Here is a 57671-nt window from a genome sequence, read left to right on the forward strand (position 1 = left end):
CGCGGACCGGATACCCGATCCGCTCCGCCTGGCGCTCCCCCGGCGATCCCCGCCCGCTGCCGGACCCGGACGCGATCGTCGTCGCGCCCGCCACGTTCAACACCATCAACAAATGGGCGGCCGGGATCTCGGACACCCTCGCCCTCGGCGTCCTCTGCGAGGCGTACGGGCTCGGCGTCCCCACCGCCGTCCTCCCGGCCGTGAACTCCTCGCTCGCCCAGCACCCCGCGTACGTCGAGAGCCTGGCCAGGCTGCGCGGCATGGGCGTCCGGGTCAGCACCCGCGCCCCGCACACGCCCAAGTCCGGTGACACGGCTGCCTTCCCCTGGGAGGAGGCCCTGGAGCTGCTCGCACCCGAACTCTCCGCGCGGACCTGAGCGGCGGCGTACGGCCGGCGCAGGAGCTGGCCGAGGCCGGGGGGTCGGAGCCGGCGAGAGCTGTGCGTCACCCAGGAAAGTACTTTCCTGGGTGGAAAATGAATGCCATCATGAGGATCCGCAGGTCACCCGCGTCCCCGGAAGGTTCTCGCATGCCCACGCCCTCGTCGCCGTCCCCCTCACCGTCGCAGGAGGACGAAGCCGTGCACCCCATGGCCTCGGCGGAGTACGCGGCCGACGCGCTGAGCGACGTACGGCTGGCGCAGGAGCGGGCCGGGCTCCGGGCGGGGACGACACCTGCCTGGTACGGGCCGGCCGCCGCGGTCGCCCTGGTGGGGCCGAGCTTGGTGCGGGCCTGGAGCGACGGCCGGGGTGGAACCGCGACGGTGGTCGCGCTGCTCGTGTCGCTGCTCGGGCTCGGCGTCGTCGTCGCGCTCGCGCGTGCCGCCCGGCGGGGGGCCGGGGTGCTGGTGGCACGTTCCTGGTCCTCGCGACTGTGGCGGAGCCGGGTCGTGCTGCCCGTCGTCTTCGCGGCCGGAGCGATCACGGGGCTCGCCTGCTGGGCAGCCGGGGCGGGCCAAGCCACCACCCAGATCGTCGTGTTCGGCGTCTGGGGGCTCGGCGTCTGGGGCGCTTGCCTCGTGCGCAACGCGTCCATCCGGCGGGCCCTGCGGGAGCTCGCGTGAGCGGGGAGGCCGACCGCGGCGACGATCCCGCACCCGGCGACGGCCCCGCCCGGGACGAGAGACCCGCGCAGAGCGGCAGCGCCGCGCCGGACGAGGCCCCCGCGTTGGACGGGGCCCCCGCGCCGGACGAGGCCCCCGCGTTGGACGGCGTCATCCACCATCCGACCCGGCTGACCCTCGTCGCCTTCCTCTCCGCCTGCGACGAGGCCGAGTTCGCCGCCGTGCGCGACGGGTGCCGGGTCTCCGACTCGGCCCTCAGCAAGAACGCCTCCGCGCTGGAGGCCGCGGGCTACCTCCACGTACGCAAGGGGCACGTCGGCAAGCGGCCCCGGACCTGGCTTTCCCTCACCCCCGCCGGCCGACAGGCGCTGGCCCGGCACCTCGCGGCACTCCAGGATCTGGTGGACGCCGCCCGCGGCGCGGCGGGCTCCGTCGGCGCGTAGCGCCGCCCCGTACGGCGGTCGACTGCGGGTCCCTCGACGGTTTTGCGTCGCCCGATAGGGTAATGGCCGAATAAAGACATCACCAAGTGCGCGCGCGCCGCCGCACTCTCGGGAGGAAGCCATGGGAACCCGCCGCACGTCACTGCCCGGAGTGGGTGCTCAGTACGACTTCACCACCGAGACGGGCCAGCACATCTCGGTCGTCGTCCACCACGACGGTCGCCGGTTCATCGGGTTCTACGATCAGGACGATCCTGATTCGTGCCAACTCTCCGTCCCCCTGTCGACGTCCGAGGCCACCGCGCTCGCGCACCTCATCGATCCGGCGCCCATCGACGCCGTACGGACCGAGGGCATCGACCTCGTCACCGAGCACATCCCGCTCGGGTCCCGCTCCCCGTACGGCGGGCGGCTGCTGGGCGAGACGCGGGCGCGGACCCGGACCGGGGCGTCCATCGTGGCGGTGCTGCGCACCCACAGCGCGCACCCGTCGCCGGAACCGGATTTTCGACTGGCCATCGGGGACACACTCGTCGCCGTCGGTACGCGTGAGGGCGTCGACGCGCTCTCCGAGATCATTGCGGAGGGCTGACCGTGCACGACACGACTGCATTGCTGGTGGAGCTGGGAGCCGTCATCCTCGGGCTGGGGCTCGTGGGACGGTTCGCCGGGCGGATAGGGCTCTCCCCCATCCCCCTGTACCTGCTCGCCGGGCTGGCGTTCGGGCACGGAGGGCTGATTCCGCTCAAGGCCAGCGAAGAGTTCACCATGGTGGGCGCCGAGATCGGCGTCATCCTGCTGCTTCTGCTGCTGGGTCTTGAATACAGCGCTTCCGAGCTGGTCACCAGTCTCAAGACGCAATACCCGTCCGGCGCCGTGGACTTCGTGCTCAACGCGACGCCCGGCGCCGTCGCCGCCCTGATCCTCGGCTGGGGTCCCGTGGGCGCGGTCGCGCTCGCCGGTGTCACCTGGATCTCCTCGTCCGGGGTGATCGCCAAGGTCATGACCGACCTCGGCCGGCTCGGCAACCGCGAAACCCCCGTCATCCTCGGCGTCCTCGTCATGGAGGACCTGGCGATGGCGGTGTACCTGCCGCTGCTCACCGCCATGCTCGCCGGGGTCAGCCTGGCCGGCGGCAGCCTCGCGCTCGTGATCGCGCTCGGGGCCGTCGGACTCGTCCTCTACCTGGCGCTCCGTCACGGCCGCCTGATCAGCCGCGCGGTCTCCTCCGACAACCCGGAGATGCTGCTCCTGGTCGTCCTCGGCCTCACCGTCCTGGTCGCCGGTGTCGCCCAGCAGCTCCAGGTGTCCGCGGCCGTCGGCGCGTTCCTCGTCGGCATCGCGCTCTCCGGCGAGGTCGCCGAGGGCGCCCGCAAGCTGCTCACCCCGCTGCGGGACCTGTTCGCCGCCGTGTTCTTCGTCTTCTTCGGGCTCTCCACGAACCCGGCCGACATCCCGCCGGTGCTGCTGCCCGCCGCCCTGCTGGCCATCATCACCACCTTCACCAAGATCGCCACGGGCTACTACGCGGCCCGGCGCGCCGGGGTCGGCTCGCGCGGTCGCTGGCGCGCGGGCGGCACCCTCGTCGCGCGCGGCGAGTTCTCCATCGTCATCGCCGGTCTCGCCGTGGCCACCGAGCCGCGCATCGGGCCCATCGCCACCGCGTACGTCCTGATCCTCGTCATCGTCGGCCCGCTCACCGCCCGGTGGACGCAGCCCATCGCCGCGAAGATCGAGGCCCGTCGCGGTGGCGGCGACGGACAGGACAAGGGCGCGAGCGGCACGGAGAAGGAGCCCGTCGCGAAGTCCGCCCCCGAGCGCCGCCTGCCGTCGCACGACGACCTCACCCCCGAACCGGCGGGCGAGACACGCGAGTAGCCGCCGCCTGCCGCTGGCGCTGCCGCCGCTGCTGCCAGCCTTTTCGAAGCCCCCGGACACGCGCATCGTGTCAGGGGGCTTCGTCGTGGCAGACACCCCGGCCATCGACATCTACACACCTGTAGAGTTGCGCCGGTTCCGGATTCGCACCGCAACGTAGGGAGATGTCATGGCTCTGTGGGATCGCATCAAGGAATCCGCGTCGTCGATGCAGACGCAGCTGGAGGCGAAGAAGAACGACCTGAAGTCGGGGTCGTTCCGGGACGCGAGCATGGCCATGTGCGCTCTCGTCGCCGCCGCCGACGGTTCCATCGACCCGTCGGAGCGCCAGCGCGTGGCGACGCTCATCTCGACCAACGACGTTCTGCGGAACTTCCCCGCCGACGACCTGCAGCGTCGCTTCAACGCCTACGTCGACCAGCTCACCGCCGACTTCGCGTTCGGCAAGGTCAGCGTGCTCCAGGAGATCGCCAAGGCGAAGAAGAAGCCGGCCGAGGCCCGCGCCGTGGTCCAGATCGGCATCGTCATCGGCGGCGCCGACGGCGACTTCGACACGTCCGAGCAGGCCGTCGTGCGGGAGGCGTGCTTCGCGCTCGACCTGCCGCCGCACGAGTTCGACCTGTAGGCGGCACCCCAGAACCGCCGGTGCGGTCGCGCGGTCCGGCAGACCACCGGCCCGTGTCCCCGTCCCCACCGGCAGGCCGGGGGTGCGTCACCCCCCTTGCGCACCCCCGGCCAACCTTCCCCACCCGCTCTTCCGGCCACCCATTGCGGCGACCCCTGCGGCAGCGGCCGTCACAGCTCCTTGGCCGGCCAGTCCAGCAGCCGGGCCCCGATGACCGCCGTCTGCAGGCTGTAGCGGTGCATCGGGTCCGAAGGGTCGGACCCGGTCAACTGGTGGATGCGCTCCAGTCGGTACGTCAGCGCCCGTACGCTCAGCGCCAGCCGGCGGGCGGTCTCGGCGGCGACGCAGCCCGCGTCGAAATAGACCGCCAGCGTGTTCAGCAGCGGTTCCGCCCCGCCCCGCGCCTTCTGGAGCGGGCCCAGCTCGCTGCGCACCAGATCGGCCATCGCCTGCCGGTCCCGGGTCAGCACCGGGTAGACCATGAGGTCCGAGGCGTACAGCACGGGTTCGTCCATCCCCATCCGGTCCGCCAGATCGAGGGCTTCGAGCGCCTCGTCGTACGAGTGGACCACCCCGCCGGGGCCCTTGTGCGGGCGGCCGACCGCGACCTGGCCGCCGTCCGTCGCCGCGTGCGCCTGCTTGGCGAAGTAGCGCAGGACGTCGGGCTGACTGCCCGGCGCGATGCAGACGATCCGGCCGTCCTTCGTCGTCAGCAGGATCTTGCGGCCGCTGAACCGCGTCAGCAGCGCCGCCTCCACACTGCGCGGCACCGCGTCCGTCTCCGTGTACGCCTCCGGGCCCGACGCCACCGCCACCGCGTGCGCCCGGGAAAGCCGCAGGCCGAAGCGGGTCGCCCGCTCCGCGAGCCGCACCAGATCGCTGCGCCCGTAGAGCAGGTCGTCGATGAACTCCCGGCGCGCCGCCTCCTCCCGCCGCACGGTGAGCCGCTGGGCACGCTCGAAGCCCTCGGCGAACGCGTCGACCGCCTGCTCCACCGCGGCCAGGACGGCGTCGGTCGTGGCAGGGGAGTTTCCGGCAGCGGCACGTGGCCAGGCCTCACGGGTCTGCGCCAGATGCATCGTCACCAGAGCGCGCAGCTGATGGCCCGCGTCAGCCGCCGCACGGCCCAGCGCACGACGTGCTTCCAGCTCGTCACGCGTCAGGCGGCGGCCGGTGAGGGCGACTTCGCCCAGAATATGGGCATAGTTTCCCAGCATCTCCTCGGGAATCATCGGCTCGGCCACGCACTCTCCTTCAGCCTTGCAACAGTCCTGTCATTTCCCCAACGCACACGGGGCGGTGCCGGTGCCCGGCATTAGTGAAGCGTAAAGATTGCCGGGATCCGGCAATGCGCTGCGCGGGTCCCGGCTGACACGATCTGGTCAGCAACAACACGGGGGAAGCACGGGGGAGCACGGGGAACGGGGACGGGGGACGACGCCTCTCTCGGACCCGGATTCCGGACCGTCCGAACCGTCCACGGGGGATCGGGGACGGTTCGGACGGTCCGGGATCCGGCGGGAGGAGTCCCTAGGGGGACGACCCGGCCGCTGCGGCAGGTTCCGACAACGCCGCGGCGCCGGGCCCCGGCCTCCGACGGCCGCTCGCCACCCCCGTACCGGATCACACGGACGCACACCGCCTCAGGGCCCGTGCGCAGAACCGCAGGGGGTGGGACCGATGGACGAATTCCTGGGCGCGGCACTCGGATTCCCCGCCGTCATCTTCGGTGCCGCTCTGGTGGTCGTCGTCTGCTTCTGGCTGCTGGTGCTCGCCGGGGCCGCCGGCCACGACTCCTTCGACGCGGACCTCGACACCGGCCCGGCCGGTCTCGGCGGTGTCCCGGTCTCCGTCTCCGTCTCCCTGCTGGTCGTCCTCTCCTGGTTCGGCAGCCTGACCGGCACGGTCCTGCTGCACCGGAGCGAGACCGGCAGCACCACCCGCGCCGTACTCGCCGTCGCCGTGCTCGCCGGGTCGCTGCTCCTCGCCTGGGCGGCCGTCCGCCTCCTCCTCCACCGCTTCCGCCGGTACTTCCCGGCGGAACCTCCGCCATCGCGGCTGGACTTCGTCGGGAGCGTCTGCACGATCCGCACCGGCTCCGTCACCGCGACGTTCGGGCAGGCCGAGGTCGTGTCGTACGACGGGTCGACGGCCATCGTGCAGGTCCGCACGGCCGAACCGTTCCCGTCCGCCTCCCGGCTCTCCGGGCCGGCCGCCGAGGAAGCGCCGCTCGTCATGGGCGGGTCCGGGCTGCTGTACGCGTACGACGAGGACGGCGAGTTCTTCTGGGTCTCGCCCTACGACGCGGCGCTCGACCCGGGTCCGAACACCCGACCGCACGAGCTGCCGGGCGGGGCGAGCGGCTGACCCGGCCGCCCGGCCGACCCGGTGTCCCTGGCCGACCTGGCCGACCTGGCCGACCTGGCCGGAGCTTCCTGCCGGTCCCGTGCGTGCGACTCGTCCGCCGCCGCCCGTCTCCGTGGCGGCCGGCCACCCCTACTTCGCTTGTGCCATTTCCGTAAGTACCGACAAGCCGCCAAGGACTCATCCATGGATGCCATCTCCTTGGGCATCGGCGTGCTCATCGCCGTTGTCCTGCTCATCGTCATCGCCATCGCCTTCGTCGTCACCCGGCTGTTCCGCAAGGTCGAGCAGGGCAAGGCGCTGATCATCTCCAAGACCAAGAAGGTCGACGTCACCTTCACCGGGGCCGTCGTCCTGCCCGTGCTCCACAAGGCCGAGACGATGGACATCTCGGTGAAGACCATCGAGATCCGCCGCGCCGGGCGCGAGGGCCTGATCTGCCAGGACAACATCCGCGCCGACATCCAGATCACCTTCTTCGTCCGGGTCAACAAGACCGTCGAGGACGTCATCAAGGTCGCGCAGTCCATCGGCACGGCACGGGCCAGCGACAAGGTCGCCATCCAGGAGTTCTTCGCCGCGAAGTTCTCCGAGGCGCTCAAGACCGTCGGCAAGCAGCTCGACTTCGTCGACCTGTACACCAAGCGCGAGGAGTTCCGGGACCGGATCATCCAGGTCATCGGCACCGACCTGAACGGCTACCACCTCGACGACGCCGCGATCGACTTCCTGGAGCAGACCCCGATGGCCCAGCTCGACGGGGCCAACATCCTGGACGCCCAGGGCATCAGGAAGATCACCGAGCTGACCGCGATCGAGCACGTGCGCACCAACGAGTTCCAGCGCACCGAGCAGAAGGAGATCACCCGGCAGGACGTCGACGCCCGCGAGACGATCCTGGAGCTGGAGCGCCGGCAGGCCGAGGCGGAGATCAAGCAGCGCCGCGAGGTCGAGGTGCTGCGGGCCCGCGAGGAGGCGGCCACCGCCCGGGTGCAGGAGGAGGAGCGGCTCGGCGCGCAGACCGCGTTCATCAAGACCGAGGAGCAGCTCGGCATCCAGCGCGAGAACCAGGCGCGGGAGATCGCCGTCGCGCAGAAGAACCGCGAGCGCGTCATCGCCGTCGAGAGCGAGCGCATCGAGAAGGACCGGATGCTGGAGGTCATCGGGCGCGAGCGCGAGACCGAGCTCAACCGGATCGCCGCCACGAAGGAGGTCGAGGCCGAGCGCCGCGAGGTCGCCGACGTCATCCGGGAGCGGATCGCGGTGGACCGTACGGTCGCGGAGCAGGAGGAGTCGATCCTCACCCTGCGCGCCGTCGAGGACGCCGAGCGGTCCCGCAGGTCGGTCATCATCGCGGCCGAGGCGGAGGCCCAGGAGAAGCTGGTCAAGGACATCAAGGCGGCCGAGGCGGCGGAGGCCGCGTCCACGCACCTGGCGGCCGAGCAGCTCACGCTCGCCGAGGCCCGGCTCAAGACCGCGGACCTCGACGCGCAGGCCAAGCTGCGGCTCGCCGAGGGGATCCAGGCCGAGACGGCCGCTCCCGGGCTCGCCGCCGTACAGGTACGGGACGCGGAGGCCGAGGTCATCGAGAAGGCCGGTCTCGCGGAGGCCGAGGCGACGGAGGCACGGCTCAAGGCCGAGGCGGAGGGCGCGCGGCTCAAGGCGCTCGCCACGGCGGAGGGCACGCAGGCGCAGGCCACCGCCGACGCGGCGGTCATCGGCGAGAAGCTGAAGGCGGAGGCCGCGGGGCTCACCGAGAAGGCGGCCGCGATGGCGGCGCTGGACGAGGCGTCGCGCGGGCACGAGGAGTACCGGCTGCGGCTCGACGCGGAGAAGGAGATCCGGCTGGCCGGTCTCGAAGTGCAGCGGCAGGTCGCCGAGGCGCAGGCGACGGTCCTCGCGACGGGTCTGGAGAACGCCGACATCGACATCGTCGGCGGCGACTCGCTGTTCTTCGACCGGATCGTCTCGTCGATCTCGCTCGGCAAGGCCGTCGACGGGTTCGTCGACAACTCGGCGACCGCGCGGGCGCTGGCCGGGCCGTGGCTGGACGGTTCGTCGTCCTTCACGGACGACATCAGCCGGGTGCTGGGCTCGGTCTCCACGGGTGATGTGCAGAACCTGACGGTGTCGGCGCTGCTCATGCGGCTGATGGGGTCGTCGGGTGCGGCGTCGGGCCAGGTGGAGCAGTTGCTGGCGGCGGCGAAGGAGCTGGGGCTGGCGGATCTGCGGGTGGCTTCGCCGGTGGGCGGTACGGAGGTTGCTCCCGCGGGTGGGGTGTCCCGGAACGGGGTGGGGGCTGTGGTGGGCGGGTAGCGCGCTTCCTGCCGGTCCGGTGCCGGTTCGGGTCGTCCGGCGCCCGCCCGGTCGGTCCGGCAACTGTTGAGCCCGTCCGGCGTTTGAGGACGGAACCCTCGGCCGGGGGGCGGAGGGTTGGGTGTGCGTCGCACGGGGGTGGGCGTACCAGGGTCCGCCGTGCCTGTCAGGGGCGGGCCCACCGAGCCCGGGGTTCCGTCCTCAAACGCCGGACGGGCTGGAAATCGGGCGCGCCCCGCACGCCAGGAGACGGGGCCCACCAAGCCCAGGGTTCCGTCCTCAAACGCCGGACAGGCTGGGGAACGCCGGGCCGCAGGGTGTGTGCCGCGGCTGGGGAGCCCGGCCTGGCAAGGCAGCCCGAACCACCGGGAATCCCCGGACCGGCAAGGCAGCCCGGGCCGCCGGGGAGCCCCGGACCGGATGACGACGTTGGAACACGTAGGGAGCCGTACGCATGGACAGCGACATCACCGGCACCGTCACCGCGCCTCGGGGCGGGGAGGGCGATGTGGACGCCGGCGCCTACGAGGTGCTGCGGCGGCGGCTCTCGGCGCAGGCCGGGGAGCTGGTGCGACGGGCCGAGGCCCTCAACGTGCGGCGGACCGAGGAGTTCGGGTCGACCGGGCTGCGGCTCCTCGCCAGCGAGCAGGTGCGCACCGAGCGGGCCTCCGTGCCCCGCGATCTCGTCGCCGTGGGAGGGCAGTTGCTCTTCGGCTTCGAGCGGGGTCCGGGCGCGCGCGGGGAGGCCGGGGTCGAGGACGTACTCCTCGTCCGGGACTCCGGACCGGAGGACAACACGACCGGGACCGGGCAACCGGACAGCACCACCGCGACCGGGCTTCCGCACGGCACCACCGGGGCCGGGCAGCCGGACGACTCCCCCGGCACCGTCCCCGGGCAGGCCAGCACCCTCCTCGGCGGTGAGGACTTCCGGCGTGAGTTCTCTTCCCTTCACCGCTACTTCCGCGACGCCCGCCTGCTGCGGCTGCGCCGCGTCGACGGCAGGCTCCTCGCCGTCTTCCGGACCGGGGAGAACGCCGAGGACATCCGGGTGCTGCGCTGGGCGCTGGGGCCGGACGGCTCGCCGGGGGCGTTCCTCGACGCGCAGGGCGAGCGCGACCATGTCTTCCCGCCCTCCCACGACTTCGACTGGACGGTCGCCGGGCGGGACGCCCACGTTCCCGGGCGGCACCCGCACATCGCCGTCGGCAAGGGCGGCGGGCTCTTCGTCGACACGCTCGGCGGCACCCTCACCGTCAAGGTCACCGACGACACCGAGTCCCCGGACGGGATCTACGAGGAGCCCGTCGACGAGCCGTTGCAGTCGCTGGCCGACGCCGACGTCGCGTACGCGGAGGTCGGGCCGCTGGTGCTGCTGCGCGTGCGCCCGTACAAGGAGGACGCCTGGCGGTACCTGGTCTTCAACTCGCTGCTCTCGACCGTCCGGCGGCTCGACGGCATCGGGCCCGCGTGCCACCGGCTGCCGGAGGACCAGGGGATCATCTTCCCCGGCGGCTACTACCTCACCACCGGCACCGCGAAGACCTTCGACACCGCCGAGGAGCTGACCGAGCCGGTCTTCGAAGGCGCGGTCCGCTCGCCCAACGGCGAGGACGTGCTCTACGTCTTCCGCTCCCGCGACGGCCTGCGCAGCCTGCTCCTCCCCTACAACCTGATCCGCCAGGAGGTCGCCACCCCGCTCACCGGGCGCGGGCACGCGCTGCTGGACGACGGAACGCTCGTCCTCCTCCGGGACAACCAGGACGGGCCCGCGCGCGTACACCCTTTGCAGCGCTGGCAGACCCCGTACGTCTCCGACACCTACGCCGCCGCCCGCCCCGCCGGGACCGGCGCGCTCGCCCGGACCGGCAACGCCGACCTGGTGCGCGGGATCTCCGACTGTCTCGCACTCGCCCACGGGGTACGGGACATGACGCCGACGACCGCCGTGTACGGGCAGCTCGCCGCCGACTGCGCCCGCGCCCAGGACCGGTACCACTGGCTTTCCGATCCCGAACTGGGGTCGCTGGACGAGCCGTTGGGGGAACTGCGGGCCACGGCGCAGCAGGTGCTGGCCGAGTTCACTGCCGTACAGGAGCTGACCCGGCGGGCCGCCGACGCCCTGGAGGAGACCGCCGCCCGCATCACCGCGCTGGTGCGCCGGGTCCGCGGCGAGGTGCCCGGGTCGGCGTCCGCCTGGGTCGAGCGGCTGACCGAACTCCGCCGGACACACGGTCACTTGGCGACGGTCGGCGAGATGCGGTACGCCGACGTGGAGCGGATCGCGGAGCTGTCCGCCCGGACCGAGGACGACATCGCGTCCGCCGCTCAGCGGGCCGTGTCGTTCCTCGCCCGTGACGACGCCTTCGACGGCTACCACGAGGACATCGCGGGGCTCGTCGCGGACGCCGGGGCGCTGGAGACCGTCCGGGACGCCTCCGCCGTGACCGACCGGCTGTCCGCGATGACGGAGGGACTGGCCACCGTCACGGACGTGGTCGCCGGTCTGGAGATCGGTGACGCCACCGTGCGCACCTCGATCCTGGAGCGGATCGCCGAGGTGCTGGGCGGGGCGAACCGCGCCCGCGCCACGCTCGACGCGCGCCGCCGGGAGCTGCTGTCGAAGGAGGGGCGGGCCGAGTTCGCCGCCGAGTTCGCGCTGCTCGGGCAGGCCGTCACGGGCGCGCTGGCCGCCGCCGACACCCCGGAGACGTGCGACGACCAACTGGCCCGATTGCTGCTCCAGTTGGAGAACCTGGAGTCGCGGTTCGCGGAGTTCGACGACTTCCTCGCCGAGCTGTCCGAGCGCCGTACCGAGGTGTACGAGGCGTTCTCGGCGCGCAAGCAGACCCTCCAGGACGAGCGGGCGCGGCGCGCGGAGCGGCTGGCCGGGTCGGCGGGCCGGGTGCTGGAGACCATCGCCCGGCGGGTGGCCTCGCTGGAGGACCTCGACGCCGTCCACACCTACTTCGCCTCCGACCCGATGGTCGCCAAGGTCCGCCGCACCGCCGATGAACTGCGCGGACTCGGCGATCCCGTACGGGCGGAGGAGCTGGACGGACGGCTGAAGGCGGCCCGCCAGGAGGCGGGCCGCGCCCTGCGCGACCGCACCGAGCTGTACGCGGACGGCGGGTCCGTGATCCGGCTGGGCCGGCACCGGTTCGCCGTCAACACCCAGCCGTTCGACCTGACGCTCGTGCCCGCCGGAGGCAAGGACGGGGAGGGGCAGAGCCTCGCCTTCGCGCTGACCGGGACGGACTACCGGGCCCCGGTCACCGACTCGGCGTTCACGGCGGCCCGGCCGTACTGGGAGCAGCTGCTCCCCTCCGAGAACGCCTCCGTCTACCGTGCCGAGCACCTGGCCGCCCGGCTCCTCGACGAGCACGGGGCCGGACGCCTCGCCCCGCTCGCCGATTCCGAACTGGCCAATCTCGTACGGGAGTCGGCCGCCGAGGCGTACGACGAGGGGTACACCCGGGGTGTCCACGACGAGGACGCCACCGCGATCCTGGCCGCCCTGCTGCGCCTGCACGCGGACGCCGGGCTGCTGCGCCACGAGCCCGCCGTCCGCGCGGCGGCCCAGCTCTTCTGGGCGCACAGCACCGATGAGGCGCAGCGCACCTCCTGGACCAGGCGCGCGGTCTCGCTCGCCCGCGCCCGCGACACCTTCGGGCTCGCCCCGGCCATCGCGGTGCTCCAGGAGGAGTGGGCGGCGGCGATCGGCTCCCCGTCCCCGTCCGCGCCGGGTCACGCCGTCGCCGCGTACCTCTTCGAGGAGCTGACCACCGGGCCCGCCGGGTTCGTCGTGGGCTCCTCGGTCCGCGCCTTCCTGGAAGCCTTCCACCGGGCGGCGGGCCCCGACGCGTACGGGGACGACCTCGCGGCCCTCGGCGACGACGACCCGGCCGCCCGCCGGCAGCTCGTGGAGGGCTGGCTCGCCCCGTACGCCGAGGCCACGGGGGCGGAACTCGGCGACGGCGATCTGGCGGAGGCCGTGGCGGTGGAGCTCTGCCCGGAGCTGGAGCGGTACGCGTGCGACGCGCCGCTCACCGAGCGGCTCGACGGCCTCCTCGGCGACCACCCGCGCATCGCGGGCGGCGGGGCCCTCACCGTACGGATCGACGAACTCCTCGCCCGCACGGCCGAGTTCCGCACACACACCGTGCCCGGCTTCCGCGCCTACCAGCGGCTGCGCACCTCCCTGGTGACCGCCGAGCGCGGGCGGCTGCGGCTGGACGACCACCGGCCGCGCGTGATGTCGGCGTTCGTCCGCAACCGGCTGCTCGACGAGGTGTACCTGCCGCTGATCGGCGACAACCTCGCCAAGCAGCTCGGCACCGCCGACGCCGACCGGCGCACCGACTCGCAGGGGCTGCTGCTGCTCGTCTCGCCGCCCGGCTACGGCAAGACGACGCTGATGGAGTACGTCGCGGACCGGCTCGGCATGGTCCTCGTCAAGATCAGCGGGCCGAACCTCGGCCACGACGTGACCTCCCTCGACCCGGACCGGGCCCCGAGCGCCACCGCCCGACAGGAGATCGAGAAGATCAACTTCGCGCTGGAGGCGGGCAGCAACACGCTCCTCTACCTCGACGACATCCAGCACACCTCGCCCGAACTGCTCCAGAAGTTCATCCCGTTGTGCGACGCCACCCGCCGGATCGAAGGCGTGCGGGACGGCGAGCCGCGCAGCTACGACCTGCGCGGGAAGCGGTTCGCGGTGTGCATGGCCGGCAACCCGTACACCGAGTCCGGCGAGCAGTTCCGGATCCCCGACATGCTCGCCAACCGGGCCGACGTCTGGAACCTCGGCGAGGTCCTCAGCGGCCGGGACGACGTCTTCGCGCTGAGCTTCGTCGAGAACGCCCTGACCGCCAACCCGGTCCTCGCCCCGCTGGCCGCCCGGTCACGGGACGACCTGGATCTGCTGGTGCGGCTGGCGGGCGGAAGCGACCCGGCCGCCCGTGCCGAGCACCTGGAACACCCGTACAGCGCCGCCGAGCTGGATTCCGTCCTGGCCGTGCTGCGCCATCTGGTCACGGCCCGGGACACCGTGCTCGCGGTGAACGCGGCGTACATCGCCTCGGCCGCGCAGACGGACGCCACGCGCACCGAGCCGCCGTTCCGGCTCCAGGGCTCCTACCGCAACATGAACAAGATCGCCGAGCGCATCGTGCCCGTCATGAACGACGACGAGCTGTCCTCCGTCGTCGACGACCACTACGCGGGCGAGGCCCAGACGCTCACCACGGGGGCCGAGGCGAACCTCCTCAAGCTGGCCGCCCTGCGCGGCACGCTCACCGCCGAACAGGCCGGGCGGTGGGCGGCGATCACCGCGTCCTACGTCCGTACGCAGGCGCTCGGCGGCCCGGACGGCGACCCCATGACCCGCGCGGTGGCCGCGCTCGGACTGCTCGCGGACCGGATCGCGGCGGTCGAGACGGCGATCCAGCGAGCGGCCGACCCCCGGCACCTGCTGGCGGGCGGCCCCCCGGGCCCGGCAGGCGGTCTCCAGAGCTTGGCGGGCGAACCTCAGAGCCTGGCGGGCGCGTTCAACGACCGGGCGGTTCCGAACCACGCGCCCGACGACCGGGCGGTTCCGAACCACCATGCGAAGATCACCAACACTCCACACTGACCGGGAAGACCGAGCCGGAAGGATCACGGCATGCTGGGTTTCGTGCCTCCACTTCCTCAGCAGCCGGGACGCCCGCCGTCGGCCGGCCACATGATCGTCTGCGGTGACGACGCCCTGGCGCGCCGGCTGGCCGTGGAGCTCCGCTACGTCTACGGGGAACGGGTCACCCTGCTCCTGCCCCCGGGCCGGGACGCGAACAGTCCCGAGACGCCGCTGACCCAACGGGGGCGGGCGGCAGCCCTGTTCGGCCGGATGTCGGCGGCGATGAACCGCGCGGGCAACGGCGGCGGGACCACCGGCGGCAGCGGCGACACCAACGCCGGCGTCGAGGCCGTCCGCATCATGGAAGCGCCCGAACCCTCCGACGACGTCCTGGAGGAGGCGGGCGTCGACCGGGCCGCCGCCCTCGCGCTCGTCTACGACGACGACGAGCGCAACATCCGCGCCGCCCTGACCGCCCGCCGCCTCAACCCCCGCCTGCGGCTGGTGATCCGGCTCTACAACCGCAAGCTCGGGCAGCACCTGGAGGAGCTGCTGGACCAGGCGGCGGCCGTCGCCATGCCCGGCATCGACCCGGCGTTACTGGACGCCTCCACCACCGTCCTGTCGGATGCCGACACCGCCGCCCCGGCCCTCGCCGCCACCGCCCTCACCGGCAGCAGCAAGATCATTCAGGCCGAGGGGCTGCTCCTGCGCGCCGCCGAACGTCCCCCGCCCCGCCCCGGCGAGACGGCCGACCCCGGCCTGTGCACCCTCGCCCTGCTCTCCTCCACCACCAACGACCCGGCGGGCGCCGAGGGTTCGGACAGCAGCGGCGACGAGGCCCCGCAGCTCCTGCCCGACGAGAGCGCCGTCGCCGCCGCGACCGGACGGGGCACGGTGGTCCTCGAAGCAGTCAGCCGGGCCGACCCGGACCGTCCGGCCACCCGCATGGGCGGCAGGGGCGCCCCGCTCGCCCAGGTCTTCTCCCGCAGGCTGCGCTGGTCGGCCCTCGGCGTCGCCGCCGCCGCGCTCGCCCTGGTGATCGCCTCGCTCCTGACCACCGAAGACACCGCGATCCACTCCACCTACCTGACCCTGCTCGACCTGCTGGGCATGAACGACCCGGCGGAGGGCGCGCCGCCGGCCCGGCAGATCATCCAGATCCTCTCCGGCATCGCCGGGCTGCTCCTGCTCCCGCTGCTGCTCGCCGCCGTCCTGGAGGCGTTCGGCACCCTGCGCACCGCGTCCTCGCTGCGCCGCCCGCCGCGCGGTCTGTCGGGACATGTGGTGCTGCTCGGGCTCGGCAAGATCGGTACGCGCGTCCTCGTACGCCTCCGCGAGCTGGACATCCCGGTGGTCGTCGTCGAGGAGGACCCCGACGCGCGCGGCATCCCGCTGGCGCGCTCCATGCACGTGCCGACCGTCATCGGCGACGTCACCCAGGAAGGCGTCCTGGAGGCGGCCAAGATCCGCCGCGCCCGCGCCCTCCTCGCGCTCACCAGCATCGACACGACGAACCTGGAAGCGGCGCTGTACGCCCGCTCGGTGAAGCCGGACCTGAGGGTGGCACTGCGGCTGTACGACGACGAGTTCGCCACCGCCGTCTACCGCACCCTGCGCACCGCGCACCCCGGGGCGCTGACCCGCTCCCGCTCGGTGTCCCACCTGGCCGCCCCGTCCTTCGCGGTCGCGATGATGGGGCGCCAGATCCTCGGCGCGGTCCCGGTCGAGCGCAAGGTCATGCTGTTCGCGGCCCTGGAGGTGGCGGGGCACCCGCAGTTGGAGGGCCGGACGGTCGAGCAGGCCTTCCGCGCGGGCGCCTGGCGGGTCCTGGCCATCGACGCCACCCCGCCGGCCGACCGGACCCCGGATCTCGCCGCGCTCCCGCCGTACAGCCCGGACGGCGACGCGGTGCCGCCGCCGTCCGGACTGGTCTGGGACCTGCACCCCGGCTATGTCCTGCGCGCCACGGACCGGGTGGTGATCGCCGCCACCCGCCGGGGGCTCGCGGAGCTGCTGCGGCGGCAGCGGTCGGTGGTGCCGAGGCAGTAGGGCCGCCGGGGGGGGGCGCGTCGAGCCGGTAGTGGACGTCGAGACGGCCCGGGCGTGGAGACGGCAGTGGGCGCAGAGACGGCCGGGTGCCGGTGGCCCCGGGATCGGCCCCCGCACCAGGCACCCGGCCCCGGCACCCATCTACCTGAACGCGCCCATCGCCTCCCGCACCTCGTCCAGCGTCGCCTCCGCAAGTGCGTTCGCCCGCTCGTTGCCCGCGCGGAGCACCGACCGCACGTACGTCAGGTCCTTCGCGTACTCCGCCCGCCGGGCGCGGAAGGGGGCCAGGTGGCTGTTGACCGCGTCGGTCACCGTCCGCTTGAGAGCGGCGGCTCCGCCGTCGCCGATCTCCGCCGCGACCTCGTGCGGGTCCCGCTCCAGGCTGAGAGCGGCCAGCAGCACCAGGGAGGAGACGTTGGGGCGGGCGTCGGGGTCGTAGGTGATGTGCCGGTCGGCGTCCGTGGTCGCGCCCTTGATGAGGCGGGCCGTCTCGTCGGCGGTGGCGCCGAGCGGGACGGAGTTGGCCCGGCTCTTGCTCATCTTCGTGCCGTCCGTGCCGAGCAGCAGGGGCGCGGCGGAGAGCATGATCTCCGGTTCCTGGAAGACGTCGCCGTACCGCTCGTTGAAGCGGCGGGCGATCGTCCGCGTGACCTCCAGGTGGGGCGCCTGGTCCCGGCCGACCGGAACCAGGTTGCCCTTGCAGGACAGGATGTCGGCGGCCTGGTGGACCGGGTAGGTGAGCATCAGCCCGCTGACCGCGGACTGCCGGGAGTGCGCGATCTCGTCCTTGACCGTGGGGTTGCGGTTCAGCTCCGCGACGGAGACGAGGCTGAGGAAGGGCAGCATGAGCTGGTTGAGCGCGGGGACGGCGCTGTGGCAGAAGACGGTGGACCGGGCGGGGTCGATACCGAGGGCCAGGTAGTCCAGGAGCAGCCCGTCGGTGTACTCCCCGAGCCGCTCCGCGGTGTCCCGGTCGGTGATCACCTGGTAGTCGGGGATGAGGACGATGACGTCCACGCCGAGGTTCTGGAGGCGGACCCGGTTGAGCAGGGAGCCGAAGTAGTGGCCGAGGTGGAGGGGGCCGGTGGGGCGGTCCCCGGTGAGGACCCGGAAGCTGCCGGGGTCCTGGGCGATGCGGCGCTCCAGCTCGGCGCCGGGGAGTTCGGTGCTGGGCAGTTCGGTGGGTGCGGCCGGGGCGGGTCCGGTCGAGGCGTGTGCGGCCGGGGCCGGTGCAGGTGCGGTGCTGGTCATGGGGTCGGGTCTCTCCTCGCGTGGATGGTGCGTGGAGGACGGCCCCGCCGGTGAGCGCCGCTGCGCTTCGTCTCCGTGTCCGCGCCGTACGAGGGCAGCGAAAAGGGCCGTCCATGTCGAACGGCCCTGGATCCGTGCAGATGCTGTGGCCGCTCCTATGAGGAGCGCCACCAGTTTCGGCACAGGACGGAGGTCATGGGCCGAGTGTAGCGGCCACAGGCCCGGCGCGGAGGAAGTGCGCGTCACTTCGGGGCGTGCCCGCCCGCGTAGAGGAGGAGCCGGATGAACCCGGCGAGCAAGTGCGTCGCGAAGACATGGACGTAGCCACGCAGGAACACTCCGCGCGCTTTCCACTCCTCACTGTCACTCGTCCACCACCCACCGTTGTCACTCATCCGCCACCCACCGTTTCAGGACACGTACGCCCCGGAAGGGGGTCCGTAGGGAACAGGCCACGTGGAATAGGCGGGAGGGGGGTCCCGTTGTAGGATGTAGTTCAACGTTCAACCAAATCGGCCGAGGCTTCCGACCACCGGAATCCCTGACCTCCGGCCGGCACTCAGGAAGGCGGACGCCATGCAGTTCGGGATCTTCACCGTCGGGGACGTCACGACCGACCCGACCACCGGCCGGACCCCCACCGAGAACGAGCGGATCAAGGCGACCCTGGCCATCGCGCAGAAGGTCGAGGAGGTCGGCCTGGACGTCTTCGCGACCGGCGAGCACCACAACCCGCCGTTCGTCCCGTCCTCCCCGACGACCACTCTCGGCTACATCGCCGCGCGCACCGAGAACCTGATCCTGTCCACGTCCACCACGCTGATCACCACCAACGACCCGGTGAAGATCGCCGAGGACTACGCCACCCTCCAGCACCTCGCGGACGGCCGCGTCGACCTGATGATGGGCCGGGGCAACACCGGACCGGTCTACCCCTGGTTCGGCAAGGACATCCGCCAGGGCATCCCGATGGCGATCGAGAACTACGCCCTGCTGCACAAGCTGTGGCGCGAGGACGTCGTGGACTGGGAGGGCAAGTTCCGTACGCCGCTCCAGTCCTTCACCGCCACCCCGCGCCCGCTGGACGGCGTCCCGCCGTTCGTCTGGCACGGCTCCATCCGCTCCCCCGAGATCGCCGAGCAGGCCGCGTACTACGGCGACGGCTTCTTCCACAACAACATCTTCTGGCCCATGGAGCACACGAAGAAGATGGTCGACCTCTACCGGCGCCGCTACGCCCACTACGGGCACGGCACCGCGGAACAGGCCATCGTCGGACTCGGCGGCCAGGTGTTCATGCGCAAGAACTCGCAGGACGCGGTAAGGGAGTTCCGCCCGTACTTCGACAACGCGCCGGTCTACGGCCACGGCCCGTCCCTGGAGGACTTCACCCGCGAGACCCCGCTGACCGTGGGCTCCCCGCAGGAGGTCATCGAGCGGACGCTGACGTTCCGGGACGCTGTCGGCGACTACCAGCGCCAGCTGTTCCTGATGGACCACGCGGGGCTCCCGCTGAAGACGGTCCTGGAGCAGCTCGACATCCTCGGCGAGGAGGTCGTGCCGGTGCTGCGCAAGGAGTTCGCCAACCTGCGGCCGGCCGGAGTGCCGGAGTCCGCGCCCGTCCACCCGGCGGTCGCCGCCGCCCGTACCGCCGACACCGCCGGCAGCACCGAGAAGGAGGCCTGACCCCGATGTTCGCCACCACACCCCTGCGCATCGTCGCCGTCTCGGCCGGGCTCAGCCAGCCGTCCTCCACCCGGCTGCTGGCCGACCGGCTGGCCGCCGCCACCCGCGAGCGCCTCGCGGCCGAGCAGGACCGGAACGTCGAGGTCCAGGTCATCGAGGTGCGCGACCTCGCCGTGGACATCGCCCACCACCTGCTCAGCGGCTTCCCCTCGGCCACGCTGCGGGAAGCGATCGACGCCGTGACGGAGGCCGACGGGCTGATCGCCGTGACGCCGGTGTTCACCGCCTCGTACAGCGGCCTGTTCAAGTCGTTCTTCGACCTGATCGACAACACCGCGCTGACCGGCAAGCCCGTCGTGATCGCCGCGACGGGCGGGACGGCCCGGCACTCGCTGGTCCTGGAGCACGCGCTGCGCCCGCTCTTCGCCTACCTGCGGGCCGTCACCGTGCCCACCTCCGTCTACGCGGCGTCGGAGGACTGGGGCTCCTCGGGCGACGAGTACACCGAGGGCCTGCCGTCCCGGATCCGGCGCGCGGGCGGCGAGCTGGCCTCCGCGGTCCTGGGCCGTACGGTCTCCGGGGCCTCGCGGACTCCGGGGCTGGACGTCGGGGAGGACGCGGTCGTCCCCTTCGAGCAGCAGCTCGCGGACCTGCGGCTGGACTGAGGTCGTGGTGGCGGGTCCCACCGACCCGCCACCTGACCGAGGCAGTGGGGGCGGTTCACACCGACCCGCCCCCACTTGTCCGATGTGATTACAGTGAGATCAAACGCTGTACAAGCGGGACAGAACAGGACCGCGCTGTACCGCGCCGTACTGCGCTGTACCGGAGTACTGCGCTGTACAGGGCTACCGCGCTATCGAGCTGGAGGCAGATATGGGCAGGATCGTTGTGGGCGTCGACGGCTCCGACTCCTCGATCAAGGCACTGCACTGGGCCGTGCGTCAGGCCGAGCTGACCGGTGCCACGGTGGAGGCCGTGAACAGCTGGGAGTACCCCGCCACCAGCTGGGCGTCGATGATGCCGGGCATGCCGGAGGACTTCGACCCGCAGGCCCTGGCCACCGTCTCCCTGACCGAGGCGCTGGAGGAGGCCCTCGGCGCCGAGGGAGCCGCCGCGGTCAGCAAGGTCGTGGTCATCGGCAATCCGGCCCAGGCCCTGCTGGACCGTGCCAAGGGCGCCGACCTGCTCGTCGTGGGAGCCCGCGGCCACACCGGTCTGAAGGCCACCCTGCTCGGCTCGGTCAGCCTCCACGTCACCCAGCACGCGCCGTGCCCGGTGACGGTCGTGCGGGACTGAGCAGGCCCGGCGGCAGAACGAGGGGGCCGTTGTCAGTGGGTGCTCCTATCGTGTGGTCATGACCCCTGCTCTCTTCGGGCGCGACCACCCCGCAGGCGTTCTCCGCTCGGAGATCGCCCGGGCCACGGACAGCCACGGCGGTCTCGTGCTGGTCACCGGCGAGGCCGGAATCGGCAAGAGCACGCTCGTCACCGACGCCGCGCACGAGGCACGGCGGCGCGGAGCACTGGTGGTCGGGGGTTCCTGCTGGGACTCGGACAACACCCCCGGCTACTGGCCCTGGGTCCAGATCCTGCGCGGCCTGCGCCGGTCCGCCACCGCGGCCGAATGGGCAGCGGCCCAGGAGGCGTCGGACGGCCGGCTCGCCGTGCTCCTGGGCGACCCGGTCAGGGTCGCCATGGGCGGTACGGACGGACCGGGGCCCAGCACCCTTCCTGGGGCGGCCCCGGGCGCCGCCGGAGCCCCGGGTTCCGACGGGGCGCACGGCGGCGAGCCCGGCACGGAAGCGGGCACGAGCCCGCCGGGCGGCGGTCCGCCGGAGGGGGCCGAGGCCTTCGGGCTCTTCGACGCCGTGACCACGGCCCTCGTCACGGTCTCCCAGAGCCGGCCGCTGGTGGTCGTCCTCGACGATCTGCACAGCTCCGACCCGGCCTCGCTGCGCCTGCTCGAATTCGCCGCCCAGCACGCCTGGTTCGAGCGGCTGCTGCTGATCGGCACCTACCGGGACGTCGAGGTGGACGCCCCCGGGCACCCGCTCCAGCAGCTGATCCTGCCGCTGGTCTCGCGCGCCGCCACGACCCTCACCCTGACCGGCCTCGGCCGGGACGAGGTGGGGGCGCTGATGACGGTGACGACGGGCCGCGAGCCCTCCCCCCAGCTGATCGACGAGGTCCACCGGCGCACCGGCGGCAACCCCTTCTTCGTCGAGCAGACCGCCCGGCTCTGGCACAGCGGGAGCCCGGTCTCCACCATTCCGCCCGGCGTGCGGGAAGCGGTCCGGCAACGGCTCGCCCTGCTGCCCGAGCCGGTCGTCTCCCTGCTGACCAGCGCCGCCCTGCTCGGCCGGGAGTTCCGCCGGCAGGTCCTGGCCGTGGTGCACGGCTCACCGGCCCCCCACGTGGACCGGCTGCTGGAGCCGGCCGTCGTCGCCCGCGTCGTCGTCCCCCGCCCGTCCGGGCAGTACGCCTTCGCCCACGACCTGCTGCGCGAGACGTTGTACGCCTCGCTGGACGAAGCCGAGGCCCGTGAACGCCACGCCGCCGCGGTACGGTCCCTGGACGCGCACGGCGGCCTCGGCGACGCGGTGCGGCCCGGCGCCCTCGCCCGGCACGCCCACCTCGCCGGCAGTGCGCTGGACCGCGACCGCCGGATCGACCTGCTCCTGGCGGCTGCCCGGGACGCCTCGGGGCGCCTGGCGGACGAGGAGGCCGTCGGCCACTACCGGCGCGCCCTCGCGGTGGCCTCCGGTGAGCCGGGGGAGTCGGGCGAGTCAGGGGAGTCGGGGCAGTCGGGTGAACCAGGAGGCCCGGGGGCATCAGCCGGGCCGGAGGGGCCAGGGAGGCCGGGGGAGCGGCGGGAGACTCCCGGAGGGACGTCGGGAGGAGTCCCGGCGTGCGGGCCGGGCACGGCAGGTGCGCCGGGCACTGCGGACGGGACGGGCACCGCGGACACGGAGGACCGGGGTCCGGACCTCCGGCGTGCCGTGCTGATCGGTCTCGACCTCTCCGGACAGCTCCGGCACGCGGGGGAGACGGCCGAGGCGCAGCGACTGCTGGACCGGTCCGTCGCCCTGGCCCGGGAGCTGGACGAACCGGAGCTGCTGGCCCGGGTGGCGATCACCCTCCACCGCGACGGTTCCCTGGGCAGTCGCGACGTGCCCACGATGGGGCTCCTCGCCGAGGCCCACCACAGGATCACCGGCAAGGAGGGCCAGGAGAGCCTCTCCGACGACCGGCTCGCCCAGGAGCTGGCCATCCACATCATGGCGCTCGCCCGGGACGGCTCGGACGACGAGGCGCTCGCCTTCTCGCTCTGGGCGCGCCACGACTCCGTGTGGGGCCTCGGCTCGGCGATGGAGCGGCTCGGGCTGACCGACGAGATGACCGTCGTCGGCCGGCGCACCCAGCACCAGGACATGGAGCTGCACGCGACGTCCATGCGCTGGGTGGCACTGCTGGAGCTGGGCGACCCGGCCTTCATCGACCAGTTCCGGGCATTCGTCCGGCTCGCCGAGCTGACCGAGCTGCCCCGGTTCGCCCTGGGAGTCGCCGTGGACACCAGCCTGATCGCCGCCCTTCAGGGCAGGTTCGCCGAGGCGTCCACCGCCCTGGAGGACGACGCGCTCGACCCCGAGAACAACGACCACGTGGCCTTCGGCTTCATGGGGCACCACCTGAGCTGGGCGCTGCATCTCCTCCAGGGGCACTTCGCCGAGGCCGAGGAGGTCCTCGGCCTGCTTCCGGGCGCCGGGTATCCCTACCCCGGGCTGCTGGAGGCGGTCACCGCGGTGGAGCAGGGCGACGCCACGCCCGCGCTGCGCCTGATCGCCGAACAGTCGGACCGCGCCGCCCCCTACCCTCGGGCGTTCATGCCGCTGTGGCTCCGGCTGCTGGCCCAGACGGCCGCGATCACGGGCGACCCACGGCTCATCACCCGCGCGGAGGACGAGCTGACGCCCTACACGGGCCAGTGGATCGTCTCGCTGTACGGGTGCGACATCGGCGGCCCCGTCGACCTCTGGCTCGGCATGCTCGCCGCCGCGCGCGACGACCGGGACGCGGCGGTGGCGGCGCTCACCGAGGCCGCCGCGTCGTCGGACCGCCTCGGCGCCCGCCCCTGGGCCGTACGCGCCCGGCTCTGCCTGGCCCGTTCCCTGCTCGCCCGCGCGGGGGCGGCCGGTGGCGGTGTGGCGGGTGGCGGTGTGGCGGGTGCCGAGGGCGCTGGTGCGGGTCCCGGTGCCGGCGCGGTGCGTGCCGGTGGTGCCGGTGACAGTGCCGGTGACGCCGGGCAGGCTCGTCGGCTGCTCGCTGAAGTGGCGCGGGAAGCAGGCGAGTTGGCCATGACCCACGTGGAGGCCGAGATCACCGCGCTCCGCACGGCCCCGCCCAGCACCGCTGATCCCACTCCCACTGTCGCTACCGCTGCCGCGACCGACGCCTCCACCACCCCTCGCCCCGCCGCCTCCGATCCCGCCGCTTCCGGTCCCGCCGCCCCCTGGGCACAGGACCCGGGTGCGGCTCCGGGCCGGGGCGCGGAAGGGCCCTCGGCAGGGGCGCCGGCCGGATCGTCAGCAGGGGCATCCGTAGGGGCGCCGGCAGGGACCCGGGCCGTGCCGTCGGCCGAGTTCCGGCGGAACGGGCCGGTGTGGCAGCTGCGTTGGGACGGGGTGACCGTGCATGTCCCGGACGCCAAGGGCCTGCGCGACCTGCACAGCCTGCTGGGACTGCCCGGCACCGACGTCCCGGCCGTCCAGCTCCTCGCGCCCGAGGGCGGGGACCTCGTCGTCGCCGCCGGGCAGCTCGGCGGCGATCCGGTGCTCGACGAGGAGGCCAAGCGCCGCTACAAGGAGCACCTGGCCCGGCTGGACGCCGAGATAGACCGAGTCGCCGCCCGGGACGACGCCCGGGGGGTCGAGAAATACGACCGGGAACGGCAGGCCCTCCTCGACCAGCTCCGCTCTGCGGCCGGGCTCGGCGGCCGGACCCGCCGGCTGGGCGACCAGACCGAACGGGCCCGCAAGACGGTCACCGCCCGGATCCGCGACACCTTGCGCAAGCTGGACACCCTGCACCCCGCGCTGGCGGCCCACCTCAAGGCCTCCGTGACGACCGGGACCACCTGCGCCTACCGCCCCGAACACTCCCCCGACTGGCGACTCTGACCCGCCCCCGCGGCCTACCTGAACACCGGCGCGCCCTCGGCCTCCCGCCCCGCAGCCTCCCGGCCCGGCGGCCTACCTGAAACGCCGACACCCTCCCCGGCCTCCCGGCCCGGCCCCGTCCTCCCGGAACACCCGGCTCCGGCTCCGGCCACGGCTCCGGCTCCGGGGGCTGGACCGGAACGCCCCGGCTCCAGCCCCCCTGGGCCTCCCGGACGCCCCGGTCCAGGCCCACCCTGGGCCTCCCGGAATGCCCGCCCGCCCTGGCCTACCGACGTTTCCGGCCCGGCCTCTCTCCGCGCCCTGACCGACCCGGTCGTCTTCGGCCCTGTCCCGCACAGCCCGGGCACCCGGCCCTGCCGTTCTCCCCCTCGGCCAGGGCCCCGATCGCACCGGGCCCGCCGCCCGCCCCCGTTACCGTCCCCGGGCTGCTACTCCTCGGCAGCGACGACAACGTCGGCGACGACACACGCCACGTTGTCGGGTCCGCCCGCCGCATGGGCCAGGCCGACCAACCGGCGTACGGCCGCCTCCGGGACCTCCGCCGTGATGACCGCCGCCCTCAGCTCCGCCTCGTCCACCACTGCGGACAGGCCGTCCGAGCAGAGCAGATAACGGTCCCCGGCCAGCACCTCCCGCAGGCGGACATCGGGGCGGCATGCCACGGCCACCGGGGCGGACCGCGCCTCCCCGACCAGCGCCTTCAGCAGCAGCGCACGCCCCGGGTGGGAAGCGGCCTCCTCGCGGCTCAGCGAACCGTCGTCGATCATCGACTGGACCAGGCTGTGGTCATGCGTGATCCGGAACAGCTCCCCGCCCCGCAGCAGATAGGCCCGCGAGTCCCCGATGTGCACGAGGCCGAGCCGCGATCCGGTCCACAGCATCGCGGTGAGCGTGGTCCCCGAACCGTCCGGATCCGCACAGGGCGCGACCGCGTCCCGGACCGCCCGCGAGGCGGAATCCGCCGTGTCCTCCAGGGCGTTCAGCAGATCCGCGGCGGACAGCGCACTGTCCCCGCCGCCCCACGCGGTGGGCTTGAGCGCCTCGATCGCCGCTGCGCTCGCCTCGGCCCCGCCCTCTCCGAACCCGTCGGCGACCGCCAGCAGCTGGGGCCCCGCGAACGCCGCGTCCTGGTTCGTCGTACGCACCGCCCCGGTATCGGTCAGCGCGGCGCACCGGATCGCGAGCGGCACCGCCACCGGCCCGCCCGGCACCCCGGACCCGCCCGGCACCCCCGAGCCCGAACTCCCCCGCCCGCCCAGGCTCCCCGTGTCCTCAGCGCCGGTCGAGCTCCCCGTACGGCCCGTGCCCCCCGCCTTGCCCGTGTCCCCTGCATTGCCCGTGCTGCCCGTGTTGCCCGGTATCCGCGACATGGCCCCGCCCTCCGCTGACAGATGGTCGACGAGGTACATCGCCAGATCGCGCCGGGCCGCCGTCTCGGCCTCCACCCGCGCCCAGTAGGCCCGGATCTCCACGGCCGCGGCGCCCGCGTCGAGCGCCACGATCCGGCCGATCCGGCTCAGGGGCATACCGATCCTGCGCAGCCACGCCACGAGCCGGGCTCCCTCCACCTGCGCCGGGTCGTAGTACCGGTAGCCGTTCACCGGGTCGACCAGGGCGGGCCGGAGCAGACCCAGTTCGTCGTAGCGCCGGAGCGCCTTGGCGGAGAGCCGGGACAACCGGGCGAACTCCCCGATCGTCACCAGCTCTCCGCTCGCGGCGCCCACCGCGCGGCCTTCGCGTGCCACCCCGTACCTCCTCGTACCGGGCGCCTTCCGCCCGGCCCCACCGATGCTGGGGCTTCCCCCGCGGGGAAGGTCAAGGATGCACGGCGGATACGTCCGCGACGCATGGGCGGGCCGGTCTGCCCGCCTCCGGTCACTTCCGGTTGTAGAGCCGCATCGTCACCGCGCCGAAGACCACCACGAGCACCCCGGCCCAGCCCAGCGTCCAGGCGATGTCGGAGGCCGGCCAGTTGCCCGCCATCAACTCACGCACCGCCGTGGCGAGGTGGGTGACCGGGCTGTTGTTCACGAAGGCCTGGAGCCAGCCCGGCATCGTCTTCGGGTCGACGAAGACATTGCTGAGGAACGTCAGCGGGAAGATCACCATCATGCTGACGCCCATCACCGACTTCTCGGAGCGCAGCAGCAGCCCGAACATCGTCCAGATCCAGGAGAACGCGAACGAGAACAGGACCAGCAGAGCGACACCGGCCAGCACGCCGAGCACACCGCCGTCCGGGCGGAACCCGATGATCATGCCGATGGCGAGCATCACCGCCGACGCCAGCAGATAGCGCAGGACGTCGCCGAGCAGATAGCCGACCATCGGAGCGGGCCGCCAGATCGGCAGCGTGCGGAACCGGTCGAAGACGCCCTTGGCGATGTCCGTGTTCACCGCGATGCCCGTGTACATCGTGATCATCACGACGCTCATCACCATGATGCCGGGCAACAGGAACTGGATGTACTCCTCCGTGGAGCCGGCCAGCGCCCCTCCGAAGAGATACGTGTACATCAGGACCAGCATGATCGGGAAAGCCGTCACATCGAAGAGCTGTTCCGGCACATGCTTGATCTTCAGCATGGCGCGCCAGCCGAAGGTCATCGATGCCGACAGGGCACTGGGCCTCGGCGGGCGCTCCTGGCCCACCAGGAGCGCCGAGAGGCGTTCCTTGTCCGGCGCGGCGAGCGCGACGCCCTCCAGCTCCGTCTTGGCGGTCGCGGTGCTCATGCCGCCACTCCCTTCTTGTCCGTGAGTGCGAGGAAGACCTCGTCGAGGCTGGGCTGTCCCAGCGAGAAGTTGTCGACCGTGATGCCGCAACGGGCCAGCTCGGCCAGGGCACGCCCGGCCTGTTCCGCGGCCCCCTGCTCGGTGCTCTGCCCGTCGACCCGTGCGGTCAGCGCCACCGGGTCCGCGTCCAGCTGGACCTCCGCGTTCAGCGCGAGCGCCAGCACCTGCTGTGCCTCGGCCCGCTGGCCGCCGTCCCGTAGCCGCAGATGGACGGTGCCGGCGCCGACGGAGGCCTTGAGCTCGCCCTTGGTTCCCTCGGCGATCACCTTGCCGTGGTCGATCACCGCGATACGGGAGGCCAGCTGGTCGGCCTCGTCCAGATACTGCGTGGTCAGCAGGACCGTGGTGCCGTGGGCGACGACCGCCCGCACGATGTCCCACACCTGGTTGCGGCTGCGGGGGTCGAGTCCGGTGGTCGGCTCGTCCAGGAACAGCACGTCCGGGGTGTTCAGGATGGAGGCGGCGATGTCGATGCGCCGCCGCATGCCTCCCGAGTAGTTCTTCACCTGCTTGGCCGCCGCCTCGCTCAGCCCGAACCCTTCGAGCAGCTGGGCCGCCCGGTCGCGGGCCGCCGGCTTGGAGTGCCCGAGCAGCCGGGCGAGCAGGACGAGGTTCTCCACTCCGGTCAGGTCCTCGTCCACCGAGGCGTACTGCCCGGTCAGGCTGACCCGGCTGCGGACCGCGTCGGCTTCCTTCACGACGTCCTTGCCGAACACCCGGGCCGTGCCGCCGTCGGGGCGCAGCAGGGTCGCGAGCATGCGGACGACGGTGGTCTTCCCGGCGCCGTTGGGTCCGAGGACGCCGTAGACGGTGCCGGTGGGGACGGCGAGGTCGATGCCGTCCACCGCACGGTTGTCGCCGAAGACCTTCACCAGCCCCGTGGTCTCGATGGCCAGTTCAGTGCTCATGATCCATTCCTTGTGGGTCGTCGGTGGGAGTGTGCGAGCTGCGTCGGATTCCGGGAGCTCATGAGACGTACGGGCGGACGGCGCGCGCCTCGCGCAGGGCCCAGCCCCACCAGCCGAGCTGGTCGAGCATCAGGCCCACGGACCGGTCCCGGCCGGTGTCGCCGGGGTGCCCCTCCAGCGGCTGCCGGAGGAAGTCGAGCGCGACCCCGTTCCTCAGGGTCACCGTGTGCAGCTCGGTGAAGACCGTGCGCAGCTGCTCCACGGCGTACAGCCCGGCGGAACCGTGTCCGTAGCTCACGAAGGCGACCGGCTTGGTCTGCCACTCCTCGTAGGCGAAGTCGATGGCCTGCTTCAGGGAGGCGGGGAACGAGCGGTTGTACTCCGGGGTGACCACGACGAAGGCCTCGGCCCTGGCGATCTCCTCGGTGAACTCCGTCATCTGCTCGGTCGCCCGCCCCGGATAGTGCACGGGGAAGTCGTAATCGGCGAGATCGAGCACGGCGAGGTCGAGCTCGCTCCGGTCCCGGGCCCGCTCCATGAACCAGCGGCCGACCGCATCGCCGATGCGTCCCTCGCGGGTGCTGCCGATGATCACAGCGACACGCAGCGGAAGGCTGCTTCCCGCGTCCCGGCCCCCTCCGGCGCTCTTGCCCGTGCTCCTGACGTCGCTCTCGTCCGTCGTCATCGCTCGCTCCTCCTCCCGCGACCTCCGTGACCTCCACCGCCTCCCGGGCCACCCGGTCTCTCGTCCGGCCCGGCCCGTTCCGCTCCCTCACCTCTTGGGCGCCAGACGCGGGGGCGCGGCCGCCAGATCGAATCTGGCGGCCGCGCACGCGGCCGGCCGGAGAAGCCCGGAAGCCGGGCCCCGAGCGTCGGACGGACGTCAGGTCTCCCGCGTGTAGAAGACGTAGAACGAGACACAGAGGACGCCGGCCCCGACCACCAGACCCAGAACGGTCGACCTCAGCACGCTGGTGTCGGTGAGGCTCACCAGGAAGCCGATGGCGCACGCGGTCAGCGCGCCGTACGCGGCTGCCCGCAGCTCGCGCGGCAGCGAGCGCTGGATCCGGCCCAGCGCGAAGCAGAGGACCGCCAGAGCGACACCGGAGACGAGCCCGAGCAGGACCTGTCCGCCGGTGCTGGGGCCGCCGTCGCGGCGGATGAACGCCGCGTAGAACCCGTAGACCACGCCGAGCACCAGAGGCAGTGCCCAGGCGAGCGGGGTGTGGTGGCGGGTCCGCGCATGCGCGCGGGAACCGCTTCGGCCGGGCATCGCTGCATGTGTGGCCATCGCGGACAGCTCCTTCCGTCGCCCCCGTCGCACGCCCCCGTTCCTCCAGAGCACACCCGACCGCGCCGCCCGGCAACTCGAATGGCGTACGGCCCGGAGCGGCCCGGCCCCGTACGGGATTCCCTGGAGGGGTGCGGACCTCTCCCTCGGCGATCTCGGCGACCTCGGCGGCCCTCTCGGCGGTCCTGCTCGTTCTGCTCGCCGTCCTCGTGCCGTTGAGCGCGCTCTCCGCCTGGGTCGACCTGGAGATCGACGACACCGACCGGTACGTCGCCGCCGTGTCGCCGCTCGCCTCCGACCCGGCGGTGCAGACCACCGTCGCGGACCTGGTCACCGAAGAGGCGATGCGACAGATCGATCTCGGTCCGCTCCAGGACACGGTCCGGGAGTTTCTGCACGAGACCGTGCTGTCGTTCACCACCACCGAGGCCTTCCGGAACGCCTGGGACGCCGCCAACCGGGCCGCCCACCAAGCCGTGGCAGCCGCCCTGGACGGCGACAGCGGGGAGGCCGTGACGATCGATCTGGCCCCGGTGATCGACCAGGTCAAACAGGACCTGGTACGCGACGGAGTGCCGTTCGCGGACCAGATCCCGGTCGAGCGGACGGAGATCACCGTGCTCGGCCCCGGCCAGGCCGACGACCTCAGGGACTCGTTCCGCCTGCTCCGCTACGGCAGCATCTGGCCGGCCGTCGCCACGCTCGTGTTCCTCGTCCTGGTGGTGGGCATCGCGACCGTACGGCGCGGGATGCGGGCCGGGCTGTGGGCCACCGCGACCGTGGGCGCCGGGTTCGTGCTCGGTGCGATCGTGCTCCGGGTAGTGGTCGCGGTCGGCCGCAGCCGGGTGCTGGACGAGGTGCCGGACAGCGACCGGGACGCGGCCGCAGCGGTGGTCGACGCCCTGACCGCCTCACTGCGAACCACGGTGTGGGTGGTGCTGGCGGTCGGTGCGGCCCTGCTCGTGGGGGCGGTGGTGGCCCGGGTGCTCCTGCGGCGCAGGCGGCCCGCGGCCGACGTGCGATGAGGCGGCGACCGGGTGAGAGTGGGATCCGTGACCGCCACCGAGCGACCCGAGAGAGGCGTCATGGCCGACCGCGACATCTTCGAGAACATCGACGACCTGGTCTCCGAGGAGCGTGACCTGCGCGACCGCTCCGTGGCGAAGATGGGCCTGTCCACGGACGACAAGGCCCGGCTGCGAGCGGTGGAGGTCCAGCTCGACCAGTGCTGGGACCTGCTGCGCCGGCGGCGGGCGCTCAGCGAGTACGGCGAGGACCCCGAGACGGCGAAGGTCCGCCCCGCCGAGGAGGTGGAGGGGTACCAGAGCTGACCGGGCCCTCCGGAACGTTCGCCCTGTGCTTTCCGGGACGTCCATCCTGTGCTTCCGGCCCGGTGTTTCACGTGAAACACCGGGTGGTGGCCTCAGCTCTCCGGCGGGCGTCCCTGAAGACGTTCCATCTCCCGGCGGTCGCGCTTGGTCGGACGGCCCGTGCCCCGGTCCCGTACGGGCACCTGGATCGCGACCTCGCGGGGCGGCGGAGGCGGGCTGTTGTCGACGAAGCACTCCACGGCCACCGGCGGGCCGACCCGCTTCTTCACGACCTTCGAGACGACCACCACCCGGTCCCGGCCAGCGTGCCGGAGCCGCACCTCGTCGCCGGCGCGTACGGCCTGTGCGGGCTTGGCCCGCTCGCCGCCGACCCTCACATGTCCTGCCCGGCAGGCGGCAGCCGCCTGGGCACGGGTCTTCGTCAGCCGGACCGACCAGATCCACACGTCGACCCGGACGCTTCCCTCCGCCTGCGGCGCGTCACCGGAAACCATGCCTTCGACTCTAGTGCGGACCGGGTCGCGGGCGGGAGCCGTTAAGCCCCCGCCCGCCGGACCTCACACGCCGATGTCGCGCCCGTCCTTGCGCCAGACGGCGACGACGGAGGGGCGGACGATCTTGCCCGGGCCGTCGGGCCAGACACTCGCAGGCTTCTCGACGGAAGCTCCGTCGATCTCGCCCGGGTGCTGGACCGCGACCAGGACCCGACGGTCCTGGATGACCGGGCCGCAGGTCTCGGCCCCGGCCGGGACGGTGAGGAACTGCTTCAGTTCGCCGCGCCGGTCACCGTGGGTCGCCACACCGAACAGCCCGTCGTGCGAGCCGAGCTGGTTGCCGTCCGTGGAGATCCACAGGTTGCCGTGGGCGTCGAACGCCACGTTGTCCGGGCAGGAGATGGGGCTGACGTTCTCCTTGGGGAAGCCGGAGAAGTACGTCGCCGGGTCGTCCGGGTCGCCCGCGACGAGGAACAGCCGCCAGGCGAAGCCGTCGCCCGCCGGGTCGTCCCAGTTCTCCGCGAGCTCCAGGATCTGCCCGTGCTTGTTGCTGTTGCGCGGGTTCGCCTCGTCCGCGCCGGGCTTGCCCGCCTTACCGCGGTCGGAGTTGTTGGTGAGCGCGACATAGACCCGGCCGGTGCGCGGCGAGGGCTCGACGTCCTCGGGACGGTCCATCTTGGTCGCGCCGACCTTGTCGCCGGCGAGCCGCGTGTAGACGTACACCTCGTCGGCGGTCATGCCGGGCACATGGGAAGTGGTGCCGGTGGCCAGCGGGATCCAGACGCCGCTGCCGTCGAACTCCCCGTCCACGGGCAGCTTTCCGGTGCCGTCGATCTCGGTGACCGGCGAGTCGCCGGTCAGCTTGGCGACGTACAGGGTGCCCTCGTCCAGCAGCGTCAGGTTGTGCTCGCGGGCGGCCCGCGAGTTGCCCTTCTTCATCCGCTTGCTGGAGACGAACTTGTAGAGGTAGTCGAACTTCTCGTCGTCGCCCATGTAGACGACCGGGCGGCCGTCGGAGGTGAGCCGGGGCTGTGCGGCCTCGTGCTTGAACCGGCCCAGCGCGGTCCGCTTGCGCGGGGTGGAGTCCGGGTCGTACGGGTCGAGTTCGACGACCCAGCCGAAGCGGTTGGCCTCGTTGGGCTCCTTCGCCAGGTCGAACCGCCGGTCGTACCGCTCCCACTTGCGCTCGGTGGCGCTCGTGCCGATCCCGTACCGCTTGTGCATGTCGGTGTTGCCGTTGGCGAAGTACTGGTTGAAGTTCTCCTCGCCGTGCAGCGTGGTGCCCCACGGAGTGGTGCCGCCTGCACAGTTGTTGAGGGTGCCGAGCACCTTGCGGCCGGTTCCGTCGGCGGACGTGCGCAGCAGGGCGCTGCCCGCGGCCGGGCCCGTCATGCGGAACTCGCTGGTCGCGGTCAGACGGCGGTTCAGCGGGTGCCGGTTGACCGGGCCCAGCTTGCCGGTGCGGTGCTCCTCCTGGACGACGACCACGGAGAGTCCGTGCGCCGCCCAGGCGATCTCCACCTGCTCGCGGGTCGGGTTGGCCGGATCGTAACCGCGGAACATGAGGATCTCGTCCGTGTACTCATGGTTCGCGACCAGGACCTGCCGGCCGCGCTCGCCGCGCAGCGGGAGCAGGGAGAGGAAGTCGTTGTTGTAGCCGAACTGGCCGGCCTGTGCCTTCGCCGTCTGCTTGTCCGGGTCGAAGGCGGGTGCGCCGCGCAGGATCGGCTCGCCCCAGCGGATCACGACGTTCTGCGCGTAACCGTCGGGGATGGTGACCTTGTCGTCCTTGTTGGGCGCGACCGGCGAGAACCGCAGGCCACGCGCGCCGGACGGGGCCGGTTTATGGGGGTGGCCCGGCTTGTGACCGTGACCGGCGAGCGCGGCGGCCTCGGCCTGCGGGGCGCTCGGGCCGGTCAATGCCGCGGTACCGGCGGCGGTGGCGACGGTGACCACGGCGGCGGCGCGCATCATCGAGCGGCGCGACACGGCACCGGCGATGATGTCGCCGGCGTACTCGTTGTCGCTGTTGTTGGGCGTCTCCTTGAAGCAGGCGTCCCCGCAGCGGAAGCGGCAGGTCAGCGCGGAACGCCCACCCGGATGCGAGCTGATGAACGGCAGCAGATTGCGCACGTGGATTCCCTCCGTCTGGTGTCGTGCGTGACGGTATGTGTGCCTCCACGCGGTCCGAGGGACTCCCGGTGAACGGCGGGTGAAGTCCGGGCCACCGCTGTTCCCTTGAGGGCCGGTGACGGGCACCGCCGCGGACTCGGTCCGGGAACGGTTTCGGCTCGGTTGACGCAGCGGTGGGCCGCACCGGCGAACGGCCGGATCCGGCCGCTAACCTTACGTATCCGTCCTGGCCAGGGATGAATTCACCCAGGTCGGACATTCACCGCACCCAACTCATGCGAAAGGCCTCGCCCATGGGCATTCGGAGCTTGCTGCGTAAGGTGTTCGGCCGCACGGAGCAGGACGAGCCGACCACGGCCACCGTCCCGCCCCAGGCCGAGCGCACTCAGCCCAAGGAGCCGGAGCCGGAGACCACTTCGGCGGCCGAGCCCGCGGCGGAGCCGAAGGCGTCGATCCCGGCTCCGGCCTCGCCCTCGTCCTCCACCCCGTCCTCCGCGGAGACGGCGTCCACCGCGTCCACGGCCTCTCCCGCCGCCACCGCGTCCACGGAGCGTGACGGTTCGCTGGCCGCCGACCTGGTGGCGGAGGCCTTCGACAAGGCGGCCGCCGCCCCGGCGTCGCCGACCGTCCCCGCGCAGAAGTCGGCCCCGGAAGACGCTCCGAAGCCGGAGAAGCCCGAGGCGCCGGTGACCGCCGAGGAACCGGTGGCCGCCGAGGAAGCCGTCAAGGCCGAGGCGCCGGTGACCGCAGAAGAGCCGGTGACCGCCGAGGAGCCCGTCAAGGCCGAGGAGTCGACGCCGGAGCCGATCACGATCGACCTCGACCTCGACGAGACCCCGGAGCCCGCACCGGAGCCGAAGGCCGAGCCGGAACCGGCAGCGGAGGCAGAAGCGGAAGCCACCCCCGAAGCCGCGGCTGCAGAGGCCCCTGAAGCCGCCGCCGAGGCACCTCAGGCCGCCCCCGAGGCGCCCGAGGCCCCCAAGGCTCCCGAGGCCTCAGTGGCACCGGCAGCCGCAGAGGCGCCGGAGAGCACAGAGACGCCGGCCGTCGCAGAGGCCCCTGCGGCCCCCGCCGCCCCGGAGCCCGTCGCCGTCACACCGGAGCCGGTCGTCACCGCCCCGGAGGCCGTCGCCGCCGTTTCGGAGGCCGCCCCCGGCAAGCCCGCCACCACGCTCGCCCGGGTCAAGTCGCGTGCTCCGCAGCTCGTCGCCCCGTACAAGGCGGCGCAGACGGCGCTCAAGGCGCACGGGCTGACCGGGCTCCGCGCCCGCGTCTACCTGGTGCTCGACCGCTCCGGCTCGATGCGGCCGTTCTACAAGGACGGCAGCGCCCAGCACCTGGGCGACCGGACGCTGGCGCTCGCAGCGCACCTGGACGAGGACGCCACCGTGCCGGTCGTCTTCTTCTCGACGGACATCGACGGCACCGGCGCCATCGAACTCTCCGGACACGAGGGCCGCGTCGACGAGCTGCACGCGGGCCTCGGCCGGCTGGGCCGGACGCACTACCACCGTGCGGTCGAGGAGATCGTCGCGCACTACGAGAAGACGGAGGCCACCGGTCCGGCTCTCGTGATCTTCCAGACGGACGGCCCGCCGGACGCCAAGCAGGCCGCCCGGCAGGCCCTCACGGAGGCGGCGCGGCTGCCGCTGTTCTTCCAGTTCGTCGCCTTCGGCGAGCAGGACGCGAAGGGCTTCGACTTCCTGCGGAAGCTCGACGCGCCGAACGCCGGCTTCTTCCACGCGGGCCCGGCGCCGCGCGAGATCGCCGACGCCGAGCTCTACCGCGAGATCCTCGCCGGGCTGCCCGCCTGGACCGCCACGCGCGCGGCCGGCTCCGAGGCCTGATCGACCGGCAGCCGTACGGTCACGGCGAGACCGCCGCCCTCCGGGCCCGGTGTCGCCGTGACCGTACCGCCGTGGGCCACCGCGATCGACCGGACGATCGAAAGACCGAGGCCCGACCCCGGGCCCATCCGGTCCCGGCCCTCGCCCCGCCGGAACGGTTCGAAGAACCCCGCGATATCGGCTTCCGAGACCACCGGGCCGGTGTTGCGCACCAGCAGGGCCCCCTCCCCGGTCAGCGAGACCTCCACCGAGCCGCCCGGCACGTTGTACGTGACCGCGTTGGCCAGCAGGTTCGCCACCAACTGGGCGAGCAGCAGCCGGTTGCCGCGCACGGAACAGGCGGCCACCACGACGTCCACGGCCGGGCCGCCGCCCGGCCCCCGGCCCCCCGGACCACTGCCGTCCGCTCCCCGGCCCTCCGGACCGCCGCTCGCGCCCCGTACCGCCGGACGGCGGGCCGCCTCCTCCCTGACCACATGGTCGAGACGGACCGCCTCGCGCTCGTCCGCGGCCAGTCCCCGTTCGCTGCGGGCCAGCACGAGCAGCCCCTCGATGAGCCGCTCGCTGCGCCGGTTGGTGTCCAGCAGGGTCTGCCGGGTGCGTACGAGGTCCTCGGGGGACGGATCGTCCAGGCCGATCTGGATCGCGGCGCGCTGGGTGGCCAGCGGGGTTCTCAGCTCGTGCGAGGCGTTCGCGATGAATCTCTGCTGGCTGTCGAACGCCTTCTCCAGCCGGGCCAGCAGGGCGTCCAGCGTCTCGCCCAGTTCCTTGAGCTCGTCGTCGGGCCCGGTGGGCGCCATGCGCTCGTGCAGGGTGTGCGCGGAGAGCCGGCGGGCCTTCTCGGTCATGTCGTGGATGGGCCGCAGCACCCGCCCGGCGGTCCACCAGCCGACCGCGACCGCACAGCCCGTCATCACGAGCAGAGCGGCGATCGACCAGTACAGGAGCTGCTGCCCCGCCGCGTTGCTGACGTTGTCGGTGAGGTCGTAGACGGTGGGCGGCCCCAGGTGCCGGCGGGAGATCAGCGGACCGTTCACCGCGTAGCCGGGCTGGGCGACCGCGGCGGACGAGGCGATGGAGCGCGCCTCGGTCTCCGTACCGGCGCGGGAGGCCAGGTTGACGGTGGCCAGCAGGGCGGTGCCGAGTACCAGGAAGACACCGCCGTACACGAGGGCGATGCGGGTCCGGATCGTCGAGTGCGGCAGCTTCGAGGCGTCCACCAGCCGCCGCAGCGGGGACGGCCGCTTCACAGGGCGTACCCGACGCCCTGCACGGTGCGGATCAGCGCGGGCTCGCCGAGCTTGGCGCGGAGCTTGCTCATACAGACGCGCACGGCCCCCGTGAACGGGTCGGCGTTGGCGTCCCAGGCCCTCTCCAGCAGCTCTTCCGCGCTGACCGTGCCGCCGTCGGCCTCCAGGAGCAGTTGCAGCACGGAGAACTCCTTCGGCGAGAGGTCCAGATCCCGCCCGTCGCGGAGCGCGGAGCGCCGTACTGTGTCGAGCCGGATGCCGTGGCGCTCCAGCTGGGGCGGTACGGGTCTGGCGCTTCGCCGGCGCAGGGCGCGCACCCGGGAGACCAGCTCGGGGAACTCGAACGGCTTGGCCACGTAGTCGTCGGCCCCCAGATCGAGCCCGGCGACCCGGTCCTCCATGGTGCCGGAGGCGGTGAGCATCAGGATCCGGGTGCGGGAGCCGGAGGCGACCAGCCGGCGGGCCACGTCGTCGCCGTGCACCCGGGGGAGGTCGCGGTCGAGCACGACGACGTCGTAGTCGTGCAGGCCGAGGTAGGCGAGGGCCGCGTCCCCGCTGTACACCGTGTCGACCGCGAAGCCGGCCCGGCGCAGCCCGGTGGCGACCAGTTCCGCGAGGATCTCCTCGTCCTCGGCGACCAGTACCCGCATGGTGATGTCCCCTGCCTCGTGCACGCTTGTCCGCTCCCTCCCAGGATGCGACTTTCCTACGGGAACCATTACGGCAACGGATGTTTCGCAAAGCTCTCCACCGGAGGCCGCCGCTCCGCCCGCGCGGGGGCCCAGGTTTATCGATGTGAGTGGATCTTGATCTGGCCGTTAGGATTTCGACCATGGCGGCCACTGGATCCGAGAAGCAGGGGGCGACGGCGTACTACGTCTCGACCCCCATCTACTACGTCAACGACGCTCCTCACCTGGGCCACGCCTACACGACCGTCGCAGGCGACGTGCTCACGCGCTGGCATCGCCAGCGCGGCGAGAAGGTGTGGTACCTCACCGGCACGGACGAGCACGGTCAGAAGATCATGCGCACGGCCGAGGCGAACAACGTCACGCCGCAGGCCTGGTGCGACAAGCTCGTCGAGGAGGCGTGGAAGCCCCTCTGGGAGCATCTGAACATCGCGAACGACGACTTCATCCGGACGACGGAGAAGCGGCACACCGACCGTGTGCAGGAGTTCGTGCAGGACCTGTACGACAAGGGCGAGATCTACAAGGGCGGGTACGAAGGCCCGTACTGCGTGGGCTGCGAGGAGTACAAGCTCCCCGGCGACCTGATCGACGGCGAGGGCGAGTTCGCCGGGCAGAAGCTCTGCCCGATCCACAAGAAGCCGGTGGAGCTCCTCAAGGAGGAGAACTACTTCTTCAAGCTGAGCGAGTACGGCCCGAAGCTGCTGGAGTTCTACGCGGCGAACCCCGGGTTCATCCAGCCCGAGTCGGCGCGCAACGAGGTCGTGAACTTCGTCGAGCAGGGTCTCCAGGACCTGTCGATCTCGCGCTCGACGTTCGACTGGGGCGTCCCGGTGCCGTGGGACGACAAGCACGTCATCTACGTGTGGGTCGACGCGCTGCTCAACTACGCGACGGCGGTGGGCTACGGCGCGAACCAGGAGAAGTTCGACGGTACGTTCCCGGCGAACGTGCACCTGATCGGCAAGGACATCCTCCGCTTCCACTCGGTGATCTGGCCCGCGATGCTGATGGCGCAGGGCCTGCCGCTGCCCGGCAAGGTCGTCGCCAACGGCTGGCTGATGGTCGGCGGCGAGAAGATGTCCAAGTCCAACCTGACCGGCATCAAGCCGCAGGACCTGACCTCGCACTTCGGCGTGGACGCGTACCGCTGGTACTTCCTGCGGGCCATCGCGTACGGCAGCGACGGGTCGTTCTCCTGGGAGGACTTCTCCGCCCGCTACACCTCCGAGCTGGCCAACGACTACGGCAACCTCGCCTCGCGCGTCGCGGCGATGGTCGGCAAGTACTTCGGCGGTGCGCTGCCGGAGGCGACGGCCGCAGGTGACGCCGAGCGAGCGGTGCAGGAGGGCCTGGCGAAGGCCGTGGCGACCGCCGACCGGAAGATCGGCGAGGAGCTGGACTTCCAGTCCGGCATCCTGGCGGTCTTCGACTTCGTGAAGCAGGTCAACGGCTACATCACGGAGCAGGAGCCGTGGAAGGTGGCCAAGGACACCAGCCCGGAGGGCCAGGCCCGCCTGGCGACCGTCCTGTACACGGCCGCCGAGTCCCTGCGCGGGGTCGCGGTCCTGCTCAACCCGGTGATGCCGGAGACCTCGCAGAAGCTCTGGGAGTCCCTGGGCGCCGAGGAGTCCCTGGGCGCGCTGGCCGAACAGAAGGTCCAGGACGCGGGCGCCTGGGGCGTACTGCCCGCGGGCGCGACGGTGACGAAGGGCGCGGTGCTGTTCCCGCGTCTGGAGGAGAAGCCGGCGTAACGCGTTCGTCCGTACGTCAGGAGCCCGAGACCGCTGTTCGTGGTCCCGGGCTCCTCGCGTTCCGGCGTCGGGTCAGCGCGTCCAGTTCTTGAGCGGCTCGGTGTCCAGCTCGATCCCGACCGGGTCGGGGAGGGTGACGGTCTTGCCGTACGGCACGGTGACGACCTGCTCGTAGCGGACGCCGTCGGGCCCCGAGTGGACCTTCACCTCGCAGCTGTCCCGGTCGATCAGCAGATAGACGGGGATGCTGGTCTCGGCGTACGCGCGGGGCTTCTCGACGCGGTCGCGGCGGTCGGTGTCCTCGTCGTACGAGGTGACCTCGACGACCATGAGGACGTCGTCGGGGCTGGCCCACTCGCCCTGGCCGACGAAGGCGTCGATCGGAGCGAGACTGGCATCGGGGCGGGCGTTGCCCTTGCGGTAGGACTCGACACGAAGGCCTTGCTCTCCGAAGAGCCACCTGCTCGGATCCGACTGCATGCAGATCTGCGTCAGCCAGGCGATGATCCGCCCGTGGTCCCCGTCCGGCACAGCCTTGACCCCCAGTTTCCCGTTCACGAACTCCAGCCTCAGTGCCTCCTCAGCACGTATGGCGCTACGGGCCAGCTCTTCGAAGACGTCCTGCGTCAGGACGCGGTCCTCGACCACGCTCACAACGACCTCCTCCTGCACCGGGGCACCGGGTCACTTGTCACCGGGAACGTCTTCAGCGTACGGGCAGGGCGCTTCGGCCGTACCCGATCAGGGACTCAGCGTCGACCCGTCTCACCGCCCCAGCGTCGCCGCGTCCCCCATCACGATCACCGGGTTCATGGCCGGGTCCAGGGTGCGCAGGAGTTCTTCCATGTGTTCCTCGGGCACGGAGACGCAGCCCTGGGTGGGGCCGCCGTGGTCGACGTGGATCCAGATGCCGCCGCCGCGTTCGAGGCCGAGCGGGCGGGTGCGGTCCAGGGGGCTGACGCCCTCCGTGCGGTTGTAGTTGATCGCGACGACGTAGTCGAAGGAGCCTTCCAGCGGCTCTCCGAAGAAGCCCTCGCCGTCCACCGCGAACCGGGGGTGCTCGTCGTACGGCAGCATCGCTCCCGGGTCGGGGAGCCGGCCGCCCGCGTCGGTGAGCGGGTAGACGCCCGTGGGGGACCTCAGGTCGCCCGCCACATGGTGGTCCGTCCAGCCCTCCATGCCGTTGTGCGCCAGCCAGGGCCCCAGGACCGGCTGCCAGCTCTCCGCCGGGCCCTCGCGGCTGTACAGGACCGCGCCGGACTGGTTGGAGTCGGCCTCCTCGCCGGTCACGACGAACACCTGCCGGGCCTCGGCGGGGACCTGGGCCAGGGTCTCCGGTCCCAGGCCGGGGATCCCGGCGGGGCTCGGCGTGGGATCCGGGCTGGGCGATGCCCGGCGTACGGAGGCGGCATCGGACTGCGGGCCCGGGGCGCCCACGGGCGTCTTCGCGGGAGCCCCGTCGGAGGAGCAGCCGGTGAGCAGCAGGGCCAGGACGAGGAGCGGTGCGGCGAACAGGGCGGGCGGGCGGCGCGGAACGGACACGGTGGCGGGCTCCTCGGGTGGCGGCGGACGGCGCGGCGCGGCAAGGGGATGCGAGAGGGGTGTCTCGGTGCCAGTCCTTGCCGGGCCCGCCCCGGCCGAACCCGATCCGGGGCCATCCGGCTGTACCGCGTCGCCCTGACCGCGTAACCCCGTCGTCACGGCTCTCCGCCGCGTGCAACGAAACAGCCCCCGATCGGGTGATCGGGGGCTGTTTCACGTGAAACATCCGCAGTGCGGAAGGAGCCGCGAGGGCTGCTTCTCCGGAACTACTTCTCCGTGGTCTTCTCCGACGCGCCCGCGCCCTTCGCGGCGACCGGCTTGCGCAGCTGGATGTTCAGCTCGCGCAGGCGGGTCTCGTCCAGCTCGGTCGGCGCGCCCATCATCAGGTCCTGGGCGTTGCCGTTGAGCGGGAAGGCGATCGTCTCGCGGATGTTCGGCTCGTCGGCGAGCAGCATCACGATGCGGTCGACGCCCGGGGCGATGCCGCCGTGCGGCGGGGCGCCGAGACGGAACGCGCGAAGCATGCCCGCGAACTCGTGCTCGACGGTCTCGCGGTCGTAACCGGCGATCTCGAAGGCCTTGAGCATCAGCTCGGGCTCGTGGTTACGGATGGCGCCCGAGGACAGCTCGATGCCGTTGCAGACGATGTCGTACTGCCAGGCGAGGATGTCGAGCGGGTCCTTCTCCTCCAGGTCGGCGAGGCCGCCCTGGGGCATCGAGAAGGGGTTGTGCGAGAAGTCGATCTTCCCGGTCTCCTCGTCCTTCTCGTACATCGGGAAGTCGACGATCCAGCAGAACCGGAACACGCCCTCCTCGAAGTGACCGGCGCGCTTGGCCGCCTCGACCCGGACCGCCGACATGATCTTGGAGACCTCGTCGAACTCGCCCGCGCCGAAGAAGACGGCGTGGCCCGGGACCAGCGAGAGGCGCTCGGTGAGCGTCTTGACGTCGGTCTCGGTGAGGAACTTGGCGATCGGTCCGGCCAGCGTCCCGTCCTCGCCCACACGCACCCAGGCCAGGCCCTTGGCGCCGTGCTCGACGGCGTACTCGCCGAGGCCGTCGAAGAACTTCCGGGACTGGCCCGCGGTGTCCGGGACCGGCAGCGCGCGGACGTGCTTGCCGGCGAATGCCTTGAACCCGGAGTCGGCGAAGACGTCCGAGATGTCGACGAGCTCCAGCTTGGCGCGCAGGTCCGGCTTGTCGTTGCCGTACTTCAGCATCGACTCGCGGAACGGGATGCGCGGGAACGGCGAGGTGACCTCACGGCCGTTGCCGAACTCGGTGAAGAGCTCGGTCATCAGCTTCTCGATCGGCTGGAAAACGTCCTCCTGCTCGACGAAGGACATCTCGACGTCGAGCTGGTAGAACTCGCCCGGCGAGCGGTCCGCGCGGGCGTCCTCGTCGCGGAAGCAGGGTGCGATCTGGAAGTAGCGGTCGAAGCCCGAGATCATCAGCAGCTGCTTGAACTGCTGCGGGGCCTGCGGCAGCGCATAGAACTTGCCGGGGTTCAGCCGGGACGGGACGACGAAGTCACGGGCGCCCTCGGGGGAGGTCGCGGTGAGGATCGGGGTCGCCATCTCGTTGAAGCCGAGGGCCACCATCTTGGAGCGGATCGATGCGATCACGGCCGAGCGCAGCATGATGTTGCGGTGCATGCGCTCGCGGCGCAGGTCGAGGAAGCGGTACTCCAGACGCCGCTCCTCGTTGACGCCGTCCTCGGTGTTGATCGTGAAGGGCAGCGGGCCGGCCTCGCCGAGCACCTCGACCTCGGTGACCTCGATCTCGATCTCGCCGGTCGGCAGCTCCGGGTTGACGTTGTCGGCGCCACGCGCGGAGACCTTGCCGTCGATCCGGACGACGGTCTCCTTGGTGAGCTTCGCCAGGGCCTCGTTGCCGGGGGTGCCGGGGCGGGCGACGAGCTGCACCAGACCGTAGTGGTCGCGCAGATCGATGAAGAGGATGCCACCCAGGTCTCGGCGATTGTGCAGCCAGCCGCTCAGCCGGACGTCGGTACCGACGTCAGAGGCGCGGAGCTCGCCGCAGGTGTGGGACCTGTACCGATGCATCGTCGTTCATCCAGTCTTCGCGGTTAGGGGTGGATCGAGCTTGCCTAGGCTACCGCCCGGGGACGGGACGGTTCATTTCCCTTTACGTCGCCGTACCCGCCCGGCCGCCGGAGCAGGTGGCGGCCCCTCGGTGGCGTCCGCCGAGTACATATTCCTAAAGTGGGGCAATGCGCACCGAGGAAGTCCTGGCCGCGATCGCGACGGGCCTGTGGCGCTGGGACAACGCAGCCGGCACGGTCACGCTCGACGCGGAGGCGGCCCGGCTGCTGGGGCTGCCCGCGGAGCCCGGCAGCTACCGGGAATCCGAGGTGCGCTCCTGTTTCCACCCGGTCGACTGGAACGAGATCTACGCGGTGGTGAACCTCGCGGTCGCCGAGGGCACCCTCGCCGAGGCGCGGCTGCGGGTCGTGGACGAGAGCGGCCGGGTCCTCCGTACCGTGCGCAGCCGCTCCAAGCCGGTCGTGCCACCGGGCCGGGACGTCGACAGCTACGTCCTCTTCGGCACGCTCCAGGAAGTCGCCGAGCCGCAGCCCGGCTCCACCGACGCCGCCCACACGCCGATCACCGGGGACTGGCGGCGGTCCCGGGAGGCGTTCCTGCTGGACGCCGGGCGGGCGCTGGCCGAGGCCCGGTCCACCGCGGAGGTGCTGCGGGTAGCCGGATCGCTCTCCATGCCCGGCTTCTCCCCGGACGGCCTCGCGGTCTTCGGCTCCGCCGGGGAGCGGCTGACGATCATCGGGCACCACGGGCACAGCGCGGATGACGAGGAGCCCTTCACCGACATGCCCCTGGAGACCGACTACCCGGCCGCCGAGGTCGTCCGCACCGGCCGCGCGATCTATCTCCCCTCCCCCGACGAGTACCGCCGCCGCTACCCGGCCACCTGGCCGCTCGCCCGCCGCTTCGAACGGCAGTCCTGGGCCTTCCTGCCCCTGGTGTCCTCCGGGCGCACGATGGGCGCCTGGATGGCCGGGTTCCGGAATCCGGTGGCCTTCTCCCCGGACGAGCGCGCGGTGCTCTCGACGGTCGCCCGCATGCTCGCCCAGGCCCTGGCCCGGGCGGGGGTGGCCGAGACGGAACGCGAGCTGTCGCTCGGGCTCCAGCGCTCGATGATGCCGACCCTGGGCCCGGAGATCCCCGGCATGACGGTGGCCGCGCGGTACGTGCCGACCGGCGGCGGGCTCCAGGTGGGCGGCGACTGGTACGACATGATCCCGCTGCCCAACGGCCGCATCGCCCTGGTCATCGGCGACGTCCAGGGCCATGACGTGCGGGCCGCCGGGCTGATGGGCCAGCTCCGGATCGCCCTGCGCGCCTACGCCTCCGAGGGGCACCGCCCGGACGCCGTGCTCGCCCGGGCCTCGCGCTTCCTGTCCGGGCTCACCGACGCGTACGAGAGCGTCGAGGGCGAAGCGGAGCCGGCGACGCCGCGCTTCGCGACCTGCCTGTACGCGGAGGTGGACCCGGAGGTCGGGACCCTGGACATCGCCCGGGCGGGCCATCCCGACCCGGTGGTGATCAGCGCCGACGGGATCGCGGTGATCCGGCAGACGGCCGGCGGGCTGCCGCTCGGGATCGAGACGGACTCCGACTACCCCACCACCCGGGTGGTCCTGGAGCCCGGCGAGACGATCATGCTGTGCACGGACGGCCTCATCGAGACCGGCGGGCACGACATGGCCACCGGCTGGACCCGGCTGCGCCCGGTCCTGGAGGAGCCCACCGAGGACCTGGAACAGCTGGCCGACGCCCTGGTCCAGGCCGTGCACGGGCCGACCTCGCACTACACGACGGGGCCGCTCGCGGACCGGCGGGAGGACGACATCGCGGTCCTGGTGCTGCGGCGCGAGAGCGTCGCCGCCCGGGAGACGCCGCCGCGCCGCAGCGTCATGACCATCGCGCAGGCCGAGCCCGAGCGGATCTCGGTCGGCCGGCAGCTCGTGCGCGAACTGCTGCACGACTGGAGCGATCCCGAGCAGGTCGACTCGGCGGTCCTGATGGTCTCCGAGATGGCCACCAACGTGCTCGTCCACACGGACGGGGACGCGCTGATGGCGGCGGAGATCTCAGGCGAACGGGGGGAGCGGCGGCTGCGCGTCGAGGTCGCCGACGCCAGCGACGAACTGCCGCACAAGAGGCGGCCGGGCGAGATGGCGTCCAGCGGGCGGGGGCTGGTGCTGATGGAGATGCTGGCGGATGCGTGGGGGGTGGATCCGCGTGGGGAGGGGAAGTCGATCTGGTTCGAGCTGTACGAGTCGGACGAGCCGGGGGAGTTGGCGGAGGCCGCGGCCTCCTGAGCCCTGAGTCCTGAGGGCCACCGCCTTCTCAGCCCCGCCGCCCACGGCCCCCTCGCGGGCCTGGCGCTCCCCGGGCCCTCGCGGCCCTGGCTTCCGGAGCGTGCGGGCCCACCCCCGTAACGGTTCCGTCCTCAAACGCCGGACGGGCTGGGGTGGCTGCCCGAAGCGCCAGGGTCACCGCCGGACGGGCCGGGGTCGCCGCCGGAAGCACCGGGGTGACTGCCCGAAGCGCCGGGATCGCCGCCGGAAGCACCGGGGTGACTGCCCGAAGCGCCGGGATCGCCGCCGGACGGGCCGGGGTCGCCGCCGGACGGGCCGGGGTCGCCGGACGGGCCGGGATGTGGTCCGTGCCCCCTTCGCAGCTCGCCCAGGACCCCGAAGGCCGCCGCGCACAGGGGTACGGCCAGCAGCATGCCGAGCAGGCCCGCCACGCTCGCCCCCGCCGTCAGCGCGATCATGATCATGGCGGGGTGCATCTGGACCGTACGGCTCTGGATCATCGGCTGGAGCACATGGCCCTCCAGCACCTGGACCGCGAGCACCACCCCCAGGACCCACAGGGCGATCACGAGCCCCCGGTCGGCCAGCGCGACCAGCACCGCCACCGCGCCGGAGAGGAACGCCCCGAGGTACGGGATGTACGCGCCGACGAACACCAGCGCGCCGAGCCCCACCGCCCCGGGAACATCCAGGATCAGCAGGCCCACCGTGATGCACACGGCGTCGATCAGGGCGATGAACGTGGTGCCGCGCATGAAGCCCTCGACGGCCTCGAACGCCCGGCGCCCCATGGCCTCGACCAGGTCCCCGGTGCCGCGCGGGGCCACCGAGTGGGCCAGGTTCACGGCCCGGTCCGAGTCGCGCAGGAAGAAGAAGGTCAGCAGCAGGGCCAGCACACTGGTCGCCACCAGCGAACCGACCAGGCTGATGCCGCTGAGCAGACCGCCCGCCGCGCTCGCCCCGAACTTCTCGACCAGGTTCTTCGCGTTGTCGGCCAGGTCGTCGACGTCCGTGGCCCCGGCGATGTCCAGATGGTCCACGACCCACTGGCCGGCGTCCTTCAGCGAGGCGACGATCTGGTCGCCGGAGTCGACGAGGGCGGTGACGACGATGTACCCGGCGCCCCCGACCACCGCGACCAGAGCCGCACAGGTCAGCCCGGCGGCAAGCGACCGGTTGAGCCTGCGGGCGATCAGCCACCGGTGGACGGGTCCGAGCAGCGCGGTGCCGAGCAGGGCGAGCAGCACCGGGGTGACCGCCGTCTTGAGGACGACGACCAGCCAGATCGCGACGGCGGCGACGCCCACGACGAGCAGGACGACACCGCACCAGGCGGCCGCGCGGCGGGCGCTCTCGGGGAGGAGGGGCTTGGGTGCGGGCACCCTCCCACCCGATCACGGGGCGCGGCGGCCGGCCCGTCCGCCGCCCCCGTACGGGTGACGGGGAGTCACCTGACAGGAGCGGCGGGAGGTGTCACATGCCGTGGACCGCGGGGACCGTGCCCAGGCGGCCGGCCTGGAAGTCCTCGAAGGCCTGCTTCAGCTCGGCCTGACTGTTCATCACGAACGGTCCGTAGTGCGCCATCGGCTCCCGGATCGGACGGCCGCCGAGGAGGACGACCTCCAGGTCCGGGGTGTTGCCGTCCTGGCGCTCGTCCGCGCGGACGGTCAGCGAGCCGCCGGTCCCGAACACCGCGGTCTGACCCGTCGTGACGGGGCGGCGCTCCGCGCCGACCGTGCCGCGCCCGGCCAGGACGTAGGCGAGGCCGTTGAAGTCCTCGCGCCACGGCAGGGTCACCTCGGCGCCGGGCCGGACGGTGGCGTGGATCATCGTGATCGGGGTGTGGGTGATGCCGGGGCCCTCGTGTCCGTCGAGTTCACCGGCGATGACGCGGAGCAGCGCGCCGCCGTCGGGGGAGGCGAGCAGCTGGACCTCGCCGCCGCGGATGTCCTGGTAGCGCGGGGCCATCATCTTGTCGGCCTTGGGCAGGTTCACCCAGAGCTGGAGGCCGTGGAAGAGCCCGCCGGACATGACGAGCGACTCCGGCGGGGCCTCGATGTGCAGCAGGCCCGACCCGGCGGTCATCCACTGGGTGTCGCCGTTCTCGATGGTGCCGCCGCCACCGTTGGAGTCCTGGTGGATGAAGGTCCCGTCGATCAGGTACGTGACCGGCCACGGCGTCACCCGAAGCGGCCACCTTGGGCAGGGTCAGCGGGTTGTCGACGGTCACTGCGGGCATGGGAGCCACCTCCGGGCGAGTGTTCTGCAATCAATTTAGTTGAATGATGAACATCCTGCAAGGCGTCGCGCATTCCCGGGCGGCCACGCCGGTGGGCCCACCCGTGATCACGACAGCGGAAAGGGCCCGCGCCATTCCTGGCACGGACCCGCGTCCGAACAACGAAACAGCAGGTCAGCGACCCACCAGGACGTCACCCCTACCCGTACATACGACGCATCGCGAAGTCGACCATCTGCTCGACGGCCTTGGCGTCGAAGACCATCCGGTGATCACCCTCCATGTCCAGGACGAAGCCGTAGCCCGTCGGCAGGAGGTCGATCACCTCGGCCCCGGTGATCACGAAGTACTTGGACTCCTTGCCCGCGTACAGCCGCAGCTCCTTGAGCGTGGTGAACATCGGGATCACCGGCTGCTGCGTGTTGTGCAGCGCCAGGAAGCCCGGGTTGTCGCCGCGCGGGCAGTAGACCTTCGACGTGGCGAAGATCTGCTGGAAGTCCTCGGCGGAGAGGGAGCCGGTGGTGAAGGCCCGTACCGCGTCGGCCAGGGAGGGCGGCGACGGTTCGGGATACAGCGGCTGCTCCCCGTAGCCGCCGCCCATCTGACCCATCTGGCCCATCTGACCCATCTGCTGCTGAGCACCAGGGTTCTGGTCGTAGCCGTACATGCTGCAAAGAGTAATCGGACACATCTACGGCTTGAGGGGTTGCGCCTTATTACTGACGGGTAGCATCATCGTAGAGGTCAGCTGATGGACCTACGCCTGCCTGTCGCCCGACCCGCACCACTCCCCGGGGCGCTGTGCGCCACTGCTATTGATTACGGAGCCTTCCCATGGGGCACTACAAGTCGAATCTCCGCGACATCGAGTTCAACCTCTTCGAGGTCCTCGGGCGCGACAAGGTGTACGGCACCGGTCCGTTCGGTGAGATGGATGTCGACACCGCGAAGAGCATCCTGGACGAGATCGCGCGCCTCGCGGAGAACGAGCTCGCCGACTCCTACGCCGACGCCGACCGCAACCCGCCGGTCTTCGACCCGGAGACCAAGACCGCCCCGGTCCCGGCGAGCTTCAAGAAGTCGTACCAGGCCTTCATGGACTCCGAGTACTGGCGTCTGGGGCTCCCCGAGGAGATCGGCGGCACCACGTCGCCCCGCTCCCTGATCTGGGGCTACGCGGAGCTGCTGCTCGGCGCGAACCCGGCCGTGTGGATGTACTCCTCCGGCCCGGCGTTCGCCGGCATCCTCTTCGACGAGGGCAACGAGGAGCAGAAGAAGATCGCGGAGATCGCCGTCGAGAAGCAGTGGGGCTCGACGATGGTGCTGACCGAGCCGGACGCCGGCTCCGACGTCGGCGCCGGCCGGACGAAGGCCGTGCGGCAGGAGGACGGCTCCTGGCACATCGAGGGTGTGAAGCGCTTCATCACCTCGGGCGAGCACGACATGTCCGAGAACATCATCCACTACGTGCTGGCCCGCCCCGAGGGCGCCGGACCCGGCACCAAGGGCCTCTCGCTCTTCATGGTCCCGAAGTTCCACTTCGACTGGACCACCGGCGAGCTGGGCGAGCGCAACGGCGTGTACGCGACGAACGTCGAGCACAAGATGGGCCTCAAGGCCTCCAACACCTGCGAGATGACGTTCGGCGACCAGCACCCCGCCAAGGGCTGGCTGATCGGCGACAAGCACGACGGCATCCGCCAGATGTTCCGCATCATCGAGTTCGCCCGCATGATGGTCGGCACGAAGGCCATCGCCGCCCTCTCCGCGGGCTACCTGAACGCGCTGGAGTACGCCAAGGAGCGCGTCCAGGGTCCGGACCTGGCGAACTTCATGGACAAGTCGGCGCCCAAGGTCACCATCACGCACCACCCCGACGTGCGCCGCTCGCTCATGACGCAGAAGGCGTACGCCGAGGGCATGCGCTCCCTCGTGCTGTACACCGCCTCCGTCCAGGACGCGATCCAGGAGCAGGAGGCCGCGGGCGAGGACGCCAAGGCGCTCAACGGCCTCAACGACCTGCTGCTGCCGATCGTGAAGGGCTACGGCTCCGAGAAGTCCTACGAGCAGCTCGCGCAGTCGCTCCAGACCTTCGGCGGCTCCGGCTACCTCCAGGAGTACCCGGTCGAGCAGTACATCCGGGACGCCAAGATCGACACCCTCTACGAGGGCACCACCGCGATCCAGGGCCAGGACTTCTTCTTCCGGAAGATCGTCCGCGACCAGGGCGCCTCGCTCAACACGCTCTCCGAGGAGATCAAGAAGTTCCTCGCGGGCGCCCACGGCAACGAGGAGCTGGCCCCGGCGCTGGACTCGCTCGCCAAGGCCGCCGTGGACCTGGAGGCGATCGTCGGCACGATGATCACCGACCTCACCGCGACCGGCGAGGACGTCAAGAACATCTACAAGGTGGGCCTCAACACGACCCGCCTGCTGATGGCCTCCGGCGATGTCGTCGTCGGCTACCTGCTGCTCAAGGGCGCGGCCGTGGCGGCCGAGAAGCTGCCGACCGCCTCCGCCAAGGACGTCGCCTTCTACCAGGGCAAGATCGCCGCCGCGAAGTTCTTCGCCGCGAACGTCCTGCCGGGCGTCTCCACCGAGCGCGCGCTCGCCGAGTCGGTCGACAACTCGCTGATGGAGCTGGACGAGGCCGCGTTCTAGGACCTCGCCCGCCCGGCGAACCGACAGCGCCGCCATCCGGAATTCCTCCGGGTGGCGGCGCTGTCGTCATGGATCTCCCGGTCACCGGATACCGGACCCCGGGTCCTCGTTACAGTGAAGAACATGAGTTCCCCTCTCCGGTTCGACCGTGCGCACACCGATGACCTGATGTCCTTCCTGGCGGCCAGCCCGTCCCCGTACCACGCCGTGGCCAACGCCGCCGCCCGGCTGGAGGAGGCCGGCTTCCGACAGGTCGAGGAGACCGCCGCCTGGGACGCGACGGCCGGCGGGAAGTACGTGCTGCGCGGCGGGGCGATCATCGCCTGGTACGTGCCGGAGGGCGCGCGGGCGCACACCCCGTTCCGGATCGCCGGGGCGCACACCGACTCCCCGAACCTGCGGGTGAAGCCGCTGCCCGACACCGGGGCGCACGGCTGGCGTCAGATCGCGGTCGAGGTCTACGGCGGCACCCTGCTGAACACCTGGCTCGACCGGGACCTGGGCCTGGCCGGGCGGATCTCCCTGCGGGACGGCACCCACCGGCTGGTCAACATCGACCGGGCGCTGCTGCGCGTGCCGCAGCTGGCCGTGCACCTGGACCGGTCGGCCAACACCGAGGGGCTCAAGCTCGACCGGCAGAAGCACATGCAGCCGATCTGGGGGCTCGGCGAGGTCGAGGAGGGCGACCTGATCCGTTTCGTCGCCGAGGAGGCGGGCGTCGACGCGGAGGACGTCACCGGCTGGGACCTGATGCCGCACGCCATCGAGCCGCCCTCGTACCTGGGCCGGGACCGGGAGCTGGTGGCCGGGCCCCGGATGGACAACCTCCTCTCGGTGCACGCCGCGACCGCCGCTCTGGCCGCCGTCGCTGGACAGGACGACGCCGACATCCCGTACATCCCGGTGCTCGCCGCCTTCGACCACGAGGAGAACGGCTCCCAGTCCGACACCGGGGCCGACGGGCCGCTGCTGGGCTCGGTGCTGGAGCGCTCGGTGTTCGCGCGCGGAGGCACGTACGAGGACCGCGCCCGCGCCTTCGCCGGGACGGTCTGCCTCTCCTCCGACACCGGCCACGCCGTGCACCCCAACTACGCGGAGCGGCACGACCCGACGCACCACCCGGTCGCCAACGGCGGGCCGATCCTCAAGGTCAACGTCAACATGCGGTACGCCACCGACGGCAGCGGCCGTGCGGTGTTCGCCGCGGCCTGCGAGAAGGCGGGCATGCCGTGGCAGAGCTTCGTGTCCAACAACGCGATGCCCTGCGGCACCACGATCGGACCGATCACCGCGGCCCGGCACGGCATCCAGACCGTGGACATCGGCGTGGCGATCCTCTCGATGCACAGCGCGCGTGAGCTGTGCGGCGCCGACGACCCGTATCTGCTGGCGAACGCGCTCGTCGCGTTCCTGGCCGGCTGACCGGAAGCCGCCCAACCGCCTCCTCACACATGGTTGTTGCCGGGCCGGGTACGCGACTCGTACACCGGCCCGGACTCACCGGGCGGTCGAGGAGGCGGGATTCATGGGACTCGGAGGATGCATTCTCCTGATCGGTGGGGGCGCGATCCTGGCGTTCGCCACGGACTGGCAGATGGACACCGTCAACGTCAGCCTGGTCGGCTGGATCATGATGCTCGTCGGCCTCGTGGGGGTCTTCGTCTACATGAGCATCGCGCGGCGCCGCCGGATGGTCGTGCCGCCCACCACCACCACCGTCGTCTCGGACGACGAGCACCGCTACCGCTGACGACCCGCACGACGACCGGTCCGCACTGCCGCTGACGGCCCGTGCGACCACCGGTCGGCGTGAACGGCCGAAAGCCGTCACCGCGTCGCTCGGCTCTGCGCGGGACCTGCGGAATCCCCGATATTCTGGGGCGGATCCCGCGCCCCCACCGTGGGTGCGTCCCGCCCGGAAGGGGAGCCGCTCGTGGAGTTCCGGCTGCTCGGCACGGTCTCCGTCGAAACGCTCACCGGGCCCCTTCCCCTGGGGCCGGCCAAACGGCGCAGTCTGCTCGCCGCTCTGCTGCTGTCCGCCAACACGCCCGTCTCCCTGGGGCGGTTGACGGAGTGCCTGTGGGACGACGAGCCGCCGTCCCAGGCCCGTGGCGTCATCCAGGGCCATGTCTCCCGGCTGCGCGCCCTGTTGGCGGGCGCGGACGCGGAGGCGTACGGAGTGGAGCTGGCCACCCTCGGCGACGCGTACGTGCTGCGGGCCCCGGAGACGCTGCTGGACTCGCAGCGGTTCGAGGAACTGCTGATGCTGGCACGGGAGCAGCGCGGCCCCGCCGACGCCGTGCTGATGTTCAAGGAGGCCCTGTCGCTGTGGCAGGGCCCGGCGCTCAGCGGGGCGTTCGCCGGTCCGCCGCTCCGGGTGGCCGCGCACTCCCTGGAGGAATCGCGGCTGGCGACGGTCGAGCAGCTGTCCCGCGCGTACGGGGCGCTCGGCGAGCACCACCGGGCCGCCGCCCTGCTGACGGCGGAGACGGCGGCGCATCCGCTGCGCGAGTCGCTGGCCGCGGAACTGATGCTGGCCCTGTTCCGGGCGGGGCGGCAGTCGGAGGCCCTGGACCGTTTCCACCGTACGAGGCGGCTCCTCGCCGACGAGCTGGGCATCGACCCGGGGCACGAGCTCGCCGACGCCTACGCGCTGATCCTGCGCGGCGCCCCGGGGCCCCCGGGCGCCGCCCCGCCGAAGTCCGCCGAGGCCTCCCCTGCCGCCGTGCCGCCCGGCTCCGGGGGCTCGTCCGGCGCCGGGGGTCCGTCCCGTGTCGCCGGGGGCGGTACGGACGCAGCCGCTCCCGCCCCGCCGCGTCCGCCGTTCCCGGCCGCTCCCCCGTCCCCCGCCGGCGACCCGCACCCCGTCGACCTGCTGCCCCGCGCGCCCCGCGGCTTCCACGGGCGCGCCGCCGAGCTGGCCGCGCTCAGCCGCTCGGCGGCGGGCGAGGCGCCCGTCTGTCTGGTCACCGGGCCGGCCGGGGTCGGCAAGACCGCGCTGGCCCTCCAGTGGGCGCACCGCAACCCCGCGCTCTTCCCGGACGGGCGGCTCTTCGCCGACCTGCGCGGGTTCAGCGCGGCCGGGGAACCCGCGCTCATCGACGTCCTGCGGGAGTTCCTGCTCGCGCTCGGCGTCTCCCCGCGCCGCGTTCCGGAGTCCGTGCCGGCCGCCGCCGCGCTGTTCCGCTCGCTGACCGCCCGCCGCAGGCTGCTGGTGGTCCTGGACAACGCCCGCGACTCCGCCACCGTCAGGACCCTGCTGCCGGGCGGCGCCGACTGCGTCACGCTGGTCACCAGCCGCCACCGGCTGGAGGGGCTCATCGCCTCGGACGCCGCCCGGCCGGTCCCGCTCGACACGCTGGAGACCGACGACGGCACGGCGCTGCTCGCCGGAGTGCTGGGGGAGGAGCGGGTCCTCGCCGAACCGGTGGCGGCCCGCCGGCTCTCCGAGCTGTGCGGCGGACTGCCCCTCGCCCTGCGCGTCACCGCGGCCCGCCTGGCGGGACGGCCCCGCTGGACGCTGGCCGCGCTGGCCGGCGAACTGGCCGACGAGCGCGGGCGCCTGGCGTATCTCGACGTGGACGACACCGGGGTCGCCGCCGCGCTGCGGCTCACCGTCCAGCATCTGCCGCCCGGGGCCGTCCACCAGCTCGCGCGGCTCGGCCACCATCCCGGCGGCCACTACGACCCGTACGCGGCGGCCGCGCTCGCGGGGACGGATCCGGTCACCGCGAGGGCGGCGCTGGAGCAACTGGCCGCCGCCCACCTCGTCACCGAGACCGCCCCCGGGCGGTGGGTCCTGCACGACCTGGTGCGCCTCTACGCCCGGAGCCTGGACCCGGCGTCCGCGCGCGAGGCCCTGATCGGGGTGCTCGACCACTGCATCGCCACCGCCCTGGCCGCCGCCGACACGGCGGAGCCCGGCGGCGAGCCCTGCTTCGTGCTCCCGGAGGACTTCCGCCGGCCCAGCGCCGTACAGGACTTCGCCGACCGTGCGGAGGCGATGCGCTGGCTGGCCACCGAGCGCGAGGACCTCGCGCTGACCGCCCTCGCGGCCCGGGAGGCGGGGCTCGACGACCGGGCCTGGCGGATCATCCTGCTCCAGTGGCCGCAGATGGTGTGGCGGGTGCGGGACAGCTGGTCCCCGCTGCTGGAACTGGCCCTGGAGTCGGCGCGCGCCGAGAAGGACGCGTACGCGGAGTCGAGGGTGCTCACGCTGCTGGGCTGGGTGCTGACGGAGGAGGGCCGTACCGCCGAGGCCGCGGCTCTGCTGGAGCGCTCGCCCGTGCTCGCCCGGGAGGCCGGCGACCCGCTGGGCGAGGCGACCGCGCTGGTCAACCTGGCGGTCGTCCAGGCCGAACTGGGCGAGCTCCCCACCGCACTGGAGAACTGCGCGCGCGCCGTCGAACTGACCCGCAGGGAGGGGGACCGGCACACGGAGATGCTCACGCTCCAGCACCTCGCCCGGATGCACCTCACCGCGCACCGCCCCCAGGAAGCCCTCGACTGTGCCCGGACCGCGCTCGACCTGGGACCCGAGCACGAGGAAGCGGCACGCCGCTCGCTGCTGCTGGCCGTCTGCGGCGAGGCCCGACTGGCCCTGGGCGACGAGGAGGACGGCGTACGGCTGCTGGACCGGGCCGCGCAGGAGGCGGAACGGGACGGCTACGACGAGGGGGCCGTACGGGCCCTGGAGGCGCTGCTGCGGGTGTCCTCGCGGACGGAGTTCCGGCGGCGCCACGACGAGGCGCTGCGACGGCTCGCCGAGGAGAGCTGAGCGGAGCGGACCCTCCGGTGCGGTACCGCCGGACCCGACGTCAGCAGGACGTCAGCGGGACAGCAGCGATACGTGAGCGGCGGCGGGCAGAGTCGTTCCTGTCAGCCGCTCAAGGGCGAGCGTCTTGACCGGACGTCCGCCTCACCGTCACTTCGGGGGAATCTCCATGCGCACCTTCCGCAACCGCACCACCGTCCTGGCCGCCGCGACCACGGCCGCCCTCGCTCTCACGCTCACCGCCTGCGGCGACAACGGCACCGGCACCCGTTCGGAGGGCTCGGCGGCGAGCGACTCCGCGACCGTCGCCGCCGAGACCCCGAAGGCCGCCGACGACGCGGCCGGGACCGGCACCACGGGATCCACCGGCAGCGGCACCGGAACCGCGCAGGCCGCGGGCACCACCAAGAGCGCCGGCGGCTCCGGGGACTCCGCCGGCACGTCCGCCAAGGCCTCCGCTCCCCTCTGCACGGCGGAGGGTCTGCAGATCACCGCCGAGCGTCAGGACGGCCCGCCCTACACCCACCTCACGCTGAGCGCGAAGAACACCTCCGGCGCCGGCTGCGAGATGAAGGAATACCCGCACACCCACTTCCTGGACAACGCGCGGGGCATCGTCCCGCCCGTCGCCAAGAGCAAGCCGCAGACCCCGGTGATCCTGGAGCCCGGTCAGTCCGCCTATGTCGCGGTGCGCATGTCCGAGGGCGGCCGCAAGGAGAGCACCGAGACGGTGAAGGAGTTCACGGTCACGCTGAAGGCCAACGGCGGCGGCATGGCGGTCGTGAAGTCCCCCGCCCCCGAGGGCCTCTCCGTCAACCCGCAGAAGTGGGCCACGGGCTACTGGACCACCGAGCTGCGCAACGGCGCCGACGACTTCTAGGCGGCCCGGGCGGGCCGCCTGTCGTCCCCCTCAGTCCTGCTCGTCCATGCCCGCCAGCACCAGTGGCAGCCGGGGCGTTCCCTCCGCGGTCACGCGGACGGGGACGCCCCAGTCCTGTTGGTGCACATGGCAGGCCGGGTACTCGTTGGCCGGGTCGTCGTCGCAGGACGCCGCCATGGCGGACACGTGCAGCACGCCCTCGGTGACCCCGTCCGCGAGGACCAGGTCGCGCCCGAGGTCCGTCCCCGCGCCGGAGCCCTCCGCCAGCAGCTCGGGCGGGGTCGCGGAGACCAGCAGCCGGGTCGAGGGGCCGTAGCGGGTGTCCAGCTTCTGGCCCGAGGGCGCCTGGAAGACGACGTCGAGGCGGAGGGCGCCCGGGGCGATCTCGGTGGCGGCCCGCCGGGTGCGGTGCGCCTGGTCGGCGACCCGGACCGCCTCCTCGGGCAGCCGGAGCCGGGTGAGCCGGTGGCGGGCCGACTCGACGACGACCAGATCGCCGTCGACCAGCACCGCGTCGCTGGGCTCGCGGACGTCGGTGGCCAGGGTGGTGACCTCGCCGGAGGCCGGGTCGTACCGGCGCAGGGCGTGGTTGTACGTGTCGCTGATCGCGACGGACCCGTCGGGCAGCGCGGTCACGCCGAGCGGGTGCTGGAGGAGTGCCTGGTCGGCGGCCCCGTCGCGGTGGCCGAAGTCGAAGAGGCCGGTGCCGACGGCGGTGCGGACGTGCTCGTCGCGGTCGACCCAGCGCAGCGAGGAGGTCTCCGAGTCGGCGACCCAGAGCCGCTCCCCGTCGGCGGAGACGGCGAGCCCGGACGGCTGGGCGAACCAGGCCTCGGCGGCCGGCCCGTCGACCAGGCCCTCGTTGGTGGTCCCGGCGGCGACGCGTACGGTCGCGCTCTCCGGGTCGTACGTCCACAGCTGGTGCACGCCCGCCATGGCGATCCACAGCCGGTCGCCGAACCAGGCGACGTCCCACGGCGAGGAGAGGTCCACCTCGCGCGCCGGACCGCTGGTCGGGGCCCCCTGCCACCACTGGCGGCCGGTCCCGGCGAGCGTGCTGGTCACGCCGGTCGTGAGGTCCAGGGCGCGGATGGCGTGGTTGACGGTGTCCGCGACGGCGACCCGGCCGTCCGGGAGCACGGCGAGGCCCTGCGGTTCGCTGAACCGGGCCTCGTCCGGGCCGCCGTCGCTCAACCCGCGTTCGCCCGTGCCGAAGTGGCGGCGTACGGTCTCGCCGTCGGCGTCCAGCTCGACCAGGCGGTGGCGGGTGGTGTCGGAGACCAGGAAGCCCCCGTCCGGCAGGAGGAGCGCCTTGCCGGGGAAGCGCAGGTGCGTGGCGACGGGCTCGGGCGCCACGTAGGGGCCGTCGCCGCGGCGGAGCGTGCCCTTGGCGGCGTGCTCGGCCTCCAGCTCCTCGACGAGCTTCTCGATGGCGTGTGCGTGGCCCTCGCCCGCGTGCTGGGCGACGACGTAGCCCTCGGGGTCGATCACGACGAGCGTCGGCCAGGCCCGTACGGCGTACTGCTTCCAGGTGGCCAGCTCGGGGTCGTCGAGGACGGGGTGGTGGACCTCGTAGCGCTCGACGGCGTCGACGACGGCCCGGTGCTCGGCCTCGTGGACGAACTTCGGCGAATGGACGCCGATGATCACCACGGTGTCGCGGTGCTTCTCCTCCAGCTCGCGCAGCTCGTCCAGGACATGCAGACAGTTCACACAGCAGAACGTCCAGAAGTCGAGGATGACGATGCGCCCTCGCAGGTCAGCGAGGGTGTACTGCTGGTCGCCTGTATTGAGCCAGCCGCCCTTGCCGATGAGTTCGGGGGCGCGGACGCGTGCACGTGATGCCATGCCACCAGTCAACACCGTGACCGCCTGCACGCATTCCGCCGGACCCCGGGGGAACCTGTGTCGCATGAGACTTCTCGTACGTGAGCGGCTGTTCGCCATCGGCGACGACTACTGGATCGAGGACGACGGGGGCCGCAAGGTCTTCCTGGTCGACGGCAAGGCGATGCGGCTGCGCGACACCTTCGAGCTGAAGGACGCCGACGGCCGGATCCTGGTCGAACTGCGGCAGAAGCTGATCAGCCTGCGCGACACGATGCTCATCGAGCGGGGTGGCGAGGAGCTGGCCAAGGTCAAGCGCAAGCGGCTGTCGCTGCTCCGCAACCACTACCGGGTGACGTTGGTGGACGGCACGGAGCTGGACGTCAGCGGCAGGATCCTGGACCGCGAGTTCGCC

42 protein-coding genes and 2 pseudogenes (2 of these 44 cut by a window edge) are annotated in these 57671 nt (G+C 72.3%); 25 read left to right on the forward strand and 19 right to left on the reverse strand.

The window, feature by feature from the left end; translation table 11 throughout:
- The 6 genes from IE272_RS09485 to IE272_RS09510 form a co-directional block, all read left to right on the forward strand.
- Positions 1-377: the 3' portion of a flavoprotein gene (locus IE272_RS09485; protein ID WP_050358358.1), read on the forward strand. The gene continues 178 nt to the left of window position 1, outside the view; the window shows 377 of its 555 coding nt (coding positions 179-555); the start codon falls outside the window, past its left edge; its stop codon occupies positions 375-377.
- 152 nt (positions 378-529) lie between these two features.
- Positions 530-1063 (forward strand): hypothetical protein, encoded by a 534-nt coding sequence (locus IE272_RS09490; RefSeq protein WP_190006643.1) that lies wholly within the window; start codon positions 530-532, stop codon positions 1061-1063.
- Complete coding sequence (locus IE272_RS09495; RefSeq protein WP_308433846.1) at positions 1060-1506, forward strand: winged helix-turn-helix domain-containing protein; 447 nt, start codon at positions 1060-1062, stop codon at positions 1504-1506. The genes IE272_RS09490 and IE272_RS09495 overlap by 4 nt, the downstream gene beginning before the upstream one ends.
- A 121-nt stretch (positions 1507-1627) precedes the next feature.
- Positions 1628-2098, forward strand: a complete 471-nt coding sequence (locus IE272_RS09500) for a cation:proton antiporter regulatory subunit (protein WP_047177724.1) — start codon at positions 1628-1630, stop codon at positions 2096-2098.
- 2 nt (positions 2099-2100) lie between these two features.
- Positions 2101-3384: a cation:proton antiporter gene (locus IE272_RS09505; protein ID WP_050358356.1), complete on the forward strand. Its 1284-nt coding sequence runs from the start codon at positions 2101-2103 to the stop codon at positions 3382-3384.
- Positions 3385-3553: 169 nt separating this feature from the next.
- Positions 3554-4009: a tellurite resistance TerB family protein gene (locus tag IE272_RS09510; protein WP_007447911.1), complete on the forward strand. Its 456-nt coding sequence runs from the start codon at positions 3554-3556 to the stop codon at positions 4007-4009.
- A gap of 170 nt (positions 4010-4179) precedes the next feature.
- Here the strand turns inward: IE272_RS09510 and IE272_RS09515 are convergent, their stop codons facing one another.
- Positions 4180-5253 (reverse strand): PucR family transcriptional regulator, encoded by a 1074-nt coding sequence (locus IE272_RS09515; RefSeq protein WP_050358354.1) that lies wholly within the window; start codon positions 5251-5253, stop codon positions 4180-4182.
- 436 nt (positions 5254-5689) lie between these two features.
- On the opposite strand from IE272_RS09515, the gene IE272_RS09520 reads away from it, so the two are divergent.
- The 4 genes from IE272_RS09520 to IE272_RS09535 all read left to right on the forward strand — a co-directional run bounded on the left by IE272_RS09520 (position 5690) and on the right by IE272_RS09535 (position 16361).
- A complete protein-coding gene (locus IE272_RS09520) occupies positions 5690-6376 on the forward strand; it encodes a hypothetical protein (RefSeq protein ID WP_050358353.1) in 687 nt (228 codons plus the stop codon).
- A gap of 183 nt (positions 6377-6559) precedes the next feature.
- Positions 6560-8689, forward strand: a complete 2130-nt coding sequence (locus IE272_RS09525; protein WP_190006644.1) for a flotillin family protein — start codon at positions 6560-6562, stop codon at positions 8687-8689.
- Between the two features lie 454 nt (positions 8690-9143).
- A complete protein-coding gene (locus tag IE272_RS09530) occupies positions 9144-14327 on the forward strand; it encodes a DNA repair ATPase (RefSeq protein WP_190006645.1) in 5184 nt (1727 codons plus the stop codon).
- A 30-nt stretch (positions 14328-14357) separates the two neighbouring features.
- Positions 14358-16361, forward strand: a complete 2004-nt coding sequence (locus IE272_RS09535) for an NAD-binding protein (RefSeq protein ID WP_190006646.1) — start codon at positions 14358-14360, stop codon at positions 16359-16361.
- A 141-nt stretch (positions 16362-16502) separates the two neighbouring features.
- On the opposite strand, the gene trpS is transcribed toward IE272_RS09535, so the two are convergent.
- Together trpS and IE272_RS09545 are read right to left on the reverse strand one after the other, a co-directional pair.
- Positions 16503-17612, reverse strand: coding sequence for a tryptophan--tRNA ligase (gene trpS / locus IE272_RS09540; RefSeq protein ID WP_190006647.1), 1110 nt, complete (start codon positions 17610-17612; stop codon positions 16503-16505).
- A 242-nt stretch (positions 17613-17854) separates the two neighbouring features.
- Positions 17855-18007 (reverse strand): DUF6126 family protein, encoded by a 153-nt coding sequence (locus tag IE272_RS09545; protein ID WP_190006648.1) that lies wholly within the window; start codon positions 18005-18007, stop codon positions 17855-17857.
- Between the two features lie 181 nt (positions 18008-18188).
- Between IE272_RS09545 and IE272_RS09550 the strand changes: the two genes are divergently transcribed.
- From IE272_RS09550 to IE272_RS09565, 4 genes are all read left to right on the forward strand, one after another.
- Entirely contained in the window at positions 18189-19298 is a 1110-nt protein-coding gene (locus tag IE272_RS09550; protein ID WP_190006649.1) for an LLM class flavin-dependent oxidoreductase, read from the forward strand.
- A gap of 5 nt (positions 19299-19303) precedes the next feature.
- On the forward strand, positions 19304-19963 hold the full coding sequence (locus tag IE272_RS09555) for an FMN reductase (RefSeq protein WP_190006650.1): 660 nt from the start codon (positions 19304-19306) through the stop codon (positions 19961-19963).
- 211 nt (positions 19964-20174) lie between these two features.
- Positions 20175-20597: a universal stress protein gene (locus IE272_RS09560; RefSeq protein WP_050358349.1), complete on the forward strand. Its 423-nt coding sequence runs from the start codon at positions 20175-20177 to the stop codon at positions 20595-20597.
- A 58-nt stretch (positions 20598-20655) separates the two neighbouring features.
- Complete coding sequence (locus tag IE272_RS09565) at positions 20656-24477, forward strand: ATP-binding protein (protein WP_190006651.1); 3822 nt, start codon at positions 20656-20658, stop codon at positions 24475-24477.
- 428 nt (positions 24478-24905) lie between these two features.
- On the opposite strand, the gene IE272_RS09570 is transcribed toward IE272_RS09565, so the two are convergent.
- The 5 genes from IE272_RS09570 to IE272_RS09590 form a co-directional block, all read right to left on the reverse strand.
- Positions 24906-26222: a MerR family transcriptional regulator gene (locus tag IE272_RS09570; RefSeq protein WP_190006652.1), complete on the reverse strand. Its 1317-nt coding sequence runs from the start codon at positions 26220-26222 to the stop codon at positions 24906-24908.
- A gap of 130 nt (positions 26223-26352) precedes the next feature.
- Entirely contained in the window at positions 26353-27210 is an 858-nt protein-coding gene (locus IE272_RS09575; protein WP_050358347.1) for an ABC transporter permease, read from the reverse strand.
- The gene (locus IE272_RS09580; RefSeq protein ID WP_190006653.1) at positions 27207-28178 is read right to left on the reverse strand and encodes an ATP-binding cassette domain-containing protein; all 972 of its coding nucleotides are present in this window, start codon (positions 28176-28178) and stop codon (positions 27207-27209) included. The genes IE272_RS09575 and IE272_RS09580 overlap by 4 nt, the downstream gene beginning before the upstream one ends.
- Before the next feature lie 58 nt (positions 28179-28236).
- Positions 28237-28863, reverse strand: a complete 627-nt coding sequence (locus IE272_RS09585) for an NADPH-dependent FMN reductase (protein WP_190006654.1) — start codon at positions 28861-28863, stop codon at positions 28237-28239.
- Positions 28864-29061: 198 nt separating this feature from the next.
- Entirely contained in the window at positions 29062-29469 is a 408-nt protein-coding gene (locus IE272_RS09590; protein ID WP_050358344.1) for a hypothetical protein, read from the reverse strand.
- Positions 29470-29600: 131 nt separating this feature from the next.
- On the opposite strand from IE272_RS09590, the gene IE272_RS09595 reads away from it, so the two are divergent.
- The gene (locus tag IE272_RS09595) at positions 29601-30494 is read left to right on the forward strand and encodes a hypothetical protein (RefSeq protein ID WP_050358343.1); all 894 of its coding nucleotides are present in this window, start codon (positions 29601-29603) and stop codon (positions 30492-30494) included.
- 60 nt (positions 30495-30554) lie between these two features.
- Entirely contained in the window at positions 30555-30800 is a 246-nt protein-coding gene (locus IE272_RS09600; protein WP_050358630.1) for a DUF2630 family protein, read from the forward strand.
- 92 nt (positions 30801-30892) lie between these two features.
- Here IE272_RS09600 and IE272_RS09605 read toward each other — a convergent pair whose 3' ends face one another.
- Positions 30893-31294, reverse strand: coding sequence for an RNA-binding S4 domain-containing protein (locus IE272_RS09605; RefSeq protein WP_032790509.1), 402 nt, complete (start codon positions 31292-31294; stop codon positions 30893-30895).
- 63 nt (positions 31295-31357) lie between these two features.
- Positions 31358-33427, reverse strand: a complete 2070-nt coding sequence (locus IE272_RS09610; RefSeq protein ID WP_056702063.1) for a PhoX family protein — start codon at positions 33425-33427, stop codon at positions 31358-31360.
- Positions 33428-33720: 293 nt separating this feature from the next.
- On the opposite strand from IE272_RS09610, the gene IE272_RS09615 reads away from it, so the two are divergent.
- Positions 33721-35274 (forward strand): VWA domain-containing protein, encoded by a 1554-nt coding sequence (locus IE272_RS09615; RefSeq protein WP_190006655.1) that lies wholly within the window; start codon positions 33721-33723, stop codon positions 35272-35274.
- Here the strand turns inward: IE272_RS09615 and IE272_RS09620 are convergent.
- Together IE272_RS09620 and IE272_RS09625 are read right to left on the reverse strand one after the other, a co-directional pair.
- Positions 35208-36524: a sensor histidine kinase gene (locus IE272_RS09620; protein WP_050358340.1), complete on the reverse strand. Its 1317-nt coding sequence runs from the start codon at positions 36522-36524 to the stop codon at positions 35208-35210. The genes IE272_RS09615 and IE272_RS09620 overlap by 67 nt on opposite strands.
- The gene (locus tag IE272_RS09625; RefSeq protein ID WP_012380146.1) at positions 36521-37174 is read right to left on the reverse strand and encodes a response regulator transcription factor; all 654 of its coding nucleotides are present in this window, start codon (positions 37172-37174) and stop codon (positions 36521-36523) included. Before IE272_RS09625 ends, IE272_RS09620 begins: the two co-directional genes overlap by 4 nt.
- Positions 37175-37356: 182 nt before the next feature.
- Here IE272_RS09625 and metG point away from each other — a divergent pair, with 182 nt between their 5' ends.
- A complete protein-coding gene (gene metG / locus IE272_RS09630; RefSeq protein WP_050358339.1) occupies positions 37357-38970 on the forward strand; it encodes a methionine--tRNA ligase in 1614 nt (537 codons plus the stop codon).
- Positions 38971-39042: 72 nt separating this feature from the next.
- Here metG and IE272_RS09635 read toward each other — a convergent pair whose 3' ends face one another.
- The 3 genes from IE272_RS09635 to aspS form a co-directional block, all read right to left on the reverse strand.
- Entirely contained in the window at positions 39043-39624 is a 582-nt protein-coding gene (locus IE272_RS09635) for a Uma2 family endonuclease (RefSeq protein ID WP_050358338.1), read from the reverse strand.
- A 111-nt stretch (positions 39625-39735) separates the two neighbouring features.
- On the reverse strand, positions 39736-40512 hold the full coding sequence (locus IE272_RS09640; protein WP_190006656.1) for a L,D-transpeptidase family protein: 777 nt from the start codon (positions 40510-40512) through the stop codon (positions 39736-39738).
- A 266-nt stretch (positions 40513-40778) separates the two neighbouring features.
- Entirely contained in the window at positions 40779-42578 is a 1800-nt protein-coding gene (aspS, locus tag IE272_RS09645; RefSeq protein ID WP_050358336.1) for an aspartate--tRNA ligase, read from the reverse strand.
- A 167-nt stretch (positions 42579-42745) separates the two neighbouring features.
- Here aspS and IE272_RS09650 point away from each other — a divergent pair, with 167 nt between their 5' ends.
- The gene (locus IE272_RS09650; protein WP_190006657.1) at positions 42746-44875 is read left to right on the forward strand and encodes an ATP-binding SpoIIE family protein phosphatase; all 2130 of its coding nucleotides are present in this window, start codon (positions 42746-42748) and stop codon (positions 44873-44875) included.
- A gap of 284 nt (positions 44876-45159) precedes the next feature.
- Here IE272_RS09650 and IE272_RS09655 read toward each other — a convergent pair.
- The 3 genes and pseudogenes from IE272_RS09655 to IE272_RS09665 all read right to left on the reverse strand — a co-directional run.
- Positions 45160-46257: pseudogene (locus IE272_RS09655) on the reverse strand (AI-2E family transporter); the annotation flags it as partial.
- 91 nt (positions 46258-46348) lie between these two features.
- A pseudogene (locus tag IE272_RS09660) lies at positions 46349-47047 on the reverse strand (pirin family protein); the annotation flags it as partial.
- A 266-nt stretch (positions 47048-47313) separates the two neighbouring features.
- A complete protein-coding gene (locus IE272_RS09665) occupies positions 47314-47781 on the reverse strand; it encodes an SseB family protein (protein ID WP_007447855.1) in 468 nt (155 codons plus the stop codon).
- A gap of 167 nt (positions 47782-47948) precedes the next feature.
- Here IE272_RS09665 and IE272_RS09670 point away from each other — a divergent pair, with 167 nt between their 5' ends.
- From IE272_RS09670 to IE272_RS09690, 5 genes are all read left to right on the forward strand, one after another.
- Entirely contained in the window at positions 47949-49775 is a 1827-nt protein-coding gene (locus tag IE272_RS09670; protein ID WP_050358332.1) for an acyl-CoA dehydrogenase, read from the forward strand.
- A gap of 123 nt (positions 49776-49898) precedes the next feature.
- Positions 49899-51197, forward strand: a complete 1299-nt coding sequence (locus IE272_RS09675; RefSeq protein ID WP_190006658.1) for a M18 family aminopeptidase — start codon at positions 49899-49901, stop codon at positions 51195-51197.
- 103 nt (positions 51198-51300) lie between these two features.
- On the forward strand, positions 51301-51525 hold the full coding sequence (locus IE272_RS09680) for a DUF6458 family protein (protein ID WP_190006659.1): 225 nt from the start codon (positions 51301-51303) through the stop codon (positions 51523-51525).
- Positions 51526-51708: 183 nt separating this feature from the next.
- On the forward strand, positions 51709-54552 hold the full coding sequence (locus IE272_RS09685) for an AfsR/SARP family transcriptional regulator (protein WP_190006660.1): 2844 nt from the start codon (positions 51709-51711) through the stop codon (positions 54550-54552).
- Between the two features lie 166 nt (positions 54553-54718).
- Positions 54719-55429, forward strand: a complete 711-nt coding sequence (locus IE272_RS09690; protein ID WP_190006661.1) for a DUF4232 domain-containing protein — start codon at positions 54719-54721, stop codon at positions 55427-55429.
- A 30-nt stretch (positions 55430-55459) separates the two neighbouring features.
- Here IE272_RS09690 and IE272_RS09695 read toward each other — a convergent pair whose 3' ends face one another.
- Entirely contained in the window at positions 55460-57277 is a 1818-nt protein-coding gene (locus IE272_RS09695; RefSeq protein ID WP_056702082.1) for an NHL domain-containing thioredoxin family protein, read from the reverse strand.
- 64 nt (positions 57278-57341) lie between these two features.
- Here IE272_RS09695 and IE272_RS09700 point away from each other — a divergent pair, with 64 nt between their 5' ends.
- Positions 57342-57671 carry the 5' portion of an LURP-one-related/scramblase family protein gene (locus tag IE272_RS09700; RefSeq protein WP_056702084.1) on the forward strand. Its footprint extends 162 nt past the window's final position, so 330 of the gene's 492 nt are visible here — the first part of the coding sequence; its start codon is at positions 57342-57344; the stop codon falls past the right edge of the window.

Origin of the sequence: Streptomyces anulatus, from assembly GCF_014650675.1 — a bacterium.
In the GTDB taxonomy this organism is placed as follows: Bacteria; Actinomycetota; Actinomycetes; order Streptomycetales; family Streptomycetaceae; genus Streptomyces; species Streptomyces anulatus.

What these genes read in the sequence shown, in the direction of transcription:
- IE272_RS09490 (WP_190006643.1), top strand. Translation starts at nt 530, where the DNA reads ATGCCCACGCCCTCGTCGCCGTCCCCCTCACCGTCGCAGGAGGACGAA.
- IE272_RS09500 (WP_047177724.1), top strand. Translation starts at nt 1,628, where the DNA reads ATGGGAACCCGCCGCACGTCACTGCCCGGAGTGGGTGCTCAGTACGAC.
- IE272_RS09510 (WP_007447911.1), top strand. Translation starts at nt 3,554, where the DNA reads ATGGCTCTGTGGGATCGCATCAAGGAATCCGCGTCGTCGATGCAGACG.
- IE272_RS09520 (WP_050358353.1), top strand. Translation starts at nt 5,690, where the DNA reads ATGGACGAATTCCTGGGCGCGGCACTCGGATTCCCCGCCGTCATCTTC.
- IE272_RS09525 (WP_190006644.1), top strand. Translation starts at nt 6,560, where the DNA reads ATGGATGCCATCTCCTTGGGCATCGGCGTGCTCATCGCCGTTGTCCTG.
- IE272_RS09530 (WP_190006645.1), top strand. Translation starts at nt 9,144, where the DNA reads ATGGACAGCGACATCACCGGCACCGTCACCGCGCCTCGGGGCGGGGAG.
- IE272_RS09535 (WP_190006646.1), top strand. Translation starts at nt 14,358, where the DNA reads ATGCTGGGTTTCGTGCCTCCACTTCCTCAGCAGCCGGGACGCCCGCCG.
- trpS (WP_190006647.1), bottom strand. Translation starts at nt 17,612, where the DNA reads ATGACCAGCACCGCACCTGCACCGGCCCCGGCCGCACACGCCTCGACC.
- IE272_RS09545 (WP_190006648.1), bottom strand. Translation starts at nt 18,007, where the DNA reads ATGAGTGACAACGGTGGGTGGTGGACGAGTGACAGTGAGGAGTGGAAA.
- IE272_RS09550 (WP_190006649.1), top strand. Translation starts at nt 18,189, where the DNA reads ATGCAGTTCGGGATCTTCACCGTCGGGGACGTCACGACCGACCCGACC.
- IE272_RS09555 (WP_190006650.1), top strand. Translation starts at nt 19,304, where the DNA reads ATGTTCGCCACCACACCCCTGCGCATCGTCGCCGTCTCGGCCGGGCTC.
- IE272_RS09560 (WP_050358349.1), top strand. Translation starts at nt 20,175, where the DNA reads ATGGGCAGGATCGTTGTGGGCGTCGACGGCTCCGACTCCTCGATCAAG.
- IE272_RS09565 (WP_190006651.1), top strand. Translation starts at nt 20,656, where the DNA reads ATGACCCCTGCTCTCTTCGGGCGCGACCACCCCGCAGGCGTTCTCCGC.
- IE272_RS09575 (WP_050358347.1), bottom strand. Translation starts at nt 27,210, where the DNA reads ATGAGCACCGCGACCGCCAAGACGGAGCTGGAGGGCGTCGCGCTCGCC.
- IE272_RS09580 (WP_190006653.1), bottom strand. Translation starts at nt 28,178, where the DNA reads ATGAGCACTGAACTGGCCATCGAGACCACGGGGCTGGTGAAGGTCTTC.
- IE272_RS09585 (WP_190006654.1), bottom strand. Translation starts at nt 28,863, where the DNA reads ATGACGACGGACGAGAGCGACGTCAGGAGCACGGGCAAGAGCGCCGGA.
- IE272_RS09590 (WP_050358344.1), bottom strand. Translation starts at nt 29,469, where the DNA reads ATGGCCACACATGCAGCGATGCCCGGCCGAAGCGGTTCCCGCGCGCAT.
- IE272_RS09600 (WP_050358630.1), top strand. Translation starts at nt 30,555, where the DNA reads ATGGCCGACCGCGACATCTTCGAGAACATCGACGACCTGGTCTCCGAG.
- IE272_RS09605 (WP_032790509.1), bottom strand. Translation starts at nt 31,294, where the DNA reads ATGGTTTCCGGTGACGCGCCGCAGGCGGAGGGAAGCGTCCGGGTCGAC.
- IE272_RS09615 (WP_190006655.1), top strand. Translation starts at nt 33,721, where the DNA reads ATGGGCATTCGGAGCTTGCTGCGTAAGGTGTTCGGCCGCACGGAGCAG.
- IE272_RS09625 (WP_012380146.1), bottom strand. Translation starts at nt 37,174, where the DNA reads ATGCGGGTACTGGTCGCCGAGGACGAGGAGATCCTCGCGGAACTGGTC.
- metG (WP_050358339.1), top strand. Translation starts at nt 37,357, where the DNA reads ATGGCGGCCACTGGATCCGAGAAGCAGGGGGCGACGGCGTACTACGTC.
- aspS (WP_050358336.1), bottom strand. Translation starts at nt 42,578, where the DNA reads ATGCATCGGTACAGGTCCCACACCTGCGGCGAGCTCCGCGCCTCTGAC.
- IE272_RS09650 (WP_190006657.1), top strand. Translation starts at nt 42,746, where the DNA reads ATGCGCACCGAGGAAGTCCTGGCCGCGATCGCGACGGGCCTGTGGCGC.
- IE272_RS09665 (WP_007447855.1), bottom strand. Translation starts at nt 47,781, where the DNA reads ATGTACGGCTACGACCAGAACCCTGGTGCTCAGCAGCAGATGGGTCAG.
- IE272_RS09670 (WP_050358332.1), top strand. Translation starts at nt 47,949, where the DNA reads ATGGGGCACTACAAGTCGAATCTCCGCGACATCGAGTTCAACCTCTTC.
- IE272_RS09675 (WP_190006658.1), top strand. Translation starts at nt 49,899, where the DNA reads ATGAGTTCCCCTCTCCGGTTCGACCGTGCGCACACCGATGACCTGATG.
- IE272_RS09680 (WP_190006659.1), top strand. Translation starts at nt 51,301, where the DNA reads ATGGGACTCGGAGGATGCATTCTCCTGATCGGTGGGGGCGCGATCCTG.
- IE272_RS09690 (WP_190006661.1), top strand. Translation starts at nt 54,719, where the DNA reads ATGCGCACCTTCCGCAACCGCACCACCGTCCTGGCCGCCGCGACCACG.
- IE272_RS09695 (WP_056702082.1), bottom strand. Translation starts at nt 57,277, where the DNA reads ATGGCATCACGTGCACGCGTCCGCGCCCCCGAACTCATCGGCAAGGGC.